Source organism: Paenibacillus sp. RC73 (assembly GCF_044908085.1).
Taxonomy (GTDB): domain Bacteria; phylum Bacillota; class Bacilli; order Paenibacillales; family Paenibacillaceae; genus Paenibacillus; species Paenibacillus terrae_A.
Window position 1 is genome coordinate 1 of sequence record NZ_JBIYCV010000017.1, and the last position, 57,671, is coordinate 57,671.

Annotated in this window: 51 protein-coding genes and 1 CRISPR repeat array (1 of these 52 running past the window's edge); of the genes, 42 read left to right on the top strand and 9 right to left on the bottom strand. The window is 46.4% G+C overall.

Annotated features, from left to right (window positions below; all coding sequences use genetic code 11):
* Positions 1-369 precede the first annotated feature (369 nt).
* Complete coding sequence (locus ABH897_RS25370; RefSeq protein ID WP_044647365.1) at positions 370-966, top strand: YacL family protein; 597 nt, start codon at positions 370-372, stop codon at positions 964-966.
* A gap of 218 nt (positions 967-1,184) precedes the next feature.
* The gene (locus ABH897_RS25375) at positions 1,185-2,225 is read left to right on the top strand and encodes an NAD(P)/FAD-dependent oxidoreductase (RefSeq protein ID WP_404592877.1); all 1,041 of its coding nucleotides are present in this window, start codon (positions 1,185-1,187) and stop codon (positions 2,223-2,225) included.
* Positions 2,226-2,565: 340 nt separating this feature from the next.
* Here ABH897_RS25375 and ABH897_RS25380 read toward each other — a convergent pair whose 3' ends face one another.
* Positions 2,566-3,414 (bottom strand): sulfurtransferase, encoded by an 849-nt coding sequence (locus ABH897_RS25380; RefSeq protein WP_404592878.1) that lies wholly within the window; start codon positions 3,412-3,414, stop codon positions 2,566-2,568.
* Positions 3,415-3,488: 74 nt separating this feature from the next.
* The gene (locus tag ABH897_RS25385) at positions 3,489-4,433 is read right to left on the bottom strand and encodes a DMT family transporter (protein ID WP_283652639.1); all 945 of its coding nucleotides are present in this window, start codon (positions 4,431-4,433) and stop codon (positions 3,489-3,491) included.
* A 207-nt stretch (positions 4,434-4,640) separates the two neighbouring features.
* On the opposite strand from ABH897_RS25385, the gene ABH897_RS25390 reads away from it, so the two are divergent.
* From ABH897_RS25390 to ABH897_RS25420, 7 genes are all read left to right on the top strand, one after another.
* Entirely contained in the window at positions 4,641-5,546 is a 906-nt protein-coding gene (locus ABH897_RS25390; protein WP_404592879.1) for a hypothetical protein, read from the top strand.
* Positions 5,547-5,746: 200 nt separating this feature from the next.
* Complete coding sequence (gene dapD / locus ABH897_RS25395; protein WP_283652637.1) at positions 5,747-6,460, top strand: 2,3,4,5-tetrahydropyridine-2,6-dicarboxylate N-acetyltransferase; 714 nt, start codon at positions 5,747-5,749, stop codon at positions 6,458-6,460.
* Between the two features lie 185 nt (positions 6,461-6,645).
* Positions 6,646-7,782: an N-acetyldiaminopimelate deacetylase gene (locus ABH897_RS25400; RefSeq protein WP_404580593.1), complete on the top strand. Its 1,137-nt coding sequence runs from the start codon at positions 6,646-6,648 to the stop codon at positions 7,780-7,782.
* 74 nt (positions 7,783-7,856) lie between these two features.
* A complete protein-coding gene (locus tag ABH897_RS25405) occupies positions 7,857-8,966 on the top strand; it encodes an ABC transporter ATP-binding protein (protein WP_044647358.1) in 1,110 nt (369 codons plus the stop codon).
* Positions 8,956-9,768, top strand: coding sequence for an ABC transporter permease (locus tag ABH897_RS25410; protein ID WP_404592880.1), 813 nt, complete (start codon positions 8,956-8,958; stop codon positions 9,766-9,768). The genes ABH897_RS25405 and ABH897_RS25410 overlap by 11 nt, the downstream gene beginning before the upstream one ends.
* On the top strand, positions 9,758-10,579 hold the full coding sequence (locus ABH897_RS25415) for an ABC transporter permease (RefSeq protein WP_025685655.1): 822 nt from the start codon (positions 9,758-9,760) through the stop codon (positions 10,577-10,579). The genes ABH897_RS25410 and ABH897_RS25415 overlap by 11 nt, the downstream gene beginning before the upstream one ends.
* Entirely contained in the window at positions 10,576-11,649 is a 1,074-nt protein-coding gene (locus ABH897_RS25420) for an ABC transporter substrate-binding protein (RefSeq protein WP_283652633.1), read from the top strand. The genes ABH897_RS25415 and ABH897_RS25420 overlap by 4 nt, the downstream gene beginning before the upstream one ends.
* Before the next feature lie 519 nt (positions 11,650-12,168).
* Here the strand turns inward: ABH897_RS25420 and ABH897_RS25425 are convergent.
* On the bottom strand, positions 12,169-13,332 hold the full coding sequence (locus ABH897_RS25425) for an aminotransferase A (RefSeq protein ID WP_404592881.1): 1,164 nt from the start codon (positions 13,330-13,332) through the stop codon (positions 12,169-12,171).
* A gap of 185 nt (positions 13,333-13,517) precedes the next feature.
* Between ABH897_RS25425 and ABH897_RS25430 the strand changes: the two genes are divergently transcribed.
* The 12 genes from ABH897_RS25430 to ABH897_RS25485 all read left to right on the top strand — a co-directional run bounded on the left by ABH897_RS25430 (position 13,518) and on the right by ABH897_RS25485 (position 29,236).
* Positions 13,518-16,886, top strand: a complete 3,369-nt coding sequence (locus tag ABH897_RS25430; RefSeq protein ID WP_404592882.1) for an S-layer homology domain-containing protein — start codon at positions 13,518-13,520, stop codon at positions 16,884-16,886.
* A gap of 111 nt (positions 16,887-16,997) precedes the next feature.
* The gene (locus ABH897_RS25435; RefSeq protein ID WP_283652630.1) at positions 16,998-17,399 is read left to right on the top strand and encodes a VOC family protein; all 402 of its coding nucleotides are present in this window, start codon (positions 16,998-17,000) and stop codon (positions 17,397-17,399) included.
* A 113-nt stretch (positions 17,400-17,512) separates the two neighbouring features.
* Positions 17,513-18,043 carry a GNAT family N-acetyltransferase gene (locus tag ABH897_RS25440; RefSeq protein WP_283652629.1) on the top strand — a complete coding sequence of 177 codons (531 nt, stop codon included), beginning with the start codon at positions 17,513-17,515 and terminating at the stop codon, positions 18,041-18,043.
* Positions 18,044-18,241: 198 nt separating this feature from the next.
* Positions 18,242-19,651 carry an aspartate ammonia-lyase gene (gene aspA, locus ABH897_RS25445; protein WP_014282606.1) on the top strand — a complete coding sequence of 470 codons (1,410 nt, stop codon included), beginning with the start codon at positions 18,242-18,244 and terminating at the stop codon, positions 19,649-19,651.
* Between the two features lie 167 nt (positions 19,652-19,818).
* Positions 19,819-20,409 (top strand): restriction endonuclease, encoded by a 591-nt coding sequence (locus ABH897_RS25450; protein ID WP_283652628.1) that lies wholly within the window; start codon positions 19,819-19,821, stop codon positions 20,407-20,409.
* A 229-nt stretch (positions 20,410-20,638) separates the two neighbouring features.
* The gene (locus tag ABH897_RS25455) at positions 20,639-21,643 is read left to right on the top strand and encodes a BMP family lipoprotein (protein WP_283652627.1); all 1,005 of its coding nucleotides are present in this window, start codon (positions 20,639-20,641) and stop codon (positions 21,641-21,643) included.
* A gap of 28 nt (positions 21,644-21,671) precedes the next feature.
* Positions 21,672-23,336 carry a methyl-accepting chemotaxis protein gene (locus ABH897_RS25460; RefSeq protein WP_283652626.1) on the top strand — a complete coding sequence of 555 codons (1,665 nt, stop codon included), beginning with the start codon at positions 21,672-21,674 and terminating at the stop codon, positions 23,334-23,336.
* Between the two features lie 187 nt (positions 23,337-23,523).
* Positions 23,524-25,944 (top strand): AraC family transcriptional regulator, encoded by a 2,421-nt coding sequence (locus ABH897_RS25465; protein WP_404592884.1) that lies wholly within the window; start codon positions 23,524-23,526, stop codon positions 25,942-25,944.
* A 130-nt stretch (positions 25,945-26,074) separates the two neighbouring features.
* The gene (locus ABH897_RS25470; RefSeq protein ID WP_283652624.1) at positions 26,075-27,082 is read left to right on the top strand and encodes a tripartite tricarboxylate transporter substrate binding protein; all 1,008 of its coding nucleotides are present in this window, start codon (positions 26,075-26,077) and stop codon (positions 27,080-27,082) included.
* 48 nt (positions 27,083-27,130) lie between these two features.
* On the top strand, positions 27,131-28,132 hold the full coding sequence (gene kdgT / locus ABH897_RS25475; protein WP_283652623.1) for a 2-keto-3-deoxygluconate transporter: 1,002 nt from the start codon (positions 27,131-27,133) through the stop codon (positions 28,130-28,132).
* 126 nt (positions 28,133-28,258) lie between these two features.
* Positions 28,259-28,612, top strand: coding sequence for a hypothetical protein (locus ABH897_RS25480; RefSeq protein ID WP_283652622.1), 354 nt, complete (start codon positions 28,259-28,261; stop codon positions 28,610-28,612).
* A gap of 234 nt (positions 28,613-28,846) precedes the next feature.
* Positions 28,847-29,236, top strand: coding sequence for a hypothetical protein (locus ABH897_RS25485; RefSeq protein WP_404580590.1), 390 nt, complete (start codon positions 28,847-28,849; stop codon positions 29,234-29,236).
* Between the two features lie 69 nt (positions 29,237-29,305).
* On the opposite strand, the gene ABH897_RS25490 is transcribed toward ABH897_RS25485, so the two are convergent.
* From ABH897_RS25490 to fdhF, 3 genes are read right to left on the bottom strand one after another with little or no spacing between them, the layout of a single operon-like run.
* The gene (locus ABH897_RS25490; protein WP_404592885.1) at positions 29,306-29,584 is read right to left on the bottom strand and encodes a hypothetical protein; all 279 of its coding nucleotides are present in this window, start codon (positions 29,582-29,584) and stop codon (positions 29,306-29,308) included.
* Positions 29,585-29,613: 29 nt separating this feature from the next.
* The gene (locus tag ABH897_RS25495) at positions 29,614-30,093 is read right to left on the bottom strand and encodes a helical membrane plugin domain-containing protein (RefSeq protein WP_283652619.1); all 480 of its coding nucleotides are present in this window, start codon (positions 30,091-30,093) and stop codon (positions 29,614-29,616) included.
* Positions 30,094-30,106: 13 nt separating this feature from the next.
* Complete coding sequence (fdhF, locus tag ABH897_RS25500) at positions 30,107-33,049, bottom strand: formate dehydrogenase subunit alpha (RefSeq protein ID WP_283652618.1); 2,943 nt, start codon at positions 33,047-33,049, stop codon at positions 30,107-30,109.
* Between the two features lie 841 nt (positions 33,050-33,890).
* On the opposite strand from fdhF, the gene moaA reads away from it, so the two are divergent.
* From moaA to ABH897_RS25555, 11 genes are all read left to right on the top strand, one after another.
* A complete protein-coding gene (gene moaA, locus ABH897_RS25505; protein WP_283652617.1) occupies positions 33,891-34,904 on the top strand; it encodes a GTP 3',8-cyclase MoaA in 1,014 nt (337 codons plus the stop codon).
* 40 nt (positions 34,905-34,944) lie between these two features.
* On the top strand, positions 34,945-35,757 hold the full coding sequence (gene fdhD / locus ABH897_RS25510; RefSeq protein WP_404521465.1) for a formate dehydrogenase accessory sulfurtransferase FdhD: 813 nt from the start codon (positions 34,945-34,947) through the stop codon (positions 35,755-35,757).
* 30 nt (positions 35,758-35,787) lie between these two features.
* Complete coding sequence (locus ABH897_RS25515) at positions 35,788-36,036, top strand: MoaD/ThiS family protein (RefSeq protein WP_404592886.1); 249 nt, start codon at positions 35,788-35,790, stop codon at positions 36,034-36,036.
* A gap of 56 nt (positions 36,037-36,092) precedes the next feature.
* Complete coding sequence (locus tag ABH897_RS25520) at positions 36,093-36,797, top strand: molybdenum cofactor biosynthesis protein (protein WP_283652615.1); 705 nt, start codon at positions 36,093-36,095, stop codon at positions 36,795-36,797.
* A gap of 7 nt (positions 36,798-36,804) precedes the next feature.
* The gene (locus ABH897_RS25525; RefSeq protein WP_283656301.1) at positions 36,805-37,884 is read left to right on the top strand and encodes a thiazole biosynthesis adenylyltransferase ThiF; all 1,080 of its coding nucleotides are present in this window, start codon (positions 36,805-36,807) and stop codon (positions 37,882-37,884) included.
* Between the two features lie 76 nt (positions 37,885-37,960).
* Positions 37,961-38,767: a molybdate ABC transporter substrate-binding protein gene (modA, locus tag ABH897_RS25530; protein ID WP_283652614.1), complete on the top strand. Its 807-nt coding sequence runs from the start codon at positions 37,961-37,963 to the stop codon at positions 38,765-38,767.
* Positions 38,768-38,794: 27 nt separating this feature from the next.
* Positions 38,795-39,460: a molybdate ABC transporter permease subunit gene (gene modB, locus ABH897_RS25535; protein WP_283652613.1), complete on the top strand. Its 666-nt coding sequence runs from the start codon at positions 38,795-38,797 to the stop codon at positions 39,458-39,460.
* Between the two features lie 401 nt (positions 39,461-39,861).
* Positions 39,862-41,394, top strand: a complete 1,533-nt coding sequence (locus ABH897_RS25540; RefSeq protein ID WP_283652612.1) for a right-handed parallel beta-helix repeat-containing protein — start codon at positions 39,862-39,864, stop codon at positions 41,392-41,394.
* 298 nt (positions 41,395-41,692) lie between these two features.
* The gene (locus ABH897_RS25545; protein ID WP_404580586.1) at positions 41,693-42,895 is read left to right on the top strand and encodes a macrolide family glycosyltransferase; all 1,203 of its coding nucleotides are present in this window, start codon (positions 41,693-41,695) and stop codon (positions 42,893-42,895) included.
* 237 nt (positions 42,896-43,132) lie between these two features.
* The gene (locus ABH897_RS25550; protein WP_283652610.1) at positions 43,133-43,675 is read left to right on the top strand and encodes a GNAT family N-acetyltransferase; all 543 of its coding nucleotides are present in this window, start codon (positions 43,133-43,135) and stop codon (positions 43,673-43,675) included.
* An 800-nt stretch (positions 43,676-44,475) separates the two neighbouring features.
* Positions 44,476-44,823 (top strand): Na-translocating system protein MpsC family protein, encoded by a 348-nt coding sequence (locus tag ABH897_RS25555; protein ID WP_044647337.1) that lies wholly within the window; start codon positions 44,476-44,478, stop codon positions 44,821-44,823.
* 17 nt (positions 44,824-44,840) lie between these two features.
* Here the strand turns inward: ABH897_RS25555 and ABH897_RS25560 are convergent, their stop codons facing one another.
* Positions 44,841-45,269, bottom strand: coding sequence for a DUF4395 domain-containing protein (locus tag ABH897_RS25560; protein WP_283652609.1), 429 nt, complete (start codon positions 45,267-45,269; stop codon positions 44,841-44,843).
* A gap of 160 nt (positions 45,270-45,429) precedes the next feature.
* On the opposite strand from ABH897_RS25560, the gene ABH897_RS25565 reads away from it, so the two are divergent.
* A complete protein-coding gene (locus tag ABH897_RS25565) occupies positions 45,430-46,110 on the top strand; it encodes a hypothetical protein (RefSeq protein WP_404592887.1) in 681 nt (226 codons plus the stop codon).
* 224 nt (positions 46,111-46,334) lie between these two features.
* Complete coding sequence (locus tag ABH897_RS25570) at positions 46,335-46,475, top strand: hypothetical protein (protein ID WP_283652606.1); 141 nt, start codon at positions 46,335-46,337, stop codon at positions 46,473-46,475.
* A gap of 262 nt (positions 46,476-46,737) precedes the next feature.
* Here ABH897_RS25570 and ABH897_RS25575 read toward each other — a convergent pair whose 3' ends face one another.
* Positions 46,738-46,953 (bottom strand): helix-turn-helix domain-containing protein, encoded by a 216-nt coding sequence (locus tag ABH897_RS25575; RefSeq protein ID WP_283652605.1) that lies wholly within the window; start codon positions 46,951-46,953, stop codon positions 46,738-46,740.
* Between the two features lie 171 nt (positions 46,954-47,124).
* Here ABH897_RS25575 and ABH897_RS25580 point away from each other — a divergent pair, with 171 nt between their 5' ends.
* From ABH897_RS25580 to ABH897_RS25595, 4 genes are all read left to right on the top strand, one after another.
* Positions 47,125-47,775 carry a hypothetical protein gene (locus ABH897_RS25580; RefSeq protein WP_283652604.1) on the top strand — a complete coding sequence of 217 codons (651 nt, stop codon included), beginning with the start codon at positions 47,125-47,127 and terminating at the stop codon, positions 47,773-47,775.
* Between the two features lie 75 nt (positions 47,776-47,850).
* Positions 47,851-47,973, top strand: a complete 123-nt coding sequence (locus ABH897_RS25585) for a putative holin-like toxin (RefSeq protein WP_283652603.1) — start codon at positions 47,851-47,853, stop codon at positions 47,971-47,973.
* Between the two features lie 465 nt (positions 47,974-48,438).
* On the top strand, positions 48,439-48,891 hold the full coding sequence (locus tag ABH897_RS25590; protein WP_283652602.1) for an AAA family ATPase: 453 nt from the start codon (positions 48,439-48,441) through the stop codon (positions 48,889-48,891).
* Between the two features lie 8 nt (positions 48,892-48,899).
* Entirely contained in the window at positions 48,900-49,730 is an 831-nt protein-coding gene (locus ABH897_RS25595; protein ID WP_283652601.1) for a siderophore biosynthesis protein, read from the top strand.
* Between the two features lie 39 nt (positions 49,731-49,769).
* Here ABH897_RS25595 and ABH897_RS25600 read toward each other — a convergent pair whose 3' ends face one another.
* On the bottom strand, positions 49,770-50,258 hold the full coding sequence (locus ABH897_RS25600) for a hypothetical protein (protein ID WP_283652600.1): 489 nt from the start codon (positions 50,256-50,258) through the stop codon (positions 49,770-49,772).
* A gap of 365 nt (positions 50,259-50,623) precedes the next feature.
* Positions 50,624-51,801: direct repeats of the CRISPR family, unit length 32 nt; unit sequence GTCGCACTCTATATGAGTGCGTGGATTGAAAT.
* Positions 51,802-52,220: 419 nt separating this feature from the next.
* Here ABH897_RS25600 and ABH897_RS25605 point away from each other — a divergent pair.
* The 4 genes from ABH897_RS25605 to ABH897_RS25620 form a co-directional block, all read left to right on the top strand.
* Positions 52,221-53,693 (top strand): hypothetical protein, encoded by a 1,473-nt coding sequence (locus ABH897_RS25605; protein WP_404592888.1) that lies wholly within the window; start codon positions 52,221-52,223, stop codon positions 53,691-53,693.
* Between the two features lie 223 nt (positions 53,694-53,916).
* A complete protein-coding gene (locus ABH897_RS25610; RefSeq protein WP_283657172.1) occupies positions 53,917-55,383 on the top strand; it encodes a peptidase associated/transthyretin-like domain-containing protein in 1,467 nt (488 codons plus the stop codon).
* A 146-nt stretch (positions 55,384-55,529) separates the two neighbouring features.
* Positions 55,530-56,408 carry a hypothetical protein gene (locus ABH897_RS25615; RefSeq protein WP_404580577.1) on the top strand — a complete coding sequence of 293 codons (879 nt, stop codon included), beginning with the start codon at positions 55,530-55,532 and terminating at the stop codon, positions 56,406-56,408.
* A 243-nt stretch (positions 56,409-56,651) separates the two neighbouring features.
* On the top strand, positions 56,652-57,671 hold the 5' end (the start) of the coding sequence (locus tag ABH897_RS25620; protein WP_404592889.1) for a fibronectin type III domain-containing protein. It continues 3,576 nt past the right edge of the window; the window shows 1,020 of its 4,596 coding nt (coding positions 1-1,020); the start codon lies at positions 56,652-56,654; the stop codon falls past the right edge of the window.

A 57,671-nucleotide genomic window follows, 5' to 3' on the forward strand; every position in this document is an offset into this window, starting at 1 on the left:
CGTTGTTTTGGCATTGTAGAGATTCGCTCCTTAACATGATAGGTTTATTCTACAAGCCCTTATTTTTTCTGTCCAACTTAGTGTATCTGATCCACATTAACGGATTACTAGGGTTAGATATATTAATAAAGGGCAAATTTAATGTTGATCTAGAGAACTTTGAGCTCCTACATTAAAGAAGCTGGCAGATGTTTAGAAGGTTAATCAGGGAAGAATAGAACTTCATTTAATATAATTCAAGCTACGTCTCCTTCGGAGCGAGATGGATCTCGAAGAGGGATTACAAGCAGATAACCCCTTAGGGGTTCATGAATACAGAAACGTTAACTGAAATTCCTGCAAGATAAATAAAAGTAAGGGGAATCAACAGTGCCTTACACTAGACCAGTAATAATTGATCCATATTATGATAAACCTGAATGGATTACGAACGAAGTTACTCGAGAAGAAATTATCTCCCTTTCTCCTCAATCAAGTGAGCAAGATGTTGAATTATTTTTGATTCTTCTATTTGGTTACAATCATATCAATATAGAACAATCATTTTGTTTGTCTTTCAATGAATTACTGCAGCAAGAAGAAGTCGCTATTTCAGGAGGGATCGCTTTCTTTGAAGACGAGAGTAAATATATATTACCAAGTTGTTGCTGTGGGTTAGAAGATTTTTCTAATGTTATTTATTCTATTTCAAATAAACAAAGTCCATGGATGGGACATGATCCTACCCCAGGTATTACATATATCGGTGATCAAGCATATGTTTGGCCAGATGATCAAGAAACACTCGATAGTAATGTTTATTTCCCTATACAATATTCATATAAAGAACTAATAGACAGTCTAGATAAAACACGAAAAGAAATACAGGGATTTATTGAGGACCCATTATATAAATGGATTAACAAGAGAGACAAAGAGATTGCTGGCACTATGAGAGATCGGATGAAACAATGGATTATGAAATAAGAAAGTTATGGAAGTATTTCGAAGAAGACAGGAACTCCAGTTAACAAGGTATCTACGCTGTGGGCTTTGCCCTTGGTTCATCAGAAGCTGAATCAGTGAACAATCCTGCGAGGCTAAGTCCGTTGGACCCAGTCGCTCCAACTGCTCTCATAATATGTTATAACGTCTGATTATCATGACGCCTATGTTACAATAGGGTGACAAAGGAGGAGTCATTATTGAATAAACAAAAAATCGTGATTATTGGCGCAGGGATTGTCGGGGCGTCCGTGGCCTATCATCTGGCCAAACGAAATCAAGATGTAACCGTTATTGAACGACACCCCGCCGCGGCGCGTGAAGTCACGGAAAAATCTTTTGCCTGGATACATACGACTCATCGGGTGGCTCCCGAATACTGGCATTTGTACGATGCAGCTTTGGAAGAATATCATACGCTTCAGCAAGAGCTGTCCGAACTGAAAATTCACTGGCATGGAGCGCTGACTTGGGGCACTCCGCCCCTAAGGGAGCAACTCCACTTTCAAAAATTAAACCGGGAGCAGCTTGAGGCATTGGAGCCGAATCTGAAGGAATATCCGGATGAAGCGATGTTTGCCAGCGAAGAAGGTGCGGTGGACCCTATAGGGGTAACGGAGCTGTTGTTGAGCAAAGCGCAGGAGTACGGAGCAAAGGTTCAGTTCGGCACCAACGTTACACAGCTGCAGCAAGAAGATTCCCGCCTGGTCGGTGTCCATACGTCCAAGGGCTTTCTGGAGTCGGATGTCGTGGTATTGGCCGCAGGTACAGGCATACCCGAACTTTGCAACCCGTTAGGTTGTCCCGTGCCGGTAACGTCGTCGCCTTCCATTCTGATTCGGATGAAAACTGCGAATAAACTGATACGCACATTAATCTCAAATGCGCAATTTGAAGCGCGTCAACTGACGGATTATACGCTGCTGGCTGCGGAAGATTATATCGACGAGTCGGAGGAAAACGGACCAGAGGCGGTCGGTAAGCGAGCGTTCGACACGTTGCGTCGCAGTCTGAAGGACGGGAATCAACTGGAACTGGAAAGCATAAAGGTCGGGATGAGACCAATGCCTGAAGACGGCTATCCGATCGTGGGCTTCCAAGATCACATAAAGGGATTTTATCTGACGGTGATGCATTCTGCGATTACGCTGGCGCCGCTGATTGCGCATCTGGCTGCAAGTGAAATAATCGATCGGGAATCAAGAAGTGAATTAGACCCTTGTCGACTCTCCCGATTTTAGGACCACTCGAGGGATGTTCTCGCTGTTTCTCGCGCGTGAGGTTGTGAATCAAGTGGAATCGCATGTACGTGAGGTGCTGTAGGACAATATACAGCTCCAGCATGACGATGGGGGTCGTCCGACCACGAGCAAAATCACAGTGTCTTTCAACTTTCAAAAGGTGGGGGCCAGAATGTAGAATACAAAGCTTCCCAAAATCAACATTACCGTTTTGTAAGTACGTTCACCCCCATTCGTTGACTCCGTGTTGACCTCGATACTCCTGAGCACAACGCAAAAGAGTAAATCGCTACATGAGCGATTTACTCCAAATTACATACTGTATATCTGCTTAAGCCTTCTACTCTTCCCCCACCACAATTGAATTCTCCTCATAAGAAATCCAATCGCTCCAGCTTCCCGGATATAACCGCACCTTACTAAATCCTGCCTCGCCCAAGGCCAGCACATTCGGGCAGGCGGATACGCCGGAACCGCAATACACGATAATTTCTGCATTCCGGTCAAGGCTGGCAAAGTGCTTTTCCAGTTGTTCCACATTTTTTAATATACCCTTTTCGTTCAATACCTCTTTCCAAAAGAAATTCACTGCACCGGGGATATGTCCTGCTGCTTGATCTATGGGCTCTTCCAGTCCCAGGTAGCGCGGCCGCTCTCTAGAGTCGATCAATGTATAGGAGCCAACAGTAACCGAGCCTGCGGACACACGTTGTACCTCTTGCATGGTTGCGAGCATTTGCGGCTGTACATTTGCTACAAAGGTCGAGGGAATGCGAATCGGCTGGTCTGCCGTGACCGGGAACTTCGCTTCCTTCCAAGCACTGTAGCTTTCATCCAGCACATATACCTGCTCGTGACCGAGATAGCGCAGTAGCCACCAGAAGCGGGAGGCCATCATGCCGCCTTGATCGTCGTAGGCAATGATGCGTGAATCTGCGTTGATTCCGGCGCGACTCAGGCGCGCGGCAAGTGTGTCAGCATACGGCAAAGGATGACGTCCACCATGCTCACCCAGAGGAGCCGTGAGGTCTTCCTCCAGATCGAAGTGGATAGCCCCTGGAATATGATCTTCATTAAATTGAGCCCGTCCCGCTCCGGCTTGTCCGAGCAGAGAACGGCAGTCTGCGACGATGATATCTGGCTCATATAGTCGAGCTAACAGCCAGCGTTTGGATACAATGGATTTCATAAGGGATTCCGCCTTTCCTTTTTATCATTAAGATTATTCAATTGAGTACCGTTCATGAAAATGGGGTAAATAAGTTAAGAACCTGTCTTAAGGGGAAGCTCACTGTCAGGCAATTCACTTTGGTGGACGACTTGCTTCTTGAAATCTGTTCCGTATCGGATAAAAACCCATACCCCGAACAGGATGAAGAAGCCTGCGCCAAATTGTAAGGCAGAAAGTTTTTCTCCCAGCAACACCCAGGCTAGCAAGGAAGAAATAACGGGTTCGCCGAGTACTGCCATCGACACCGCGGTGGCGTTAATGTATTTGAGCAGCCAGTTAAACAGGTAATGGCCGAACAGTGTGGGCACTATGGCGAGCAACAGGAACAATCCCCATTCCCGTGGTGCATATCCGGTAAAAGGAATGGCGTTGACCATATTATACAGCGCAAGCGATGTAGCAGCGATGGCGAATACCCAAAAGTTATACACAAAGGCGCTCAAATGCTCGCGCAAATGCTTGCCCATCAGCATATGGATAGAGACGGCTACCATACCCAAGAAGGACAGTGCATCTCCGAGCAGGGCTTGTCCCGAGGCATGAAAATCTCCGGCTCCGATTGCCAGTGAGCCGACAAAGGCCATGCCCATTCCGATGAGCATAGCGCGGTTTGTGCCTGTACGGAAAAACAAAAAAGAACCGAGCATGACAAGGATCGGCTCCAGTGTCATAATAACGGTAGAGCTTGCAACTGTGGTCAGTCGCAGCGAGCCCATCCAGAGCAAGAAGTGCAGCCCTAGTGCAATACCGGACCAGAGGATCAGCATCCATTGCTTGCGGCTCAGGCTGAATAGCTCGGTACGGTATTTCCAGACTAGAGGCAGCATGACGAGATTGGTCAGGTACAAACGGTACATAGCGATGACGGACACCTCGGCTTCAGACCATCTTACGAAGATCGAGGAGAACGAAATAGCGATAATACCTACGATGTACAGTAATTCAAAGGAAAATGACGGTTTGTGCGCTTGATTCATGTGACAGCTCCATCCAGTACGGAGGAGGAATAATACGTGTACGATTCCTTCCATCGGTATCTCTAAAATTAGGTTAATACAGCCCATTATACCGTACCTGACATCCGCGTGGAATATAAAAAGCGATGCAGGAAGAAGGATTTTAAGTATGGAGCTGCGTAGAACTTTTGCCGCACAAACTCGTCTATCATAGTGGAGGTGGATTTTATGAAAAAACGCAACACATTTTCAATCATACTGTTAACTGTAGTGGCAGTGCTGGCTCTGTCAGCCTGTGGAACGAAACCGCAAACCAATAATACCGCACCTCAAGGGGCAGACCAACCGCAAACGCAACAGCCACAAGTGAAACCGGAGCCGATCGCCGAGCCGGAGGCCAAAAAGGGGACAGGCGTATACAACGGAGCCGCTGACCCGCACACGGTTGAAATTGAAACCAATGGCGAAGCCCAATCTTTCCAGTTGGGTGACGGGCTGGACACGGTGGTAGCCGGACTTGAGGAAGGCGATTCAGTCGCATTTGAATACAACGAAAAAGCAGTGGAAGGCGACGCGGTTGCCAAGCAACTGATTTTGACGAAAATACAAAAAACAGAAGCTGCAACAGGCGGCACACAAAACGGCAGCTCCAGTCAGGCAGTAGGCGGTGAACGCTCGAAAACGCAAGCTTTTGAGCTTAGCCTTGAAGGGAAAAAGGAAAAGCAGACAGCTACACTGGCAAAAGGAGAGGGATATTCACTGTATGTGTTTGACCCCATGTCCCTGTTTCCTGATCAAAACCGCGTAGCCTTGGCTGTAGATGATAACTATTACGCTGAAATTACGAAGCTGCCTTCCGATTTTAATCTGGACGAGCTTCAAAAGGAAGGCGAAAAGGATCTGGCTTCCGTCGGTAAAGCGGTGAAAATAGATAAAGCCAAAGTTCCTCAAACGCTGACCAGCAGCCGTCTTTTCCTGCAAGCGAACGGTTCGAAGGTCACACGCCAATATATTGTTGTAGAAAATAAAACAGGCGGCTTCATCGTGAAGGTAAACATTCCTCAGGGCGAGCCTGTCGAAGGCTTCGAATCCTTCATTTATACATCGTTGGAGAGCCTACAAGCTAATAAATAACCCTGCTTTGATGTCGGGATGAATCATGAATTTAAGGCAGTCATGTTGCTGGAAATTGTTATTTTTGGTGCTAGGTTAGAGCTATAAGGGTCTAATCTGTAATTGCGAGACCTGCACTTTTGTGCTATAAAGGATGAGAGAATAAGATCATTCCGGCTTGCGAAGTCGTATGAAGCGATAAAGGAGTTGTTAGATTTACTATGTCCATCGAAATGAACACACAAGAAGTCATCAACGTGATTAAAAACAGTAAGAAAAAAACACCTGTTAAAGTATATGTAAAAGGGGCTTTGGCTTCCGCATCATTCGGTGAGAATGTTCAAGCTTTTATTTCCGGAGACAGCGGCGTTGTATTTGGCGATTGGGCCGACATCAAGCCTGTTCTGGACAGTGTTAACGCTAATGAAGAAGACTATGTGGTGGAAAACGACCGCCGCAATTCCGCAGTGCCTATGCTCGATCTGAAAGGCATCAATGCCCGCATCGAGCCAGGCGCGTATATTCGCGATATGGTTGGTATCGGTAATAACGCAGTCATTATGATGGGTGCAGTCATTAACATCGGTGTCACCATTGGTGAAGGCACAATGATTGATATGAATGCTGTACTGGGCGGCCGTGTTAAAATAGGTAATATGTGTCACATCGGTGCAGGCGTAGTCCTTGCAGGTGTTATTGAACCTCCATCTGCACAGCCTGTTGTGGTAGAAGATGATGTATTGATCGGTGCGAACGCGGTCGTATTGGAAGGTGTGCGAATTGGTAAAGGTGCAGTCGTTGCAGCTGGAGCAGTCGTAACCGAAGATGTACCTGAATATTCCGTAGTTGCAGGTACACCTGCACGCGTGATCAAACAGGTCGACGATAAGACCAAATCAAAAACTGAAATCTTGAAGGACCTGCGCGTTCTGTAAGACTGAAAAAAGAGTTTTAAATGCACAAAAGGTGAACGATTCCTTGTCAGTGGAATGAAACATTGACAGCACAATTTAGGGACGAAGCACAACGGACAAGGCTCGGCGGCTGCGCCGGGCTTTTGTCCTTTTGTTCTTTTGTCTGATAAGCCTGATGAGTTAGATAAAGGAGGCAGACTAGCGGAATGAGCACGGTCGATTATCGTTCTTTTGTTCAAATACGAAGGGATTTGCATCAAATCCCCGAGCCTGGCTTTGAGGAATTTAAAACGCAGCAGTATCTGCTGAATTATTTGGCAACGCTCCCTCAGGAGCATTTGGACATTCGTACATGGCGTACTGGCGTACTGGTGTTGATTCATGGAACGGCTCCTGCACGTCGATATGGATATCGCTGCGATATGGATGGTTTGCCAATCGAGGAAGAGACGGGCTATGATTTCCGTTCGACCCATCCCGGCTACATGCATGCATGCGGTCACGATTTACATATGACGATTGGATTGGGGATTGTTTCTCACTTTGCAAACCACCCGATCAAGGATGACCTGGTTGTATTGTTTCAGCCTGCCGAGGAAGGACCGGGCGGAGCGTTGCCGATGCGGGACAGCAGCGAGCTGGCAGACTGGCTCCCGGATGAAATCGTGGCGCTGCATGTTGCACCCGAATATCCGGTTGGCACGATTGCGACTCGCCCGGGCATCCTATTTGCCAATACGTCGGAGCTTTTCATCGACTTGAAGGGTACAGGCGGACATGCGGCATATCCGCACAAAGCGAATGATATGGTGGTGGCGGCCTGTCAGTTGGTCGGACAACTGCAAACGGTTGTGGCCCGTAATGTGAACCCGCTGGATTCAGCGGTCATTACGATTGGCAAGGTCGGCGGTGGTACGAAGCAGAACATTATTGCTGAAACAGCCCGTTTGGAGGGTACGATCCGAACGTTGTCAGCCGATACGATGACACTGGTCAAATCAAGGATTGAAGCGCTGGTGCGCGGTGTTGAAGCTGGGTTTGAATGCCATGCAGAAATTCATTATGGCTCGAATTATTTACAAGTGTTCAATGAGGCCAAGGTGACAGAGGAATTTATGAATTGGGTCCGTGAACGGCAGGATGTACAGCTCATTGAGTGCGGTGAAGCGATGACCGGAGAGGACTTCGGATATTTTCTGGAGCGGATTCCGGGTCTAATGTTCTGGCTTGGCGTTGATACGCCTTATGGTCTGCATCATGCCAAGCTGGAGCCTGCGGAGGAAGCCATTGGGGTGGCGATTCGTGTGCTGACAGACTATTTCACATGGAAATCCCAAGGTTAAATGATATAGTCTGAATAAATAGGTTTAATGAAGTGAATGAAATGGAATGAAGTCGAATGTTGAGGGAGGGTGTTATGGGAGAGCAAACCATCATCCGATTCGAACGGGTGACCAAGCAATATGACAACGATCCACCGGTGCTGGCTGATGTCAGCTTTGAGATTGAACGTGGTAAATTCTATACGCTGCTGGGGCCCTCCGGTTGTGGCAAAACAACGATTTTGCGTATGATTGCGGGTTTTGCAGAGCCGACGGAAGGCTCGATTTATTTGAATGACAAGCTGATTAATCGTGTTCCAGCCAATGAACGGCAGGTCAATACGGTTTTTCAGGACTATGCCTTATTTCCACATCTGAATGTGTTCGAAAATGTGGCTTTCGGTCTGCGAATCAAAAAGATGAACAAAAAGGCCATTCAGGAGAAGGTTGCGCAGGCATTGTCCTTTGTCAATCTGGAGGGCTACGACGAACGGGAAATTTCTGAGATGTCCGGAGGGCAACGCCAGCGTGTCGCCATTGCACGAGCCATCGTCAATGAGCCGGACGTTCTGTTGCTGGATGAGCCGCTGTCTGCACTGGATTTGAAGCTGCGGACAGAAATGCAGTATATTTTGCGTGAAATGCAGCAGCGACTTGGAATCACCTTTATTTTCGTAACGCATGATCAGGAAGAAGCACTGGCCATGTCGGACGAAATTTTTGTTATGAATAAAGGAAAGATCGAGCAGAGTGGTACACCGAATGATATTTATGATGAGCCGATCAATCGGTTTGTTGCTGATTTTATCGGGGAATCCAATATTGTGCCAGGACGCATGATTGCGGATTATCAGGTGGAGTTTAATGGTCGGCAGTTTGAATGTGTCGATGGAGGATTACGCCCGAATGAACCGATTGAAATTGTCATTCGACCAGAGGATTTGGAGATTACAACCGTTACAGAGGGCAAACTGCGAGTAAAGGTGGATACCCAGTTGTTCCGTGGTGTTCACTATGAAATTAGCTGCTATGATGATTCCGGTCAGGAGTGGCTGGTGCATTCTACCAAAAAGGCGGAGCTGGGCAGTGAAATCGGCCTCCATTTTGACCCGGAAGCGATCCACGTGATGCGGTTCGGGGAAACAGAGGAAGAATTTGATCGGCGTCTGGAGGCCTATGAAGAGGTGGAGCAGCATGTCCGGTAATACGAGAGCAGCGTATCTGCTGCCTTACTATTTATGGATTGTGCTGTTCGTAGCAGCCCCGGTTGTGCTTGTGTTTTACTATTCGTTATTTGATGTGGACGGCCATTTCACGTTCAGCAACTATGCCCAATTTCTGACCCCTGTCTATTTGAGCATGACACTGAGCTCGTTTTGGTATGCGCTGCTGATTACAGTATTCTCGCTGTTAGTGGCTTATCCGGCGGCGTATTTGCTGACCCGAACCAAGCATAAGCAACTGTGGCTGTTGCTCATTATTTTGCCGACGTGGATTAACCTATTGCTTAAAACATATGCTTTTATCGGGATTTTTGGTACTTATGGTCCGGTGAATGCTGTGTTGGGCTTGGTCGGATTGGGTGGTCAGCAATTATTGTTTACCAGCTCCAGCTTTGTGTTTGTATCGGTTTATATTTTTGTGCCGTTTATGATTTTGCCCATCTATAATGCGCTGGAAGGGTTGAATCCTTCACTGCTGGACGCCGCGCGTGATTTGGGCGCTTCCAAGTGGACGGCGTTTCGCCGGGTTATTTTCCCATTAACGCTATCTGGTGTGCGATCCGGGTGTATGGTGGTATTCATCCCGGCGCTGTCGCTGTTTATGATTACCCGTCTGATTGCGGGCAACCGTGTCATTACATTGGGAACGGCGATTGAACAGCATTTTCTGGTCACACAGGATTGGGGTATGGGCTCTACGGTTGCGGTGTTCCTGATTTTGGCGATGGCAATCATTATGCTGATTACCTCAGGAACGAAACGGAGGGTGCGGCATGGCAAATAAGAACCGGTTTGGGAATATTTATTTGGTGCTCGTTTTTCTTGTGCTGTATGCACCTATTTTGTACTTGATGTATTATTCGTTCAATAGTGGCGGGACGATGCACCAATTTGAAGGGTTTACGCTCCAATACTACAAAGAGGTGTTTGCAGACACTCGGCTGATTATCATTGTCATTAACACCTTGGTCATTGCGTTGTTGTCCTCTGCGCTGGCTACGATTATTGGCATCATGGGAGCGCTGGCTATTCACCAGATGCAGAACCGTCGGGTCAAAAATACGCTGCTGTCGCTCAACAATGTGCTGATCGTGAACCCGGACGTCATTATTGGCGCATCCTTCCTCATTTTATTCACGATGGTGGGGATCAAGCTGGGTTTTTACTCGGTGTTGCTGTCCCATATTGCATTTAGTGTGCCGATTGCGGTCATTATGATTTTGCCGCGGCTTCAGGAAATGAGTCCATCGCTGGTGGATGCGGCCCGGGATTTGGGTGCCAGCCGGATGGATGTGCTAACCAAGGTCATTTTACCTTTTATCAAGCCGGGGATTTACGCGGGCTTCTTTATGGCGCTAACCTACTCACTGGACGATTTTGCGGTGACCTTTTTTGTGACAGGGAGCGGCTATTCGACCTTATCAGTGGAAATTTACTCGCGTGCCCGCCAAGGGGTTTCCCTGTCTATCAATGCGCTGTCCACGCTCATTTTCCTGTTTACCGTGCTGTTGGTGGTGGGGTACTACTTTATTATGCGCAAGGCGAATCGGAATGGGAAAAAGGAGCCTGCGGCGGAAATGGGGGTACCTAGATGAAGTCGCTTGTGCGCGTGTTTCTGTCGATTTTTATCATTTCGTTCGGTCTGATGGGGGTGGCGGCATGGCTCAATTCCAGTCAAGGCTATTCCGGTGGCAATACGCTGACGGTATACAACTGGGGAGACTATATCGACCCTGAGCTGCTGGCAAGGTTCCAGAAGGAGACGGGGATTACCGTCATTTATCAGACGTTTGACTCCAATGAGGCGATGCTGACGAAAATTGAGCAGGGAGGAACATCGTTTGATGTAGCGGTTCCTTCGGAATATGCTCTGGCTAAAATGAAGCAGGAGCACCTGTTGCTCCCGCTGGATCACAGCAAGCTGCCGAATTTGAAGCATGTGGATGCTCATTTTCTGAACCTTTCGTTTGACCCGAAAAACCAATACTCTGTGCCGTATTTTTGGGGTACGGTTGGGATTGTGTTCAACCCGGAGCTAACGAAGGGCATTGATTTTCATAGCTGGGATGGTCTGTGGAATCCAAAGCTGCGTAACAACCTCCTGCTGGTCGATGGTGCGAGGGAAGTCGTGGGTATGTCGCTGAACAGCCTCCACTATTCCTTGAACGATACGAATGAGGCGCATTTGCAGCAGGCTTTAGCGAAACTGGAGAAATTAGCGCCCAATGTCAAGGCCGTTGTCGGTGACGAGATTAAAATGCTGCTGGCAAACGAGGAAGCTGCTGCCGGGGTTGTGTGGTCCGGCGATGCGTCCGAAATCATGGATGAGAACGACAAGCTGGATTACATCGTGCCGGATGAAGGCTCCAACCTGTGGTTTGATAACATGGTTATTCCGAAAACCGCCACCCATGTGGACGCGGCCCATAAGTTCATCAATTTTATGATGCAGCCTGATGTAGCCGCCCAAAATGCCGAATTTGTAGGCTATTCCACACCTAACGAGGATGGAAAGAAGCTGTTGCCAGAGGATATATCCGGTGACGAGCGCTTCTATCCACCATCTGAAATTACGGATAAGCTGGAGGTCTACGACAACCTGGGCAAGCGGATGCTGGCTCATTACAATGAATTGTTCCTGCAATTCAAAATGCATTTAAAATAAGAGAGCGGCGGCGCGTGGATTCAGGTTTTGAGCTTTAGAGGCCGCTGCGGGAGCGGATGGTGCTTCCCATCGCTGTTAAATTCCGATTTTTTTGATTTGAAGTATAAAGGTGAAAATCGGAATTTAAAGGCGAACGCTTCGCTTGTCCAGCACCATTCCGCCCCCTCCGCTGCGCCATGCTTAAAGCTAGCATCCATGAATCCTACGCCGACGGTGAGGGAGTAGTCGGAGAACGAACAGGCCCTTGAATCTCCTGGTAGGAGGAGATTCAAGGGCCTGTTTTATTTTACTCACCGTGCAAAGCGGTGAGTATTGTTTTTGACCCTGCTGCCCCACACACGTTAGAGACTTGTGGGACTTTAAGGCGGGTAGTAGCGAAGCGGGCCATTTGAATCTGGAGAAGCGGCAGCGTTCGCCTTTGCAGGGGGATTCTTACCTCTAAATGTCTTACACAATCCAAAGAATCCCCCTGCAACAGCGATCGGAAGATCAAATGGACCGCGAAGCGCCTCCCCCACCTTAACTCCTCACAATTCCTTTAACAAACATTTCTATTTTATCCAATCCCTGTTCCAACACATTCTGTCCGTAAGCATAGGACAACCGAATGTATCCTTCGCCATAGGAGGAAAAGGCATCTCCGGGCACGACAGCCACCCCATGTTCTTCCAGCAGCTTCAGGGTGAAATCCATCGAGCTTAAGCCAAAATGGGCGATGGAAGGGAATAGATAAAAGGCTCCCTCGGGCTTTTCAAGTGGAATGCCCATGTCGATTAGCCTTCCATGAACATAGTCACGGCGCTTGCGGTATTCCTTGCGCATCGGAAGTGCATCGTCGACACCGACGGTCAAGGCTTCCAGTGCAGCATATTGGCTGATCGAGCTGGCGCAGGTCACATTGTACTGATGAACCTTAACCATATGCTGTGTAATTGCAGCGGGTGCAAGCGTAAAACCAATCCGCCAGCCCGTCATGGAGTGCGATTTGGACAGGCCGTTGATGACGATGGTGCGTTCCCGCATGCCTGGAAGGGCAGCAATAGACACGTGTGACGCATCGTAAATCAGTTCGCTGTATATCTCATCTGAAATGATAAACAGATCACGGTCTCTCAGCAAATCTGCGACGGCTTCCAGCTCTTTGCGGCTCATCACTCGTCCGGTTGGGTTCGAAGGATATCCGAGGATGACGGCTTTCGTCCGTTCGGTCAAATAAGGCTCCAGCACCTCAGCAGTTAGCTTAAAACCGCTATTGCGGGTGTCAGCCAGCACTGGCACCCCACCTGACAAGCGGATCAATGGCTCGTATCCGGGGTAGATGGGCACAGGCAAAATGACCTCGTCACCGGGTGACAAAATGGTGCGCAGGGTAATGTCCAGCGCTTCGCTGGCTCCGTTCGTTACGATAACCTCATCCTGTCCACGGTAATTCAGTCCGTATTTATGGGCTACAAACGCTGCTGCCGCTTCTCGCAGTTCGGGCAGTCCCGGATTTGGCGTATAGGAGGTGCGTCCTTCGTTAATCGCCTGGTGGGCGGCTTCCATAATATGCGGAGGGGTAGGGAAATCCGGCTGCCCAATCGTTAAGGATAGGGTTCCGGGCAATGCGGCAACTTTATTGGCAATCTTGCGGATGCCGCTGATTTGAATGTTTTTAACCTGATCGTTAAGCAAGTGCTCCATAGCGTATGTGCCACCTTTTTCTGTATTAGAACAAGTTTACAATAATTTGATCAGATTATGCTACGGCGGGAAGCATTCATTTTACATAATTCAGGTACTGGTTTGACTATTTTATGGTATGTTTAAACATGGAATATATATTGTAAGCGTGATCATAGCTAAAATTGGGAGGAGCGCGTCTTTTAATGAAACAAGAATACATAGCAGTAACGTTACCCAGGAAATTAAAAAGGTTTGGGGTCGCATGGCTCAGTGTGGCACTGGTGCTGTCGGGTGGAGGGCTGGGGTTACTGTCCGATGGAAAAGCTTCAGCAGAACCAGCGCCTATCGTAGAAACGGAGGTGCAATCATCACCCACGTCTGTTGGGACAAGTGTATACGTAGATGTCTATGTGCCGGATAAGCTCCGTATCCATGATATACAGGGAGCAGCCCATCGTTCACCTTATGAGGGGAAAAAGGTAACGGATGTTGAAGGAATAGTGACGATGGTGAAGGGAAGCAGCTTCTTTATGCAGGAGGCGGACGATAAGGTGGATCAGGATGAAAAAACATCCGAGGCCATTTTAGTGTACAAGCCTGGCAGCGGTGTGCAGGTTGGGGATGAGGTATGGGTAAGCGGCTCTGTGAAGGAATATACGGAAAGAACCTATGCTAGCAAGCCAGTTGACCTGACGACCACGGAAATTGTAGCTTCTTCGGTTTCGGTGATCGCCAAGGACCGTCCACTGCCATCTCCGATTTTGCTTGGAAAAGAGGGGCGTGTGATGCCGACATCTGTTGTGGATAATGACGGAATGACGGTGTTTGATCCGCAGGAGGATGGATTGGACTTTTTCGAAAGTCTGGAGGCTATGCGCGTAGAGTTGAAGGATGCACGAGTCATCGGCCCTTATGGTTATGAAATCCCGGTCAGGATTGATAACGGGGCGAACACAGGCGAGGTATTGACCGAAGCAGGCGGCTTGATGCTGACCGAAGAAAGTCTGAATCCGCAGCGGATTTTGATCGACGCCAAACCTTCGGTTCCGTTGAAAACAGGGGATCGTTTTGCGGGTCCCATCACGGGAATTGTGAGCTATAGCTTTAGCAATTTCAAGCTGTTGCCGGAGCGTCTGCCGGATATTGTGTCAGGGGGTCTCCAGCCAGCCAACACACGTCTGGTACAGGATGATCGTAAGCTGACGGTCGCTTCCTTTAACGTGGAAAATTTCGATCCCGGTGATGGAAAACGGATTGATCAGCTCGGACAGGCCATCGCCGTGAATTTGAACCACCCGGATATTGTAGGACTGTTAGAGGTTCAGGACAATAACGGTGAGAAGGATGACGGCACCACAGATGCTTCGGAAAGCTTTCGGGTGCTGATTGAGGCGATTCGTGCTCATGGAGGACCGGAGTATGCTTTTACAGATATAGCACCTGAAAATAATAAGGATGGCGGCGCTCCTGGCGGCAATATCCGGGTCGGCTTCCTCTACAATCCGCAACGTGTCACGCTGATGGACAAGCCGAAGGGAGATTCGGTTACATCTGTGACCTATGGAGAGCAGGGGCTTTCACTCAATCCCGGTCGTATTGATCCGCTGAATGAGGCATTTGAATACTCACGAAAGCCGTTGGCTGCTGAATTTGAGTTTGACGGTCAGCAGGTGATCGTGATCGCGAACCATTTTAATTCCAAAGGGGGCGATCTGGCGCCATTCGGAGGGATTCAGCCACCCGTACGAAGCAGCGAAATACAGCGGGCGAAGATTGCAACGATTGTGAATGGTTTTGTGAAGTCGGTACTGGCTCAAAACCATCAGGCGAATATCGTCGTATTGGGAGATTTAAATGATTTTCAATTTTCCGAAACGCTCGCTTTGGTCCGGGGACAGGAATTGACGAATCTGGTAGATAAGCTGGATGAGAAGGAGCGGTATTCGTATATTTATGAGGGGAATTCGCAAACACTGGATCATTTGTTGGTCAGTCCGTCCATAAGTGAATCATCCGTGCTGGATATTGTTCATATCAATGCGGATTTTAGCGCGGCGGACGGGCGGGTAAGTGATCATGATCCATTGGTTGCTCAAATTGGCTTGCCACGCCAAACAGTGGAACCGCCAACAGATGGCGAGAGTGGTCGGAATAAAGATGATGACGATGATCAGCAGGAGAGCAATGGCAGCAACAACACCGGGAACCATAGTAGTGGTAACGCGAGTGGAACGACGAATAACGGACAGGGTGAGACTGCGAATAGCGGGCAGAATGGTAACGGTTCGTCAGGCGTTAATGTGGTGCAAGCCAAGTCCATAGTAACAGAGCAAAACGGACTGAAAAGAGCAGTCGCACAGGTACCAGCCGCTGACATACTAAATGCGATTCGGAACGGGGCGAACGGTACGCTCGTAGTCCGTGCAGGGGAGCAGGCGGATGCTAAGCTATTCGAAGTGAATCTAAACGGAGATGCTTTGGGTGCTGTTTTGAATGACCGTATTCACACCCTGCGAGTAGAAACGCCACAGGGAGGATATGAAGTAGCAACAGGTCGTTTGTCTGTTCAAAAGCTGGCTGACACCTGGCAGGTGCCTGTACAACAGATTTCCCTGAGCTTTACGGTTACGCTGAACGAAGGATTGACTAATCGCACAGATATTCCGGCAGGGCGCAAGCTGGTGCAGGCTGTGGATGTTGTGGCGGAGTTACGAAGCGAAGATGGACGCAAGCAGCCGTTGGCAGGTAGCGATAATTCCGGTAAAGGGTATGAACGTTATCTGCTACGTGTTCCCGCAACGGTAGATATGAGCCAACTTGCTGTAGTGAAGGTATCCACCAACCAAGCCGGACAGTTGTCCTATCATCCGGTTCCGTTTACCGCTTCTGGCGAGGAACTGACTGTGTATGGACGTTCGGGTGGAACCTATGTCGTGCTGGATGGCGGAGAAGCTAATGCAAGCGGATCGTTTAGCGATATTTCCGGTCATTGGGCGCAGCAGGACATTTCACGCTTGGCAACTCGTCTGATTGTGGCAGGGGCAAATCAGTCAGCGTCCACCGCTCATGAGACTGGTGAGATGGGTTTATCGAACGTACGCTTTAAGCCGAATGGTCAGGTACAACGCTCGGAGCTGGCTACGCTGCTGGTTCGTATGCTTGGACTGGAGCATTCAGATCGCATGGTGAAGGGCTTTGACGATGTACAATCGGAATTGTGGTATGCGGATTCGGTGCGTACCGCAGCCGCTGCTGGACTGGTCAATGGCTATGCAGACGGCAGCTTCAGACCTGATGCTCCGGTATCGAGGGAGGAGCTGGCTGTGATTGTAGAGCGAGCCCTGCGCTTCGCCGGGACTGCGGAAGATACAGCGGCAGGAAGTGCCTCAGCGTCATTATCGGATGCACAAGCCATTTCTACATGGGCAGCTCCGGCTGTCAACACGCTGTCCGGCTTAGGTATTATGAAGGGAGACGAGAAGGGACGTTTTGCTCCAGCTGCATCGGTGACGAGGGCAGAAGCAGCGGCTGTATTATCTCGAACTCTGGATAAGTTGAATTGGGAACAGTAGTATAATGATTGAAATGTCAGATTGATTGACTTTCTGCGGTAGTTAAGTTATCTTTTGTTGGAGAAGCAGCATGAAAATTTGATTTTATAACTGATGAAGAGGTGAAATGTCATGGCAGTAACAGCCAAACAAATTTTTGTGAATTTACCAGTAAAAAATCTGCAACAGTCCATTGATTTTTTCACAGCAATCGGATTTGAATTTAACGCGCAGTTCACCGATGAGCATGCAACCTGTATGATTGTCAGTGAGCAAATATTTGTTATGTTGCTGGTTGAAGAGCGTTTTAAAGCATTCACTACAAAAGAAATTTCGGATGCAACGAAAACAACAGAAGCGATTGTTGCCTTATCGGTGGAGAGTCGAGAAAAGGTGGACGAAATTGTCCACAAGGCTCTGGCAGCGGGCGGCAAGCCTTCAAACGAACCTCAGGATCACGGCTTTATGTACGGATGGAGCTTTCAGGATATAGATGGGCACCTGTGGGAGCTCTTTTATATGGCAGAGCAATAAGATGAAATAAAGCTAGACATACAGAAATTAAAGTAACACCATGGAAAGTAAGCGATCCTTAAAGGATGGTTTGCTTTCTTTATTATTATCAACATCACCGGGGAGGAATCACCATGTCTAATGAAATAGCAGTCTATCCCGTTCAAGCTCTGAACGATGCACTGACAGATACACTGACCCGGCTGTTGATCGATGTGGTGGCGGACGGTGCTTCTATTGGATTTTTACCGCCAATGGCTTATCAGGAAGCAGTAGCTTATTGGAAGAGTGTCCTTCAGGATAGTGTAGTCCTGTGGATTGCGGAGAAGGACGGTGTGCCTGTTGGAACTGTGCAGCTCCATTTGGCTACAAAGGCCAACGCAACTCACCGTGCGGAAATTGCGAAGCTCATGGTGCATCCGTCTGGGCGCAGGCTTGGGATTGCGCGTCAACTGATGCAGGCTGCGGAAGAGGAGGCGCTGCGTCAGGGCAGAACGCTGATGGTGCTGGATACGAGGGTGGGCGATCCTTCCAATAAGCTATACGAATCTAACGGATTTGTGGAAGCGGGCGTGATTCCAGGGTATGCCCAATCGGCTGACGGTCACCTGCACGCTACCCGATTTTATTACAAACCACTAAATCCGTACCTGAGCCGTTGCTGAGTATTTGGCGAATAACTGTGTTATATACAGGTAATAATAGCTTGTTATACGATTTAATATGCTTTTTCCGCTATTCGACTGGAAAAGCAAGGGAATGGGAACGTATAATGAAATGGGGACCGTCTAAAGGTTCTCTTTATGCCAATTCGGCGGTCTGGATTGAAGATCGTAGTATATATAGCGGAGGAATCGATGAATATGAGGCTGGAGCATGATTTTCTAGGTACCAAGGAAGTGCCGTCAGACGCCTATTACGGTGTACAAACACTGAGGGCAAAAGAGAATTTCCCAATTACCGGCCAACGGCTTCATCCTGAGCTGATTAAAGCCATGGCGATCGTCAAAAAAGCAGCAGCAACGGTAAACATGGAGCTGACCCGCTTGCATCGTCCTAAGGCGGAGGCCATTATTCAGGCAGCTGACGAGGTGATTCAAGGACAGTTGCACGACCATTTCATCGTCGATCCGATTCAGGGCGGCGCAGGCACGTCCATTAATATGAATACAAATGAAGTGATTGCGAACCGGGCGTTGGAGCTGATCGGCAAGCAGCGTGGAGATTATCAGGAGATTAGTCCTAACAACCATGTCAACATGGCGCAATCGACAAACGACGCTTTTCCTACGGCTGTCCATCTGGCTGTTCTAAGTATGATTGACAAGCTGTTGGTCACCATGAGTGAGCTTCAGGAGGCGTTTTCACGTAAGGCGAAAGAGTTTGACAGTGTGATTAAAATGGGCCGAACTCACTTGCAGGATGCAGTACCGATCCGGCTGGGACAGGAGTTTCAGGCTTATGCGCGTGTGTTGGGTCGTGATATCGGACGTGTCCGTGCCACGAAGCAGCATTTGCTGACAGTCAATATGGGCGCAACTGCGGTGGGCACCGGCTTGAACGCAGATCGCCGTTATATTCAGCGTGTCGCGGAGGTGCTAGCGGAAGTAAGTGGTTTCCCTGTAGAGGCTGACGAAAATCTCGTCGATGCCACTCAAAACACGGATGCTTATACGGAAGTGTCTGCCGCGTTAAAAATTTGCATGATGAATATGTCCAAGGTAGCAAATGACATTCGCCTGATGGCCTCGGGGCCGCGTGCTGGTCTCGGAGAGCTGAGTCTGCCCGCCCGTCAGCCGGGTTCATCTATTATGCCGGGTAAGGTAAATCCGGTAATGTGTGAGGTCATCAACCAGATTGCTTTTCAGGTCATTGGGAATGATCATACGATCTGTCTCGCTTCCGAGTCTGGTCAGCTAGAATTGAATGTGATGGAGCCTGTGCTTGTCTACAACCTGCTGCAATCGCTGGAAATTATGAAGCAGGGCTTTCATGTCTTCCGCATTCATTGCGTGGACGGAATTGAAGCGAACGTGGAGCGGTGTCGTGAATATGTCGAAAACAGCGTAGGCATTATTACCGCGCTCAATCCCCACCTCGGATATGAGGTCGTATCACGCATCGCCCGTGAGGCGATTACAACTGGCAAATCGGTACGCGAGTTGTGTCTGTTGTATAATGTACTGACTGAGGAAGAGCTGGACATTATTTTGGACCCGTATCAAATGACTCAGCCGGGTATTGCCGGAGAGTCGCTGCTGAATAGGGAATAATAGTGCGGAGTTTAGAATGCAGGCAGCTTTGAGGCAAAATGAAGACAGCCCCGTCGAATCCGGCGGGGCTGTCCTTGTGTAACACGGTGTCAGCGTGAGATGTGGAATGCCCTGCTAAGGAGAATACACCGACCGCTGCACGCCTATTGTAGAAAAGGGGAAGAGGAATGCTGCTGGAGCAATTATCGGCATATAAGGAATTAGGAATAGGATTCATTATACTACTACTGTTACTTGTACTCATCATCAGAGGACTGATACGTCGGCGCAGAAATCGGATTTTACGTGATCTGGACCCGCGAAAAATCGGGATTCAGGATATAGACCGCATGGAGGATGGCTCGGAATTTGAGCTTTATTTGCAACGGTTGTTATCTGCGCTCGGCTATAAGGACATCTACAAAACGACCAGTAGCCGCGATTTTGGAGCGGATCTGGTTTTTACAGACCGTGAAGGTGTCAGAGTCGTGATTCAGGCCAAGCGTTATGCAGTACAAAATCCGGTCGGTTTGGGCGCAGTGCAGGAAATTTACACCTCCATGCGTTATTATGCGGCAGACAAGTCTGTCGTTATCACTTCCGGACGCTACACGGAATCCTGTAAAACACTCGCTGCTGTTAACGGAGTTAAGCTATTGGATCGCGGCGATCTGGTGGACATGATTGATCTGTTCAAGGCTAAACATCGTGAGGAGGTCATGAATCTAATAGAAAGTAAAGCCGACGTGATTGCCTCCAAATGGAGCAGGAGCAAATGATAAAAGGGACTAAACTACCAGGCGACGAGATGAAGCCTGGTAGTTCAGTCCCTTTTATTTTTAACATGATGCCTGCATTTATAAGAGACTCCATATATAAAATAGTAAATATAACCAAACTATAATTCTTTATTTACAATGAATTTACAGAAAATCTTATGAAAAAAAATGACTTTATAACCGATATAAAGATGTTGGGGATTTGCAAATTATGCTGAGGTGATATGTCATGAAGAAACAGGTTCAGTTATTAACATTGAGGTGGGTTCCCATTGTCACTATTTTTGTTTTATTGCTGGGTGCATGCGGGCAGCCAGTAGCACAAAACAAGGCGCAGCCGATTAAGGTGGGAATAGTATTGTCAGATATTGGTCTGGGCGACCAATCTTACAGTGACGCGGCTTTTCGGGGCTTGGCCAAGGCGCGGGACGAGGGGAAAATCGTTTTTGAATATCGGGAAATTTCCGAGACCAAAACATATGATGCTGCTTTTGAACAGCTTGTTCAAGAAAAATCCGATTTGATTATCGGGCTGGGGTACATGGTGAAAGAAAGTTTGGAAACCGTTGCGAAAAAATATCCGGATCTTAAATTTGTAATTGTAGATGAAAAATCCGATTTACCGAATGTGGCTTCCATTATTTTTAAAGAAGAAGAGGGCAGCTTTTTGGCAGGGGTTGTTGCAGGAATGGCGAGCCGTACCGATCAGGTAGGCTTTATCGGGGGAGTGGAGTCTCCGCTGTTGAAAAAGTTTGAGGCCGGATATCGGGAAGGGGTTCGCTCCGTTAAGCCTGATGCACAGGTTACTGCTACGTATGCGGGAGATTTCGGCAAGCCGGAGCTGGGCACGGAGATTGCACGCGATATGATCAATCAGGATCGAATTGATGTGATCTATGCGGCGGCGGGTCTTACAGGTGTAGGTGCGTTACAGGAGGCACAAAAGCAGGAAAAGTTCGCAATCGGGGTCGACAGCGACCAGTTTTTCATTGCGGAAAAAGCAGTAGTGACCTCGATGATTAAAAATGTGGATATCGCCATATATACAGCAGTTAAAAGCTTTGCAGATCATCAAAGAAAATTTACGGACCAGAATATGGTGTTCGGTCTTGCGAAAGAAGGCATCGGTTTGGCGCCTATTCGTGTTTTGACATTGAACCCGGATCAGCAAAAGCTGCTGGATGACTTGAAGGGACAGGTCAAGTCCGGCAGTCTTACTGTGCCCACCCAATAAATTTTCGTAAAACGGAGGATGATTCCTGATGAAACTGCAAGGTAAACTGGTGCTTAACGCGATGGTTTCCCTGATCGCATGCCTGGCTTTAGTGGCCTATATTATTTTTCAATTGATCCGTATCAACTCGCAAAGCAGTAGTCTCGTTCCAGCTATGCTGAATGTACAGCAGCTCAATGCTTATTTGATTCAGTCAGGACAGGCGCTGCAAAACTACTCTTCTTCCATGACAGAGAGCAATAAAACGGATGTGCAAAATCAACTGGGTCAGGCGGAAAAAACGATTACTTTGCTTTCGCAAGGCATGATGCAGACCGAAGCGCAGCAAAAACGCCTGAATACCGTTAAAACAAAATTTAGCGAACTGAAGGTTGCGACGGATAAAGCGATGAGCACGGGAAGCAGCCCTGAATCCAAACGTAATGCGATGCGTGTACAGGGTATCCAGAACGATGTGTTCATGCTGGATATTCTAACGAAAGCGCGTTATGACGAATATACAGAGGAATTGACCAAGAGTATCCGCTTTACTTGGCAATTGGCCTTGGTAGGCGCTGTTCTGCTTCTGGTGGCGGTGGGGCTATATAATACATATACATCCAGGCAACTTGCCCTCAGAACCCGCAAGTTGACGGATGCCGCGAAGCAAATTGCCGATGGGAATTTGACGGTGCAGCTCGCGCAAACGAAGGGACGTGATGAGCTGGACGAGCTCAACGAATCGTTCCGGTTCATGATCGGGAACTTGCGTAACATTGTGCTCTCTATTGACCAGTCGGGGAATCGTGTTGATCTGATGGCTCGGGATATTGACCAGCATAATGAGGCCATGAAGGAAATCGTGACGCAAGTTAGCACCTCGACAGAGGAACTGGCGATTGGTAGCCAAAAGATTGCCGAGGATCTGTCGACCACCGTTGGCGTTGTGGATGAGATGCAGCAGAAGTTTGAAGCGAATTTGTTGGAGACCAAGCAGTCCTCTACATATAGCGAAGACGCATTGCGTGTCATTGAGCAAGGTACACGTGTGATGAGCGATCAGCTACGCATTGTAGCAGAAAATCGTTCAGCGATGTCCGAGGTGGAGCAGACGGTCAAGGAGCTGGAGGCCAATGCAGCCGAGATTACAACCATGACCGGCTATGTATCCGAGATTGCCAGTCAGACGTCGCTGCTGTCCTTGAATGCTTCAATTGAGGCTGCGCGCGCGGGTGAGGCTGGAAAAGGCTTTGCTGTCGTTGCCAATGAAGTCAAAAAGCTGGCGAATCAATCGGAGTCGGCTGTGAAGCAAATTTATACCGCTGTCGAGGGCATTACGCAGGCAATGAATAAGGTGAAGACCTCTGTGACACAAAGTCAGGAGCTGTTCCGTGAGCAGGAGAAGGCGACTTCGTCTACCGGGGAATCGTTCACTGAGATTAGCGGTAAAGTACAGCAAATTGCCAGCCAAGTCAGCAAGCTGTCAGCGGATATGAATGTATCTCGGGAACTGAGCATACAGGTACAGCAAGCTATTGAGAACATCAGCGCAATTACCCAGCAATCCGCCGCAGGCAGCGAAGAGATTACCGCCTCCACGGTGGAGCAGAAGCGTTCCTTTGAGGAATCGACTGAGAAGGTGAAAGAGCTTCGTCAGATTCGTGAGGAGATGCAACGAGAGCTGGATCGTTTTCAGGTGGAAAAAACAGGCTAAGCAACACGAAACCCGAAGAAGAAGCCTTACCTCATGAAGGGAGGCTTTTTCTTTATTAAAATCGTCTTTTTACAATAATAGTAAATTTTTATTGTTCTTTGTAGAGTTAATAGGCAGGGAATTCCACAACTTACGTCAAATAGATTTAGGGAGTATATTTTAGCCCATACGTTGTTGGCAAGAGATCATGGAAAACGAAGTCCGGAAGGATGAAGTTACGGGAATGCTACGATTAAAGCTTCGATTGATCCTGAAAAATAAACAGACAAGGCTGATTCTGCTGCTCACACTAAGCGTATCACTCATTATTAGTGTGATCGGCTTGCTATCGTATTCGGGATACCGCAAGGGTTTGGATACTGAATTAAACACACCAAACATAGAACTGCTGCAAATTAATCTGGATGTGACTAATAGGGCATTTCGTGAGTCCGATAATAAGGCGCTGGATGCGGCCTATTCCCGGGATGTTGAGGCATTTGCACGTTTGCAAACGGATGAAAAATCGCTATCAAACAACGCTTCCGCCATCAAACGGCTTCAAAAATATTTGAAAGCCCTTTCTTCGCATGAAGAGATTCATTCGGTTGAAGTTATTTCTTTTGAAAATCATGCTCTCGTATCCAGCGAATACGGCTACTTGCCTTATTGGGACCAAGCGCCGGATACGACTTGGGTTCCCTGGATTCGGGACATTCAAAAGAAGCCATTACTGATTAAGCGAAGATGGTACGGCACGAATCATGAAAATGGAACGGTAGAACTGCTTTCGCTGGCAAGACCCGTGGTAAAGGATGGGCGGGTCATCGGTGCGGTGCTGGTCGATCTGGATTACGACCACTTTTTCTCCAAGCTGTATATTCATTTATCCAACTCGCAATATGTGTACGATCTGGAGGGCGAACTGATCTATCCCAAGTTAAAATCTTCAGTGCCCTTAAACGAAATGGACAGGGTTTTGAAAGAATTGGATGTGAGCCCCTATGCTTATGTGGAGGTAGGGGGGATGGAGTATATGGCGAACCAGACTTTTTCCGATGTGACGGGCTGGCGTCTGGTATCACTTGTTCCTATGGACAAGCTGCTGAAACATGTTAAGCTGGCCCGCAACATGATGTTGTGGTTGGCCTTTATTTCTATACTGGCGGGTTGCTCAGCGGTTTACTATTACAATTATGCGGCGTTTCGCCCTATGAAAAGAATTAATAGCCTGCTGAATTCAGGCTACAAAGGAACGCGTCAAGGTGGATTGTATGATCTGGAGCCGGTCATTGGCAAGCTGGTTGGGGAGTTCCATCGCAAATCACTGGTGGTGGAGCGAAGTTTACCGGAGCTACGTTCCAAATATATTGAAGATGTCATCCAGCGTAGAATGGGCATACAGGAAATGCGTATGAAATGGGAGCAGTATTTTTCCGATTGGGACGGTAGCTCTTTGGCTGTGATAATCGTGTCGATTGATCGGTATTCTACTTGGGCAGCAAGCTTTCCAGAGGAGGATAAAATGCTGCTCAAATATGCGCTGAATAATATTTTGCTGGAATGGCTTGAACCTCACTGGAAGGCGGTAAGCGCGCCAGATGAGGAAAGCGGGTTCGTTGTACTACTACAGTTAAGTGAGAGCGAAGATGAAGCTATAACTGTGACTGAGACTGGGGCTGATGCCGATATCACAGACAGCATTCTGCTCCGCAAAAGCGCAGACAGGCTGATTCAGGTTGTGGATGAGCATCTTCCCCTGACTATTTCCATAGGAATGGGTCCTGCATTCTCCGATATCCATGAGTTACGTCAGTCATTCGTAAAGGGGAAAGAAGCCCTTGGTTTGCGTTTGTATGAGGGATATGGACGTTCGCATATGAGTACGGACAGCATGAGGGAGGGCGCTCACGTCTCATCAGCGGCGGGAAACCGGAATGTGGAAATCATTCGTGCCATAGAGTCACAGGAAGCCGGAGCAAGTATAAAGCTGACCAGTCAATGGGGAGAAGAACTTCGTCTTCACAGGACCTCTCCGATGCAGGTGTACTTGTCTGTACATGAGTTGATGGAGGAATTGCTGAAATGGTGCATGACTCATAGTGTGACGCCGCCGGATCAGCTGGTCGATTACCACTGGAATCAGATTCTGACGCTTGATCTTTCAGATATGGAGAAGCAATTGTTTTCGATTGTGGCTGATATCGGGGAAAAGCTTACTGGACACAGACAGTCCAAGGAATTTGTACGTGTACAGGAGATGATGGATTACATGGAACATCATTTGCATTTAAATATCGGGCTTCAGGAAATTGCAGATCAGGTCCATATGAGCGTGTCATCAGTGAGCAGTATGTTCAAGGAAGAGACAGGCAGCACCGTATACGACTACTTGACTGGTTTGCGAGTGAAAAAAGCGTGCGCTTTACTGTGTGAAACACATCTGAAAATTGCAGAGATTGCAGATCAGGTCGGATACCGTAATGAAAACAGCTTTATCCGTGTATTCCGCAAACATAAACAAGTGACTCCTGGGAAATTCAGGGAAATAAACAGATGTTCCAATGGATATGCAGATCCGCCAAAAGGTCGACATTTTGGGAATTTGGAAGATAAATTCGAAGATTAAGCGATAGCTGTAGCCCCCGCGTTGCGGTACATTGACTTCATGTAAACGCAAAAATCATGGCTGAAAACGTCTGGGGGTGAAAACGGGTGCGTGACTGGCCCAGTTCATTTTTCGGAAAAGAGGAAACGTAATGAAGAACAAGCCATGGCAAAAATATGTGCTGGTTGCGGCGGGAGTGGCTTTTCTTTCTGCCTTGAGTATCAGTGAATATGTGGATCAACACGCTTTGCATGACCACAGTGGTGCATTTCCTGTGAAGCCTATTACCCTCGTCGTTCCTTATGCGGCGGGTGGCGGGACGGATATCACGGCAAGAGCATTGGCGAAAGCCGCCGAAAAGCATCTCGGACAGCCGATCATCGTCGTTAACCGGACGGGTGGAGGCGGTTCGGTCGGGCTGATGGAAGGGGCTGAGGCGCAGGCGGACGGTTACACTGTAACGTATCTGGTTGCGGAGCTGACCACACTGCCACATCTGGGACTGCTGCCCCTCACCTATGAGCGCTTTAAACCGCTGGTCCAAACCAATATGGACCCTTCTGCCATCACGGTTAGAGCGGACGCGCCCTGGACGACGGCCGAAGCATTTCTGGAGGACGCTCATGCTCATCCCGGCAAGCTGAAAATGGGCAATGCAGGCACAGGGAGCATCTGGCACCTTGCTGCTGCGATGCTGGAGCAAAAAAGCGGAGTCCGCTTTACCCATATCCCTTATGAGGGAGCAGGGCCAGCCGTTTCAGCGTTGATGAGCGGCTTCGTGGATGCTGTGCCGGTCAGTCCTGCGGAAGTGAAAAAGTATGTGGACCAAGGGAAGCTGCGCATACTGGCGATACAGGCAGACACCATTTCGGAAGCGTTTCCAAATGTGCCTACGTTACAGCAGGCTACTGGGCTGCGTGTACATTTTATCGGGACTTGGAGAGGGCTGGCTGTGCCCAAGGATACGCCGGATGAGATTGCTCAAACCCTGGCGGACGCACTGATCAAGGGGACGAAAGAGGAGAAATTCAGGGAAGAAATGCGTAGGCATGGATTGGGACTACGTGTTAAGGATGCAGAAGCATTCGCACGACAGTTGAAGGAAAGCCATGACACTTTTGCAAGACTGATTCCCGAACTTGGCTTGAGCCGCAAGTAAAACGGCCTTGTTTTTGCACTGGCAAAAACGAAAGGGTTGAATGAAGTTATGAAAATCAAACAAAACATTGATAAAATTCCAGGGGGCATTATGCTGGTGCCGCTGTTTATAGGCGCATTGGTTCATACTTTTATGCCTTGGGCCGGGGACTACTTTGGATCGTTCACCAAGGGCCTAATGACTGGGACGGTACCGATTTTGGCGGTGTGGTTTTTTTGTATGGGAGCTTCGATTGATGTACGAGCTACAGGTACCGTATTGCGTAAATCAGGTACACTCGTATTGACTAAAATTGCAGTCGCTTGGGTGGTGGCGATCATTGCGTCTAAACTGCTGCCCGTCGGTGGCGTGGAAAGCGGGCTTTTTGCCGGACTGTCGGTATTGGCGCTGATTTCCTCCATGGATATGACGAATGGTGGGCTATACGCCTCCATTATGCAGCAATATGGTTCCAAGGAAGAGGCGGGGGCATTCGTACTGATGTCGCTGGAATCCGGTCCATTAGTGACCATGCTTATTTTGGGCAGTACCGGACTGGCCGTTTTTGAGCCGCAGACATTTGTGGGGGCGGTATTGCCATTTTTGGTCGGGTTCACACTGGGCAATTTGGACCATGATTTCCGTAAATATTTTGGTAACGCCACGCATGCCCTTATTCCCTTCTTCGGTTTTGCACTGGGTTGTTCCATCGACCTGAGTGTCATTGCCCAAACAGGCTTGCTCGGAATAATATTAGGTATTTTCGTTATTATCATTACAGGCATTCCGCTCATCCTGGCAGACAAATATATCGGCGGTGGCAACGGCACTGCGGGAATCGCAGCCTCCAGCACGGCAGGTGCAGCGGTAGCGAATCCGGTCATTGTGGCCAATATAAAGCCAGAATTTCTGCCAGTAGCACAATCAGCAACAGCATTAGTTGCTGCTTCGGTCATTGTTACCTCTATTTTGGTACCTATTCTCACGGCTTACTGGGCCAAATATATGAAACATAAGGAAGAATCCAAAGGAGCGGGGCCTGTAAACCCAGGTGCCAATGTGCCTAAATAAAGCTCGGATGATCTTTAGTCTCTCCATTACCCGGGAAATGCTTTTGCAGATACGTCTTATATCCTAACATCACAAACTTGTCCTAAAACGCTACTGCAAACATACATATGTAAGCAGAGGAGCGTGATGGAATTGGAAAACAAGGTGCGTCGCTACTATCAGTTAAAGCAGAAGCAAAAAGAAATTGAGGGTGAACTGACTGATTTGCGTAATGACATTACAGCTCATTGTGCGGAACAGGGAGTGGCAGATTGGGAAATTGGCAGTTATCGCGTTAAAGTTGTACAGCAGCACCGTAAGGAATACGACCATACCAAGCTGTATGATTCACTGCCTGATCCGCAGCTATGGCGCTTGTTTTCCAAACCGGATACTTCGAAGATTGCCAGTTTGCTTAAACTCAAGGTCATCGCAGAGGAGCAATTAAAAGATGCTGTTTCTCTCAAAACGGTGACCCTATTACAGGTGGATAAAAAATAAAATGTAGATCATAGCGTTACTTTACAAAGTGCTGTAGCCTCAGAAAGGTTATTCGGTATGCGTCCGAATAGCCTTTTTCGCCTTTCCAATTTGCGTGATAGCTTTGGAGTGGTGTACTCTAGTAAAAGTTGGTTGAGACGGAGGAAGTATACATTGAACATGGAGACTGCTGTCAGTAAAGTATTTTTATATGTTTTCTCAATTTTAGTTGCGTTGGCTTCCTGTTATGGATTCATGTTGTACTGGATGTGGCAGTTACCGGAGCTTGCGGACGAATTTTCTGATCTGGAAAATGGACTTGCTTTATTTGCCGCGGGTATCGTGTTTGCCTTCATTGCTTTTGTTGTTCACCTCATTCTACATATCCTAATTTTCGCTCATCTACTTCATCGTAACGGCTACTCTATACATGTGAAAACATTGCTATTCCCCAAGGAAACAAACAACAATACAATCCTCCGTATTTGTCTGCTGGTGGTTCAGTTGATTTGGATCGTTTATGCTACCATTTTACATACAATTCCGCTGTTTTCGGTCATTAGTTTTACGCTGGTTTTTATCAATTATAGTATTTGGTTGTTGCAATTTTTGACGGAGAGACAAGGCAGGGAGGTTCGGTTGTAGGGATGTATCAAAGGAAGAGGAAAAGAGCTGACTCCCGTTTGTGGTGGGGCCAGCTCTCTTTTACTGTTGTTATCCTTGGCCGTTAAGCACCTGCCGAAAGTAAAACCGATACGTATTATAAAGGAACGTTTGGAGTGGAAGCTGAACCTCCAACTGATATTTACTCATGATAAAAGGGAAGCGCCTCTTTCCTTTTTGCCAAAGCTCCCTGACGATATCCTCTTTCATTTCCGTTGTTGTGATAAGCTCCCCGATCAAAGTCTCCACATAAGGCCAGCAATTCTCCAGCAATAGCTGAAGGCATTCCTGATCGTCCTCCTGCTGATAGCGTCGAATATAATCCTGCAACTCTGTATCCACCTCCACACTATGTTCAGCTACTTATCGGACAAGCCTTTCCCCAGCCCTTTGAGAAAATGAATGCCAAAACCCATCGCCCGGTTTACATCCGGATCATTCATGGCCTTCATGAGATCACGCAGTCGGGTCTTTTTGTTCTGTTTTAAATGCTCGGCTTCGTTCAGGCCCGAAGTGACGCTGCCTACCAGCTTTTTCATCAACTCGGGGTCTACCTCGGACAGCATGCCGGCTGCTCCCATCAAATTGTTGATGATATTCGTCACAGGCTTGCGCGTCGCTTGTCCTACAGCAATTTTGGCGATGCTTTCCTTGGCTTTCAGCATAGACTGAGCCGCTTCGAGAAGACCACTATCGTGCAGCTCACGCACAATTTCGAGCGTCTTCTGCAATGCCACCCCGTTGTCCGCCAGATCAGCAGTAAGCTGATCCAGCGATTGCTTTTGTCGTTCTTCTTCTGTCAACACACGTTTTCGCACGATTGAAATAGGCTTAGCCATGAGTCCGACCTCCTTATTTTTGATCCACCAGATCGACGTAACCGGGACGATTCCATTTCCGATCCACTTCAACCCCATTTTGCGGATGACGCTGTTTATAGCGCGGGTTGATACGTGGTAGCGGATTTTGACCATCTACCTCCAAAATGTGCATTCGTACCTTGTTTTGTTTATAAGCCGGTGTGTTGGTGATTACATCGAATGCTCCGCCAGTTAACAGGTTCACGGCGCTGTCATGGCTGCTGGAGTGCATAGGTACGTAGACATCGGTTCCATGCATCCGGTCGGTGATGAGAACACGCAGCTTCACGGCACCATATGGCGATTCCAGACGAACCAGCGATCCGTCCTTGACTCCACGTTCCTCGGCTAATCCCGGCGATACTTCCACAAATACACTTGGAAGCTTGAGCTGAATACCCGGCGATTTGGTTGTCAGATTTCCTTCATGGAATTGTTCGAGCAGTCGACCGTTGTTTAAGGTCAGATCGAATTCAGCCGGGTATTGTTTAGGCTGCACATATTCGAAAAGACCGAGACGTGCCTTTTTATCCGGGAAGTTAAAGCCGTTGGTGTGCAGAAGCGGTGTGTTGCTGCCATCCGGCGATCCCCAGTGGAAGCTGTTCCAGCCTTCCAATACGTCATAATTACACTGGGAGAAAAATGGAGTGAGTGATGCCATTTCCTCAAAAATTTCACTTGGATGGCTGTAGTTCCAATCAAATCCCATTTGCTTGGCAAATTGGCTGAAAATCCACCAGTCCGGTTTGCTGTCTCCTACAGGTTTGAGCGCCTCATATAAACGCTGCACACGACGTTCGGTGTTCGTAAAGGTTCCGTCTTTTTCAAGCGAAGGTACGGCTGGCAAAATGACATCTGCGAATTCTGCTGTTTTGCTCAGGAATACATCCTGAACGACGAGGAAATCCAAATTCGCCAACATTTCCTGTGTATGGTTGGAGTCCGCATCCACCCACGCCATTTCTTCTCCAGCGATATACATCGCTTTCAGCTCACCAGTTTCAATGGCCTCCAGCATTTGAATATTGTCCAGTCCGCGCTGGCCTGGAATGTGTACGCCGTATGCCGCTTCGAACTTGGCACGAATGTCATCGTTGGTGACAGACTGATAGCCCGGGAAAATATCCGGCATCGTGCCCATGTCAGCAGCACCCTGAACATTGTTATGTCCGCGAAGCGGATACGCGCCTGCACCTGGACGCATAAAGTTTCCAGTCACCAGCAGCAGGTTGGCAATCGCAATAGAGGTGTAGGAGCCTGCGATGTTTTGCGTTACACCCATGCCCCAGCAAATGGCAGTGCCGTCGGCTTCATGGACCATAGTCGCTACCTCAATCAGCGTCTCTTTGGAAATGCCCGTTTCCTGCTCTGCAAATTCCAATGTAAAGTTCTCCAGCAACTTCAAATATTCGGGATAAAAGTTTACGTTCTCTTCAATGAATGTTGCGTCATGCCAGTTTTGTTCAATGATGTACTTGGTTATAGCGGATAACCATACATAATCTGTACCTTGCTTCGGACGAATGAACAGGTCCGCACGATCCGCCATTTCATGCTTGCGCAGGTCGACCGCGATCAGCTTTTGACCGTGCAGCTTATGCGCACGTTTAATACGGGTAGCCAGCACCGGATGTCCTTCTCCCGGCGCACAGCCGACCAGCATAACCAGTCCTGCTCTGGCAATGTCTTTAATCGTACCGCTGTCGCCGCCAATGCCTCCGGTGTGTTGCAGCCCCCATGAGGCGGGGGATTGGCAATAGCGCGAACAGTTATCGACGTTATTCGTTTGGAATACCTGACGCGCCAACTTTTGCATCAAATAGTTTTCTTCATTTGTAAATTTGGACGAGGAAATAAAGCCGAGCGCTTCCCCGCCATACGTTTCTTTAATAGCACCCATTTTGCTGGCCATCAGACTCAGTGCTTCTTCCCAGGTTGCTTCCACAAATTCGTCGCCTTGACGAATTAAAGGGGTGGTCAAACGCTGATCACTGTTCACAAAATCCCAGCCGAATTTCCCTTTAACGCATGTGGAGATGCCGTTCACAGGTCCTTCAGAAGTAGGCTGTACCTTCAAAATTTTGCGACCTTTGGTCCAAACCTCAAAGCTGCAACCTACGCCGCAAAAGGTACAAACGGTTTTAGTTTTTTTCGTACGGGTTTCACGCATGGCTGCTTCGGCTTCGGAAATGGCAAAAATACCGCTATAGCCCGGCTCCACTTCCTTAATTAAATCTACCATCGGATTTAACAAGTCCTTCTCCATGCCGCTCATGAAGCCTGCTTCACCCAGCATGGATTTCTCCATCAAGGCGTTACAAGGACAGACCGTTACACACTGACCGCAGCTGACGCAGGAGGAATCATTAATTGCAACACCATCATCCCAAATGACGCGAGGGCGTTCTGCTTCCCAGTCAAGAGAGAGGGTTTCATTGACCTGAAGGTTTTGACATACCTCTACGCATTGGCCGCAGGCAATACACTGATTCGGGTCATAGCGGTAAAACGGATGGGACATATCGACTTCCGTCGGATCAACCTTGGGCTGATATGGATATTTTTGATGCTCAATTTCCATAAGCTCTGCCGTATTATGCAAGGAACAATTACCATTGTTGTTATCGCACACGGTGCAGTAGAGGAGGTGATTTTCCAGTAATCGATCCATGGCTTCTGTTTGGGCCGCTTTGGCGCGGTCCGAGTTTAATTGAATATTCATTCCGTCTGCAGCGAGTGTCGAGCAGGAGCGAACGAGCTTGCCGTTGACTTCCACGATACAGGTATCACAGGTGCGGATCGGATCGACCTCAGGAACATAACATAGTTGGGGATGGGTGATGTTATTTTCGTTAATGACTTCAAGAATCGTTGCGCTGTCTTTGGTTTTCAGTTCCTGTCCGTTTAATGTAATTTTGATCGTACTCTCAATCACGGTTCAGGCTCCTTTCAGATTTGAAATTTAAAAATTAGAAATAAAAAAACTCCACCATAAACACAAGTGCTCGTGATGAAGCACTTGTGTTTATGGTGGAGTAGTGACCAAGCTCTAGGTCCTGAAGGCCAATCCGCCATATGCGTATGTATTAATAACAGACGGTACACACCGCTTGTATATCAATAACCTGAATATGTCATTTTCTGCATGTCATCAAGTGTAACTATAACGTAAAATTTAAGATAGTTCAACGGTACATTATTAAATTTTTTAATTGATAATGATTATCGTTTGAGAAAACGAAAAAGCATTGACAAACGTTCGAGGATTGCTAACAATAAGAATGTAATCTATTGCAGAGCATTCGTGAATGGAGTGTGCGTGGGGAATCGCGTATACTTTATTTGTCGCAGCGCTTGTTAGCTTGATTTTTCTATATCACATGATGTGAGGGTTCGTAGAATCCTGATGTAGATAAATTAACCGGCATTTAGCAGATTCTTCGATGTGTTCGATGGCGAAGGATTTGTTGTGATGTCGGTTTTTTGGTTCTGTATAAAATGAATTGAAGTTCACACGGTGCCACTACACAAACGGATGATGCTTCCCATCGCTGTTGCCCCCAGATTTCCTGAATGAACGAACAATGGTGGAAATCTGGGGAACAGTTTATGCTTACGATGCGAGCTTTCCTCCGGAAAGCTTTCAGGCGACCGCTATCGCTTGTCCAGCACCATTCCGTTTGCTCCGTTTTTGATGTGAATTTCTCAAGTTCATTTTATACAGTTCCAATATAGGGTTTAGGTATTATTAATGAAGACGGATTGAGGTGAACGGGATGGCGAACCGGAGCGACGATCAATGGAATCGTCCGTTACGGGACTTGAGAATATCCGTCATAGACCGGTGTAATTTTCGGTGTCGGTATTGTATGCCGGAAGAAATTTTTGGCCATGACTATCCGTTTTTGCCAAAAGAAAAAATATTGACCTTTGAGGAAATTACCCGGCTTTCCCGTATTTTTGTCTCTCTGGGAGTTACCAAGCTGCGCATTACGGGCGGCGAGCCGTTGCTGAGAAAGGACCTGTCCTCGCTCATTCATTCGTTAACTCAACTCGAAGGAGTTGAAGATATTGCTATGACGACGAACGGCGTATTTCTTCCTAAATATGCAGCAACGCTTCGAGAGGCAGGATTGAAGAGAGTGACAGTCAGTCTGGATTCGCTCGATGATGATCGCTTCCGCCGGATGAACGGAGGAAGAAGCAGCGTGCAAGCTGTGCTGGATGGTATTGATGCGGCAGCACAAGCGGGGATGCAGGTAAAAATAAATATGGTCGTGCAAAAGGGCTTCAACGATCAGGATATTGTGCCCATGGCCGACTATTTTCAAAAGAAAAAGCATATTTTGCGGTTTGTTGAGTTTATGGATGTAGGTAACACCAATGGCTGGAAATTGGACCAGGTCGTCTCCAAGCAGCAGATCATCGAAACCATTCATAAGCAAATGCCGCTGGAGCCTGTCCCGCCCCATTACAAAGGCGAGGTAGCGACGCGTTACAGGTATCAGGACGGCGAAGGAGAAATTGGTATTATTTCGTCGGTTACGGATGCCTTTTGCTCCACCTGTACACGGGCGAGAATTTCCGCTGAAGGCTCCTTGTATACTTGCTTATTTGCTTCTCAAGGGTATGAGCTGCGGGGGATGCTACGTTCTGAACAGTCCGATGATGAGATAAGAGCTTACATTGAGCGGGTTTGGAGAGGACGTACAGACCGCTATTCGGAGGAACGGCTGAATCATACGCAGCAATTCGCATCCAAAATTGAAATGTCACACATCGGCGGGTGAACCGAAACGCCAGCCTGCCCAAAACAAGGGAGTGGAGCACATGGAAAAGCCAGCTGAGATCAAACGCCAGATTCTCCGTTATCGTGACGGTCAGATCAAGCGTGATGAGGACACTGTGGTGACGGAGCATCCGGTGACGATCAAAATCAATCAGCAGGAATTTGCCACCATGGTTTGTACACCGGAGTATGTGGAGGATATGGCAGTAGGCTTTTTGGCCTCGGAAGGTGTCATTCAACAGTATGATGATATCGAAGATATTTGGGTTCAGGAAAAAGAAGGCTTTGTTCATATCAAAACCCGGCGGATGAATGAGTTCTATCAAAACTTTCATTCCAAACGGTACATTACCTCCTGCTGTGGGAAAAGCAGACAGGGCTTCTACTTTATGAATGATGCCAAAGTGGCAAAAAGAATGAACGACACTCATGTCATGCTGTCTTTTGACGACTGCTTCCGCCTGATGAATTTGATGCAAAACTCGGCGCACACGTTTCAGGAGACTGGGGGCGTTCATAATGCCGCACTGTGTGACAAGGACGGAATCATTCTGTCGAGAATGGATATCGGCCGACACAATGCGCTGGATAAAATCTATGGATATTGCCTCAAGCATGATATTGTATTACAAGATAAAATCATTGTATTCAGTGGGCGGATTTCGTCTGAAATTTTGTTGAAGGTCGCCAAGATTGGCTGTGAAGTGGTGCTGTCCAAGTCGGCTCCGACAGAGCTTGCGCTTGAATTGGCTGAGGATTTGGGCATTACTACGGTAGGCTTTATACGAAGTCATTCTCTGAATGTGTATACGCATCCCCAGCGGATTGAGGAACTGGTTGAATCTAAAATATAATGTGAACATTTTTGGGGGTGAACATGTTAAGTGAAATATCATATTCAAGTATTTGCAGGCCTTGCGGAACAGATGGGAGGGCCCATCATCACAGTACCCACCGATCAGGAAACGATGACTATTGCCGCGTTAAAAGACCTGCTATCCGAGCGCTTCCCTGAAGTAGCTGCGCAGTTGCGGGGTTCTTTTGTTGCCAGAAACCAGGCCTATGCCGCACCGGAGGATCTGGTGAGTATAGCTGACGAAATTGCGATCATTCCCCCGGTTTCAGGAGGGTAAATTCGATATAGGCTAAGCGAGTTCGATAGGATAGGTGCAAAGGGGGTCAAATGGTTATGCAATACCGTATTCAATTATTCGCGGGTATGGCAGAGCAGCTTGGTCAATCCGTGATCACGCTGGAGTTACCGCAGGAAACGGTGACCATTGCAGACATTCGAAAAAGCTTGAATGAGCAATATTCGGAAGCGTCTTCACAGCTGCAAGGTTCTTTTTTTACGAATAATAAAAAACTGGCTTCTCCAGAGGAACTAATACATCCTTCAGATACAATCACGCTTCTTCAGTCCGCACCAGGGATGGAAACGGTCATTTCGCCATGTGGCTTGTTTGCGATCACGTACGATCCGATTGATGCCGATGAGGTGACCTTGAAGGTGCAGGACCCATCCCATGGGGCTTCCCTGACCTTTAATGGAACGACTCGGGAATATACCCAAGGTCAGCGTACTGTGTTGCTGGAATATGAGGCGTATGTCCCGATGGCGATGAACAAGATGAAGCAGATTGGTGACGAGATTGCAGAGCGTTGGCCGTCTACACGTACGGCGATTACACATCGGCTTGGTACGGTGAGGATTGGAGAGACGAGCGTTGTGATTGCTGTTTCTGCTGCACACCGCGATACTTGCTACGAAGCCAGCCGCCATGCGATTGAACGCTTGAAGCAAATCGTGCCGATCTGGAAAAAGGAAGTGTGGGAGGACGGCTCGGAATGGAAGGGGCATCAGCTAGGAGGTTGGAACCCTAATGGGGCGTAAATCAACGATGTCTGAAATGAAGAAGGATCAGAACATGGACGCCGATGCAGAAGCGCAGACGCAGGCGTCTCATGCCCGATATTCGAGACAAGAGCTGTTTACGAAAATTGGGCCAGCAGGACAGCAAAATATTCGCAGCAAGCACGTGCTTATCATTGGGGCTGGAGCACTGGGTACCGCCAATGCGGACATGCTGGTGCGAGCGGGCATCGGACGACTGACGCTGGTGGATCGCGATTATGTAGATTGGAGTAATCTACAACGCCAACAGCTCTATGATGAAGCGGACGCTCGTGATCATATGCCGAAGGCGGTGGCAGCGCAGAAGCGATTGCAGCAAGTCAATTCAGACGTGGACATTCGTGCACTAATTCGGGACGTATCGCTGGAAGAAATCGACGATATTGCAGCAGGTGTGGACCTCATCGTAGATGCTACTGACAACTTTGATACACGTCTGCTCATTAACGATTACGCGGTCAAGCACCAAATTCCTTGGATTTACGGGGCTTGTGTGGGTAGCTACGGGACGACCTTTACCATCGTGCCGGGACAGACACCGTGCCTGCATTGCCTGCTCGGAACCGTACCTCTTGGCGGCGCAACCTGCGACACGGCGGGTGTGATTAGCCCAGCTGTGCAGATGGTGGCAGCCTACCAAAGCGCCGAAGCACTGAAGCTGCTCACCGGGGACGACTCAGCGCTGCAAGGCAAGCTGATTTCCTTTGATCTGTGGAACAATCAGCATCAGGCGATCCAGATCAGCGCGATGAAGAAAGCCGACTGCCCAACGTGTGGCGAGCATCCGGTGTATCCTTTTTTACAATCGGAGCATCAATCCAAGTCGGCTGTTTTGTGCGGACGTGATACGGTTCAAATCCGCCCGGCCTCCGGTGCTGTGCGCGATCTGAATGAAGCGGCGCGTCTATTGTCACGTCAGGGAGGCAAGGTTGAGCATAATCCATATCTGGTATCCGTAGTGATTGGAGCGCATCGGCTGGTTCTATTTCAGGATGGACGCGTTCTGATCCATGGCACGAAGGACATCGCCGAGGCGAGATCTATTGTTCACAAATATTTGGGCTGACCCAATAGAGTTGAACCGTTATGAGGTGTACATCGTTATACCCATTTCGGAATTTATAGGACAGGGGAAGAGTAAGTTGAAAATGAAATTCGGGTACATATTCACGTTGGTTGGATTGTTGGCATGGGTGCTGGTTGGTTGCTCGTCTTCGGCTGCTGTACAGCCGACACAGTCTGCGCCAAAAACAGAGATCATCGTATCTGCCGCAGCGAGCCTTCAAGATAGTCTGAATACACTCAAGGACCAGTATGAAAAGCAGCATACGGATATCAAACTTACCTTTAACTATGCTTCATCCGGCACATTGCAAAAACAAATTGAGCAAGGCGCACCCGCTGACGTATTTATTTCGGCAGGTATGAAGCAAATGAAGGCATTGACCGATGCTTCATTGGTGGAAAAGGATAGCGTACTGCTCCAAAATAAACTGGTTGTAGTCGTTCCGCAGGATAAGGCCAAAAGCATTACACTCCATGATCTGACAAGCCCATCCTTCTTGAAAGTAGCTGTTGGGGAGCCAACTACCGTTCCTGCTGGACAGTATTCCAAAGAAGCGCTGACGAAGGCCGGACTATGGGACAAGCTGGAGCCTAAGCTGGTATTCGCCAAGGACGTAAGACAGGTATTAAACTATGTGGAAACAGGCAACGCCGATGCGGGACTTGTCTACCTGACGGATGCCAAATCATCCGATAAAGCAGTCGTTGCGCTGGAAGTACCTGAGGAATTGCATGCTCCGATTCTCTATCCGGAAGGTATTGTAAAAGCAACGAAACACAGCAAGGAAGCTGGTGAGTTTCTCGATTTTCTGCGTACGGATGAAGCGATGAGCGTATTCAGTAAGGACGGATTTTCAGCTCCTACAGAAAAGACAGGGAAATAGCATCTATATATAAAGGAGGGGGTCCCGTTGGATTGGTCAGCTTTTCTTCCTCCGGTTATCGTATCCGTCAAAGTCGCAGTCGCCGCCAGCATCTTTGTATTTCTGTTAGCTACCGTGGTGGCTCGGATGATGGCGAACTGCAAGCTGCGGAGGGGAATCAGCATGATCGAGACGCTCTTACTTCTTCCGCTTGTTTTGCCTCCCACAGTCGTTGGCTTTATTCTGCTTATCTTGCTGGGGAGGAAAAGCTGGATCGGAACAGCCTTCGAAAGCCTGTTCCAGCAGACGATTGTATTTACGTGGGGAGCTGCGGTGGTGGCTGCTGTAATTGTGGCTTTTCCACTGGCTTATCGGACGATCAAGGCAGGCTTTGAAGCCGTCGATCCCGAGGTAGAGCATGCTGCACGTGCACAAGGCGCCAACGAATGGCAAGTATTTCGCTACATTACGATGCCTCTCGCCTACCGCCCACTCATCTCGGGATACATTCTCGGATTTGCCCGGGGATTAGGAGAATTTGGCGCTACGCTGATGCTTGCGGGTAATATTCCCGAACAGACCCAAACCCTGTCTACGGCGATTTACACCGCATCCGAGGCCGGGAATATGACACTCTCCTGGAGCTGGGTAGCCGTCATCATTCTGTTCTCTTTTATCATGTTGATGCTTTCAAACCGATTGGTGAAGGATTAGCCCGCTATGGAGTATGGAACATGACATACGCAGTCTGCCGATTAAGGTAGGCTGTGTTTTATTTGTCTTAAGAAAATAAAGTCTTTGTGTCCAGTGGGTTCCGTCATGATTGTGAGGCCGAGGATTTGGCAACACCGCCGTCCCAGGGTACCCGTCAGCATAGGGTGGTATCGGTCGGCATGGAGCATCAGATCACCGGCGGCCAGGGGAAAATCGCAGGCAGGCCGGCGCAGCGAGGAAATGCTGCGATTCGCCAATGCCTGCGGGGCGCTGTCGACGCCTTGGCATCGGAGGCACCGGGAGTCTGCCGACTGTGGAGGCCGTCCTCCGTTTGCAAGCGGGACAGGCTTAGTGGATTTGTGGTATAATTTACAATAATAAACAAAGGGAGATGAAGAATTATGAAGAAACTCGGGGAAATTTTTCTGGCATTAGCCATAGTTTTGGGGCTTGGTCTAGCGGTCGGAAATGTGCAGCCTCCCTCCGTCTCCGCGGCCGGTACAGAATATTATGTGGCCACGAGCGGCAGCGACTCCAACGCCGGAACGAGCGACGCGCCGTGGAAGACGCTGCAGCACGCGGCCGACGTGGCTCCTGCGGGCAGCAAGGTTTACGTCCGGGGCGGCATGTACAATCAGAAGCTGAAGATTACCCGCTCCGGCTCCGCTTCGCAGGGTCCCATTGTGTTCACCAACTATGGGACCGAGACCGCCACCATTGACGGCACCGGACTTTCGGTCAACGGGATCCAAGGGCTGATCGAACTGGCCGATGTCGATTACGTTACCGTTCAGGGGTTTGAAATCCGCAATTTTACCACTGCTTCCAAGAACGCGGTGCCTGTAGGTATTTATGTCCACGGTTCGGGCGGCTTCATTAATCTGTCCAACAACAAAATCCATGACATCAAAAACACGGTCACCCCGACCGGCAAAGATCGGCTGGGCCGGGACGCCCACGGCATCGCTGTTTATGGCACGAAAGCTCCGGCTTCGATTCACGACCTTACGATCAGCGGCAATGAGCTTTACAATCTTGTGCTGGGTTCGAGTGAATCGCTCGTTTTAAACGGCAACGTGGATGGTTTTGCGGTGACCGACAACCTCATTCACAATAATGACAACATCGGGATCGATCTGATTGGCTTTGAGGGAACCGCGCCGAATACCGCTTACGATCAGGCGCGAAACGGGTTGGTGAAGGGCAACCGGGTGTACAATAATTCTTCCAATAATAACCTATCTTACAAGAAAGACGACAACTCGGCCGGCGGCATTTATGTGGATGGCGGCAAGGACAGCATTATCGAGCAGAACTACAGCTACAACAACGACATCGGCATCGAAATTGCCTCCGAGCATGCCGGCAAAGCCACCAGCAATATTACGGTCCGCAGCAACGTGATATATAACAACCGGCTGACCGGCATCGCCATGGGCGGTTACGATGATGAGCGCGGCTCGACGGTTAACTGCAAGATCGTGAACAACACGCTGTACAAGAACGATACGCTTGGCGGCGGAAGCGGCCAGCTATTCGTTCAGTACGATACGCAAAACAACGTGATCAAGAACAATATTTTCGTGGCCAGCTCCACGGATGTGCTGATCTACAATGAATACACCAACAATTCCGGCAATGTTGTGGATTATAATTTATATTTCGCTCCGGGCGGCAGCTCGGAAGCCAACTGGACGTGGAAAAATAAAGAATACACGGGTTTCTCCGCTTATAAAAAGGGAACCGGCAACGATGCACATTCCTTGTTCATCGACCCCAAATTTGTGAATGCTGCAGGAGGCGATTTCCATCTTCAGTCTTCGTCTCCGGCAATCGATGCCGGTGACACGGACCGTGCCATCATCGGAACGCTGGATATTGACGGAAAACCAAGAGTACAGGGAGCCGCTGTGAACATCGGCGCCTACGAATAAGCCTTATATTTAATGACAAACATTGCGTACCGAAACTATGCGGTGCGCACTGTTTGTACGTTTTTACAATGTTCCTTGCATAGAATCAAAAAATACCGGATCATGTGTCGTGATATTCTTAAGTGAGTAGTCAGACTTTTGCTGGAACAGAAGTGTTCTCAGATTCGCCTTTTCCTCTAGATTTTCAAGTATTGTACTATGATAAACTTGATTCCATTAATTGATTCGAGCAATCGTAGGGACAGTGCCCCTTACTCTTACACAATTTAGAGAACAGTATACCTAAGGAGTGGTAGAAATGGCCCGTGTTTTATTTATTAATGGTGGATCAGAGGGACATATCAATCCAACTATTGGAGTTGTGCAAGAGCTTATTTCGCGTGGAGAAGAGGTAGTGTACTTTTCTATAGAAGCTTCTCGGGAGCGTATTGAGAAGACAGGAGCTTCAGTACGAACATTTGACGATCAAAAATTTATAAAAGCCTTTATCTCAGGTGGAAGAGATTATTTACTCGAAAGAATCAACGGTCTTTTACTTACGGCAGATATAGTCATACCAAGTGTTCTTGAACAGATCAAAGGAGAGCATTTTGATTACATCATCCATGATTCCATGTTTGGTTGTGGACGTTTACTTGCTCAAATTCTTAAGCTTCCTGCAATCAACTCCTGTACTTCTTTTGCGCAGACAAAAGTATCATTCGATAAAATGTTGGATCAATTTTCTATACAAGTCCCTACAGAAATAGTTAAACCTATAAATGATAAATTTCAAAGCCTAACGGTAATGGTGAAGGAAAAATATGATGTGGAGATCCATTCTCCTTACGAAGTGTTTTGTAATCCTGCACCACTTACAATCGTTTATACAACCAGGGAGTTTCAACCTTATGGAGAAGCATTCGACCAAACTTATAAATTTGTAGGTCCATCCATCTCTTCACGATTAACTCAAGAATACTTCGACTTTACTGCAATCAAGGGGAACAACCCCATTTACATTTCACTGGGTACAGTCTTTAACCAAGCAATTGATTTCTATAAGCTTTGTTTTGAGGCATTGGGGAACACGGATCATACTATTGTCATGTCTATTGGGAATAAAACCCAAATTTCTGATTTAGGGGAAATTCCTAAAAACTTCATCGTAAAAAATTATGTTCCACAAACTGATGTACTACAATACACTAAATTATTTATTACACATGGTGGAATGAACAGTACCAATGAAGGTCTCTATTACGGAGTTCCGCTAATTGTTATCCCACAAAGCGCGGATCAGCCGATCATTGCGGGGCAAGTCGCCAATATCGGAGCAGGCATTAAATTACAAATGCAAAGCTTGACTGCAAATCAACTACGTGAAGCCGTAGATCATGTGTTAAGTCTCTCATCTTTCAAGTACTCTGTCGCAAATATTAGGGAATCCTTTCAAAAATCAGGTGGGTATCATCAAGCTGTTGATGAGATTTTCGAATTTAAAAGTCAATATCATATCTAAATGAATCCATTTCATAATACCCTCAGTAGCTTTAATAAAGAGTACATATAGATCAAAATGGTTTAGTTTGTCTATATGTAGTGTACATTTCGTTGGCTTATCATTTATGAAATTGATTCAAATATAAAATTTTATAATAAAAAATGATGCTGATATACACCGCTCATCAAACCAATTTCCGAATCTTCATCCTGTGATATAATTCTCTCAATATCATAGTTTGGAAGGATGGTGCAGATGTCGGAGCAGCAAGTATACGTCCGGTTCTCTGAAGAGGCGGACGTCGCAGAATTGACAGCAATGTACAAGCGCAATCGGGAGTTCTTTGATAAGTTTTCGCCAAACAACCTAGAGGAGCACTATACAGAGGAGCACCAACTTCAGAAGATTATTAAGAGCAAGGCCGACATGATGGAGGATCGGAGATATTCCTTCGTGGTATGCCACAAGGAGGACGACCGGATTATAGGTAGCATAGATCTATCTTTTGTGGTGAGGGGACCGCTTCAGAGCTGTATGATCGGATACAGCCTAGACCAAGCTTATAACGGCAAGGGCTATACGACGGAGGCGGTGAAGCAGGTGGTTCGCTACGCTTTCGATGAGCTAAAGTTTCATCGGATCGTCGGGGAAGCCTCTCCTCGGAATCCAGGATCAATCCGTGTGCTTGAGAAGGCTGGCTTTCACAAAGAAGGCATCTCTCGAAGCAACGTAAAGATCAACGGAGAGTGGGAGGATCATCAGGTTCTGGCGATTATAAATCCGTCAGAGGATATCTAGTTTCCCAAAGTGATAATAAACGATGATTTATGGCTCAACAAACGGGATACGCTAGTTGATTGTTTAAAACCTCTCATTAGGAGCAATATTGATTAAATGCTCATATTGTGAGGTTTTATTTTATTTGGGGATTATTTTGTCTCGACAAACTCTTCTTTAACTTTGAATGATTCCATAAATGGATCTTCCCCATAAAGCTTGTATAAATGCTGCACATGAGCTATGCCCCAATCACCCATCGCTTACAAGGTGAGGGTTCATTTTCTTCCCATATTCTGTGATGGGAAATTCGCCTTTTGGAGGGATTTGAGTCTTAAGTTCTCATTCATTCATGGTCCCTGTTAGAGCAAAAATAAAAAGAGTAACAAATTAAACAGTCCAGGGGTTACATGAGAGAGATATATTTATTATTTATGGAAATTCCAAATGCTTTGCCGAAAATGTATTTGCAGTAGACAACCAAATTGAACGTATTGAAGATAGCGAACAAAAAATTACATTCCAATTATCAGATGAGGTGAAACAACGTAGAAGCTTGTGGTTAAGCTATAATTCAAGATTTGACGAGCTTCACACGATATCGTTAGAGTGTATAAAAAGGAGTTGTTTTCGATACGATGAGGATGCTAGATGAATATTAGGTTTCATCGGCTTCAGGTAACTTTTTTATCAATACGAAAAATAGGTAACAAAGTATGTTCCAAAAATCACTTTCCTTCAATCTCTGTTTTATATGAGAGGAATCGGTTATGATGGAAATAGTAACAAGGATTTTAGTAGGTTTAGGAGAGCGGTGCGATATGAGAAAGGAAACGGGTTTTAACGAAATTATTCGAAAAGTACGTAAAGAGCTATTTGGAAAAGGCCCGGAACGCATACATACAACCTTTGTAGATAACATGGCCATCACGATGCTGTACGGTAATTTAACCCCTTCTGAAAAGTTTCTGGCACAAGAGGTTGCCGGGAAAGAGATGGTGCATGCAGCCCGAACTAAAATGGTTCAGAAAATCTATCCCGTACAGTTCAACAAAGAACTGGAGGATTACATGGATTCCCGACTGCTGCACCTCTTTTCGGATATTAAGGTGGAGGAAGATATAGCCATCTCTGTTTTTGTATTTGAGGATACGATTGTTGCAAAATAGGATGAAGGGAAGGCAATCTATACGTGATTTCTTCTCCGATATTGATATTGGGACCATTGGTAGAGAATAAAGCATCCGACACAAAAGCCCAGAATAGCGACCAATGCCGCCACCAGCACCATCGCTGAGGACACATAAGCGACAATACTCCATTGGAACGTAAACCCTGCCAGAGCCACCAGCAGAAAAAAGACGGCAAGGAGCTGATTAAATCTTTGCTGTCCCCGGTCCTCCTGCACATATGAGGATGGGCTTTTCTTTAAAAATAGCTTGGCTACCCGCATCACCGGATTGAAGTTGAATAGCACACCGAGCAACCCCGCAATCAGTGGAATAGCTAACACCCCATACGCCCCTGTAATCCAGGTAAAGACCACAGACAGCACAATCACCCATTGATTAGCCCTGACCAACGGACGGGGAATCGAGGCTGAAGCTTGACTCATATATATCACCCTTTTCACATCGGAATAAAATAGTTGAGATCATTATAACGTAATGGTTGGGGAATAGATAGCTGAAAAATGGTTTGTATGATCATTACTATAGACCCATTACCAAAGACATGGTAGAGTTTTGGTATATATTCGGTAAAGGGGTCAGTTTATGAAAAAGGTATTTTTATGTTTATGCGTAGCAGGAGTCGTTCTATCGGGCTGTACTACTTCCAAGAGCGGTACCACAAGTACAGAGAGTGCTACAAGTTCAAATGCATCAGGAGACTCTGCCAGTTCATCTGTGCATGAGACGGTAGCGACTGAAAACAAGGGATATCAAGGTAAAATTTCATTTCGCAACGTAGGCTGGGGGATGAGTAAAGAACAAGTAAAGGCATCTGAAGATATGAAGGTTGAGGAAGAAGATCATGAGTCGATTGCCTATTATTCCAAGATATTGGGACTGGAAAGCGGACTCATGTACTTTTTTGTGGATGATCAATTGGTTCGTGCAGGTTATTTAGTTACAGAAAAACATACGAATAAGAATGATTATATTGAAAATTATAATGACTTAAAAAAGAGCCTAACGGAGAAATACGGCAAGCCTAGCAGTGATGATACCCTTTGGAAGGGAGAGTTATACAAAGATACACCAAGCCAATGGGGAATGGCTGTAGCGACAGGTGAATTGCATTATCAGGCAGCATGGGAGATAGAAGATACAGAAATTTTGCTTGATTTACAAGGTGATAATTTCGAGCCCCAACTGAGTCTATTGTATGACAGCAAGGAACTACAGCATTTGAGTGAGCAGCAACAGGATCAGGAATTGAAAAAGAATTTATAACAGAACAAGGCATGGGTTTTATAGGTTTTGAGTGCGAACCCCAAGTGCACATGAAATCCCCGGAACATTCGCACCCCGCGCCAGACAAGGGATTCAGCGATTTTGGGGTGTGGTTTTTAACATTTATTGGTGAGTTAAAAAGAGATTCGCGAAAAAGCGTTTACAAAGCCTAGCTGGGTAAGGCTTTGTAACGCGTGCTGTCGCTCCTTATGTAGGAGCGTGGATTGAAATATATACTGCGTATCGGAGAACTGAACCCAACGATTCAAGTCGCTCCTTATGTAGGAGCGTGGATTGAAATTTCCACTCCATATATCCGTCTTCTGCTCTTTCAATTTCGCTCCTTACGTAGCAGCGTGAATTGAAAGCACGTATTTCTCATACCACACATGTAGCACAGCTATGACGTTCCTCATTTTTCATTAAAATACACAAAAAGGTTTGCCCTAGTAGTTTGGCAAGCCTTCTTGTGCTGGTTGTAAAACGGAAATAGGTTCATAATGAACTAACATTTTTATAGACGTGGAACTGTTCGGAACACCACTCTAAAAAGTGGAACACAAAAAAGAAGCCCGTTTTGAAAACAGACTCCTTAATGTACTCCCACGTTAACATGCACAAACCACGCTATTCTGTTTCTTCAAACTGCATTAACACGGAAATGTCTTTGATCTCCAGAGCATGAGCGATCTTTTCAAGCATAAGCAAGTTTACTTCTTGTCGGTTATCACTGCTTAGTTTGGATATCCTTGCCTGTGAAACACCGGATAGTTCTTCTAATTGTTTTTGAGTGATACCTTTTTCTTTGAGAATTTCCTTTAGTTTGATTCTGATTTTTAACATTTGGATTTCCTCCATACATCGTTGACAAAATATGACCATAGGGTTATATTTATTTTATGACCTTAAGGGCATATTCGGGATTGACATGCTATCTTCCCAAAGGGATGTATCCAACATACCCTTAGCTTTGCTATTGCCATTTTACCAGAATTTCAATGGAGGATGATACCTATGACTGAAAAACTGAAAGCGAATGTGCAAGCGATCAAGGACATTGTACGCATGAATCCCGTGTGGGAGCAGGAAAAGGGAGAGCAGGAAGCAGCGGAGCTGCACTACTATCATATTGTGGATGCGCTCAATCGAAAATGGCAAACCATCGGTGTCGATGTTTCGGACGCGATTCAGGTTTTTGAAAGAGGGCATAACGATGCATGGACACGGATTATTGAACCAGCCCCCTGGAACCCGAATCTAACCACTAATGATTTAATTCATCTGCTCAAAATCAGTCCGGAAGCTGTACAGATTCGTCATGCTATGCAAATCATACTGAATACCGTTGAAAGACGCAATGCGTTTATCCGTCGTATCATTAATGTGAATGATCAGGCAGTCCGGAGTCTGCTCTACCTGATGAAAGATGAATACCTACGTTATGAGCTACTCTCGAATGAAACCTTTATGGCTATGTATGCTATGAATCCGGTCGAAGCTTTATCTGTATATTTTCTGGAATCCGTAGATGTGCATATGTACTGGGAATGGTGTGATGCTGGAGGTACAGGCGAGCAGGCCATTCAGTATAAGCGTGAGGACCCTCACATGACGTTGATTCAAGCGATTGAAAGAGTAGAAGAGGAAATGTATGCCCGTACATAACAAACCATAGGTATAGTTGCTACGCTGACGACAAAATGGCTTGGGTGGGCAGTTGGCTAGTCTCCTGCAAAGGATGTGAGGGCTGTAGAGGTTAAAGATGCTTTGACATTAATGATGATGTTCGGTACGCTGCTGGTTGCGTTGATCGGATTAATTGTCACCATCGTAATCGCATTGAACCAACACAACAGAAAGTAGACGGCCCACTTATAGCGAATTTCAAACCCGTTTGTTACAATTCAAGGAAATGGGTATAGACCATACATCATAGAGGAGGACATGCATATAAGATGGATATTCAACAAAAATGGATGTGGCTCACAGTCCTATGAAGCCATTTGTCCTTGGTGTATTGCAGAGGCAGTGCGGCTGAGAAATGGAATGGAAGCTTCCATGATGCTGCGTGTTGCGCACATTTAGAAGACGAGAAGCGCAATGAGTTACGTATCGAACGTCAGGATATCAAGCCTGGCAAAGTACAACATGGTTTTTGGAAAACAACCGAAAGATAAGCTGTTTGTGGAAAAAGGAGTGAATTGGAATGATCTTCCGTTTGGCAAAAGCGCGGGGTATGTATTACCAAGCAACAGTATCGCAAAGGTGAGGCTATCAGAAACAAACTACATCTACCAATATGTCTACTTGGACAAGGATGTGTGAGAGTTGGAATGTGTCATTTTTATAGGAATCCAGGCTTCAGGAAAGTCGACATTTTATAAGGAGTATTTCTTTAAAACACATATGAGAATAAATTTAGACATGCTTAAAACACGGAACAGGGAAAATATTTACCTACAAGCCTCCATCGAAACAATGCAGCGCTTTGTTGTAGACAATACGAATCCGACAGTCGAGGAACGGAAAAAATATATAGCTGTTTCAAAAAATAAGGGATTTAAAATTATAGGCTACTATTTTGAACCCGATTTTGTAGGATCCATCAAGCGTAATGAGAAACGAACAGGTAAAGAGCTTATTCCTGAGATCGGTATTAAAAGCGTCATGAGTAAGCTTGAAGTTCCGAGCTACGAAGAAGGGTTTGATGAGCTGTACAGCGTCACATCCTATGAAGGAACGTTTCGGGTCGAAAAGCTGACGGATAATCACACAATGTAGGAGGAAATATGAATATACCCGAGAAATACATCAAACATTTTCCAGCATATGAGGACGTATTTGTTGGCGATCTTGAACATTATCGGAAGCATTTTTTGCCGATTTGCTCGATTAATCTTCAATTTTTGTTCCCGGAGCAGGACGAGTGGTTGCATTTTGTTTCCGTAAAAGAAATTCACGAGGGCAGTGTAGGTGAGGATACCCAGTCATTTCACACCACATTTACGAAGGAAGATATGCTGGGGTTCAATGTGATGGATGGTAAATACAAATTCGAAGCGGATTGGGATTATTTTATCCTTCATCAGAAAGAGCAGTTGGAAGCTGCCTATGAAACGCTGAAATCCACCGGGGATAAAGCATATCTACGCATGAAAAGGAAAATCATGTCTCTGGATGAAGTGGAGCGTGCGTATATAGCTAATGAACAAGACTACCAATCCCGCAAAGCGTTTTTCCTGCAAAATAACAACATTTATCCTTATTCCTCTTTAGGAGATGCCAAAGAGTCTGTAGAAGAACTCACCCGCGATTTTGAGGACAAACAATCGAGTGGTTGGGGACTGAGTTTCCCTGAAGTCAACGGTATATTGGATGATATCGCATTTCAGTCCGAAGAGGCCCAAAGCTATATAAAGGAATATGGTGAATCTATCGAAGAGATGCTCCAGTTCGAACATACGAACTTGCTTCATGTACCTAAATGTGCCAATGGCGAGACTTTTACCTATATCGGTTCTTTCACGGGATATTATTTTCAAGCATTTGGGGCGGATTCCGTCTATTTATTTTATGATAGATATTTGGGTAAAGCGGTCATTTGCTTCGAGTATTCCTAAGAGATATAGAAAAAGCTCCCCTGACGGGAGCTTTAAAATTTATTTCTTATTCATCTCGACATCATGCTTTTTGGCAAGTGTGTTGAGTTGTTCTTGAAAATCTCTGAATAGCTTTCTACCCTCGCTGAGCTTGGCGTTACTTTCATTGACTAAGTTCAGATCCTGTTTATCCAACGCATCAACCATCGTAATGAAGGCTTCCTTTTGAGTACTAGCGGCCTTGATGTAGGTTTCGTGGAGGGCTCTTACCTCAGGAGTTTCCGTCTTTACAGCTTCTAACTTATCAACGAATTTGGTATATTCGGGGATAATATTATCTTTTAAAGTATTATATAGTGTTAGATCATCTGTGTATTTATCTCCGGTCACGGATTCATACTTGTCAGTTACTGCTTTTTCATCTTGTGCCAAGGGAAGCATTCCATCATTCACATACGTAATTAAATCTTTTTTAACCGGATCGGTAGAGCAGGCTGCCAAAATAGAAAAACAACATAATACTAACATAAATACGCTTAACTTCTTCATCTGTATTCCCCTTTTTATGTATGTTATGGGTAATTCGATATGCCTTGTAGTCAAAAAGAACTATCCATATCTTTTATTATATCGTATAAATAAGAGAATGGTAGGGTTTTTATGGTAAAATAGTGTCGAAACTAAGTTGGTTGATCTGCTCATTAAAAGTAGGGTATCATATAGAAGCCGATTCGGTGCGAACCCCAAGCGCACATGAAAATCCCGGGTCCTTCGCACCTCGAAATTTGTCGAAAAGTGTTGGAATAGCTATTTAACCTTAAAAGTCAATAGTTGATTCAAGCTTATTTGGCATCAGTTTTTACGATAATGTGTGGAATTGATATCGTTAGGGTATGAATTACTGCATTTTCGCTGTCGCACTCTATATGAGTGCGTGGATTGAAATCCCCGAACCCTGGAACGATCCGCAATGTCTGGAGTCGCACTCTATATGAGTGCGTGGATTGAAATACGTTGATTGTCCTACGCCTGGTCATACGCTTCCCAGTCGCACTCTATATGAGTGCGTGGATTGAAATCACATATTTTCGGTCACATCCCACGATGGATCAAACGTCGCACTCTATATGAGTGCGTGGATTGAAATTCGAATTGGATAAGCCTCCGAAATGGATAGGCAATATCGTCGCACTCTATATGAGTGCGTGGATTGAAATCTCTACGTATGAATTCGTCCCAGTCTTTGTCCATTGTCGCACTCTATATGAGTGCGTGGATTGAAATCGCCTTGTTCGCTATGGCTCCAGGGATATACCCCGTCGCACTCTATATGAGTGCGTGGATTGAAATTGCTGAAAAACGAAGACAAATAGAGCCGCTATTGTGGTCGCACTCTATATGAGTGCGTGGATTGAAATCATCAAAAAGTACTCAATCTCAGTTATTTCGAGAAGTCGCACTCTATATGAGTGCGTGGATTGAAATTTTTAGGAAAAGGCAGCCGTTAGGCTACCTCCTCGTCGCACTCTATATGAGTGCGTGGATTGAAATCGTTCGCGGACTATCTTTAATTCTTCCTGTGTCAGGACAGTCGCACTCTATATGAGTGCGTGGATTGAAATGTGTGTAGTAATAATCGGTGATTTCAGAACGTACGTCGCACTCTATATGAGTGCGTGGATTGAAATTTGAGTAGAAACATTGTTAGGATTGCTACTGGGAAGTCGCACTCTATATGAGTGCGTGGATTGAAATCAACTTGATGAGACAGGTAAGCCTAAAATAACCACGTCGCACTCTATATGAGTGCGTGGATTGAAATAAATTTGAAGTCAAATCCAGTTACCTCGGTAAAAGTCGCACTCTATATGAGTGCGTGGATTGAAATAAATCAAAGATAGCAATGACGCTATGGTCCTTGGGTCGCACTCTATATGAGTGCGTGGATTGAAATTTCTTCAAATCCACGCTTTATATCTGGCGGTAAGGTATCAAGTCGCACTCTATATGAGTGCGTGGATTGAAATATTTGCCAGATAAAAATAGGCGACTGCATCCCGGTCGCACTCTATATGAGTGCGTGGATTGAAATCAATCGTTCACATCCCGAAGGCCCGAGAAGGACAGCAGGTCGCACTCTATATGAGTGCGGATTTGAAGCACAGCGCTCAAAATAACTTTTTACGTGTTTTGCGAAAAGTACATTATATGTGCGCTCAAGTTTATTAACCTTGAAACTCAAAGAAGGCTCCCTTTTAATTAGGGGAGCCTTTTTCGTCGTGATTTTTAGGATAAAAAAGTAGACAGGGATTTTCAGTGCTCTGTCCATTGCCTCAGGTATGCTTCCGAAAGAGGTGTAAAATTATCACGGATTACAAATAAGAATATTTTAAGAAGTATCTTCCATTAGAACCAGAATTGTTTTATGATAGTGATAGACAGCTTAGAAGTTTTCCAGATGTATCTGGAAATAGCGGAAATTTAGTAAAACATTCGAGAGGGGATTTCAGTATGAACAGGTTCAGAAAGGCAACTTCGGTGTTGCTAAGCACAGTGCTCCTGCTTTCTTTCGGGATGACTGCGAACGCGAGTCAAAGCACAGAGGGTAAAACGGAACAAGCGATTAAAGCGGAGTCCAATTTTCAGCTAACAACTGAAAATGAAAGCGTCATTAAAGATTTAACACGGGCAGACAAGCCCGCAAGCATTACAGATTCGGTGTATGCCATTACGGAAAATATCAACTTGCAAACACTACAGAAATCTGTTTTGAAAAAGAAAGTTACCCCTTCGCTGAAAGCAAGTCCAAAGTCAGCATCAGCGAATGCCACAGCTACAGCGTCCTCCGCTACATATTCCGGTACGATTACGGAAGAGGGAGGTACACAGTTTTTATATCCAATCTACTTGCAGCCCGGTGAATTGTTGCAGGCTCAATTGGACGGACCGTTTTCAGCACAGCTTGACTATGACCTGTACTTATATGAGTTTGATATGACGACAGGTGACATTAATCCCAATGCCATTGACAATTCCATCTACGGTACTTATTTTAACAATTATGAACAAGGGTCTGCATCACTTCCCGAAAATGTAGGAGCCCGCAACACGACTGGATCTGAAAAGGCTTATGCGATTGCAGTCCATGCCAAGAAGGGGTCAAGTATTAATGATCTTTTCTATCTGACTGTGGCTACAAGCTCCAAATATGATGCATATGAGCCGGATGAAAGCGCTTTTCATGCTTATAATTTTACAATTAACAACGGAGGTTCTTCAATTAACTCACGCTCCATCCATTCCGGTATAGATAACGATTGGTATCAAATCACGATCCCTGCAGGTCGTAATTATGATGCTGTAAATGTAAGGCTGGATAGTACCTCGGAGAGCTATGGCTATAAAGCGGAAGTTTATGGGGTGCTCACTGGCAACCAAATGGTGCTTCTCCCGCAAACGAATCACAACGTTTCCCTGAATACGGGAACCTACTATGTGCGAGTGTACACTACAAGTCAGTATTCAGCCGACCATTTGTATACACTAACCATGAAACCGGTACTCAAGGCTGGTAAAATCGAAATTACGAGCTTTAACTCCAATGGCTATTATGACTATCCAACTTACTCATACGGTCGTCATTATCGTATTAACGGAGGCAGCAACCTGATCGTGAATGGTGTCGTTAAAACAACGGATGGTCAACTGGTTCCTAATGCGCCTGTCACTGTCGCTTGGCTGGATCAGAACTGGAGCGAGGGCAGCGGTAACCGTACCAGAACGGCTTCTACGTATACGAACGATTACGGGAGATTCAGTGTGACTCTTTCCCTTCCACAATCTACAGGAAGAAATGTAGAATATTTGAGTGACATTGGTTCTACACACTATTATGATCTTACAGGGGTAGCGGCTCAGGTCGACGGCACCTCGATTAGTGCAACGGATATAATTTATCTTTTTGCTTACAGTATTAGAAATTAATCATTTTTTAACGTAGTAGAGTAATATATAAGAGTCGCTTTTTTTCGCAATGGCTTGCTGAGGCTTTCCATTTTCGAAAAAGGCGGCTTTTTATGTTTTTTTGCACAGTATCTTCCATTAGAACTAGAAGTGTTTTATGATAGAGCCATACAGCCTAGAAGTTACCCTGGTTTATCCGGGGAATAGCGGGAATTCCTTAAACCATTTGAGAGGGGATTTCAGTATGAAGAGGTTCAAAAAGGCTATTGCAGTTATGCTAAGCACGATGCTCCTGTTTGCTTTCGGGTTGACTGCGAACGCGAGTCAAGGCACAGAGGGGGTATCGGACCAAGCAATTAAGGCGGAGTCCGATGTTCAGCTAACAACTGTAAATGAAAGCGTCATTAAGCAGCTAACGCGGGCAGACAAGCCGGACAGTATTACTTCTTCGGTGTATGCAATGAAGGAAGATCTCAACTTCAAGACACCGGAGACACCCTCATTGAAAAAAGAAACTGTTCCTTCTCTGAAAGCAAGCCCAGCGGCAGCCACAGCTTCTTCTGCTACGTATTCCGGTACGATTACGGAAGAGGGAGGTACACAATTTTTATATCCGATCTATTTGCAACCTGGAGAATTGTTGCAGGCTCAGCTGGATGGTCCATTTTCAGCACAGCTTGACTATGATTTATACTTATACGAGTTTGATATGACGACAGGTGACATCAACCCCAATCCAATAGACGCTTCTACCTACGGCACTTATTTTAACAATTATGAACAGGGGGCTGCATCACTTCCCGAAAACGTAGGAGCGCGCAACGCTATAGGATCCGAAAAGGCTTATGCGATTGCAGTTCATGCCAAGAAGGGCTCTAGCATTAATGCTCCTTTCTATCTAACTGTCGATACAAGTTCCAGCTACGATGCATATGAGCCGGATGAGAGCGCTTTTCATGCTTATAACTTTACCTTTAGTACGGGTGGATCCTCCCTTAACTCACGTTCCATCCATTCAGGCATTGATAACGACTGGTATCAAATCACGATCCCTGCGAGCCGCAATTATGATGCATTAAATGTAAAGCTGGATAGTACCTCGGAAAGCTACGGTTACAAAGCGGAAGTTTATGGAGCTCTCAGCGGCAACCAGATGGTGCTTCTCCCGCAAACGAATCACAATGTTACTTTAAATACTGGAACCTACTATGTACGAGTATACACAACCAATCAATATTCAGCTGACCATTTGTATACACTAACACTTAAACCGGTACTTCGGGCTGGAAAAATTGTAATTAACGGTTACGACTCTTCTAAAAATGGCCCTAATGACTACCCAACCTATTCTTATGGTCGTCATTACCGTGTTACTGGAACTAGTGATTTTACTGTGAAGGGTGTCGTTACTACAACTGATAATTATCCTGTTGCAAATGCGCCTGTTGATATGACATGGTTGAATCAGAACTGGACTGAAGGCAGCGGCAATCGCACTCGTACAGGCACAGCTTATACGGATCAGAATGGGGCCTTTAGTGTTACCGTTTCCCTGCCACATTCAACTGGAAGTATTGCGGAATACCTGTCTGGAGCAATCAGTTTTACACACTATTTTGATCTCTCAGGGGTAGCTGCTCAGGTTAGGGGTACTTCGATTATAGACACAGATATTGTATATCACTTCGCTTACAGTATTTATGGCGGTTGATTAACTGCTTTAATATGTGTTCATTTTTTAGGACAAAGCATATATTCATTCCATATGTGCTTTGTCCGATATATATAGAAACAGGGTCACATTACATTATACATACGACTTAGAGTGCCTGTTACCAAATGACAGGAGGAAATGAAATGAATTTTGAGCCCCTTAGAATGCAACGAGCCGTTATTAACACTAGTAGCTTGCGGATAAATCCGGCAGCAAAGCAGGCCCAATCCCCCCAGCTTTATGAAGGAAAACGCTCCGAATTGGTTATTCAAGACTCCGTAGAGATTAGCGAAACCGGTAGGCAACTTTCTGAAGGAGCTATTGTATCACAGTCTGCTAAGTATTTCGGTACAACCCAGATCAACGATTCATTAAACCGGGTTTTAAAAGGTCAGCCAGAAGAAGTGTCCAATGCGGTGTACAGTATGATTGAATCCAATTTTATCGTCAATGGTACAGTAACAGATGAGAGCCAGCGAACCGTGCTACTGGAGATGGGAGTTTCCCAATCCAAGTATATTGCAGACCACTATATGGAAGGTGACAAGGCCAAAGAGTTTTTGGAAACCATGAACCAGATAGCTGCTATTGCTTTGACACGATCAATTGATCCAGAGACCGGAGATATTAGTTACACGACTCCAATAGACCGTCCGCTAGGTGCCCCTGAGGATTACGTCAAAATGTCGGAATTAATGAAGCAGGCTGACCCCCAAAAGTATACTGCATTCATCAATGACATTAAAGGTGGAGGGAATGGACTGAGTCAGCTGATAGATTTTGCACAAAAGGTTCCTCAAAACCCCAAATGGATTGAGAAATATAAGGAACGTACAGGAGAGATTGCGGAGTTGCTAAATAACACGCGAATAGAGAACCGGTTTGACAAGGCTGATACGACTTCAGCTTCCGCATTTATGAACAGTATGCAAAATATTCTTAAGGAATCTTCCGCTATGCAGGACTCTTACAGTCAGAACTTGCGCGGCTTTTTTCGGAACTTGGGCGTTCACGTTAATTAAGGCTTCAAGGCTGATCCCGAGATGTGGGATAATGTGGAATACAAGCATTTATGAATTTTAAATGATGTCGTGCTGTTTACATTACGTTTAGAACGAAGTATAATAACTTCAAAACATACTCGTTACTTTGAGGAAGCACCTCAAACTTAGGCTTAACCGCCTTCGTTTGGGGTGCTTTTTCTATTTTAGCCGAAACGAGTTTGTGAAACTCTTTGAAAATAAAATAAAGCAAGGGAGAAATGTATGTATCCAAAAAATAAGCGAAAGGTAAGGAAGTATAGCAAGTGGGCATATGGATTTTTAGCTGTAATGATCATGTTAACTGCCTTTCCTATATTTCCAGATAGGGTATCAGCTGCTACCCAAGAGATCATCGGTGGACCTTTTTGCCAAAATAATTTACCTGGTGGGGGTGACAGTTGGGGGTTATGGTCAGGAAATGGGATAGGAGCAACTGAAGTTTATAATGGTACGGGTTCAGCAAGATATAAGTGTGAGGGTGTGGTGCAGCCGACAGAACGTTTTGTTGATATTGGAAGATCTATTAAGACATCGGATTATAAGATTTTTGTTTATATCGAAGGGTCTTACCATACTGATATATTTGTATCTAATGCAGCAGCGGGTAACAGTTGGCAGCCTAATGGAACGAATTTATATACATGGACCGATGTCACAAAATTTTATGCCAGTAGCTCTTATCAAGGGAAATGGGTAGAGATCACAGACTCTATTACGTTAAAAGATATTCGGTATTTTAGAGCTATGGGTACTAACCAGCAGACTGGTAATGAAATATCCAAGTTTGGAGTCCGTGTCATCCCCAAATCAGATCTGATGCCTAAATTACCCCAGATTAATGCAGGGGCTGAGGGCCAAGCAAGTACGGGGTGGACCAAAGGACCTGTAACGGTTTGGATCAATGGAGACGTGGCACCTGAAGGGCTAAAATACTATGAATACAGCCTAAATGGTGGAGCATTTCAACAGTACACAGGACCCTTTACTGTATATGATCATGGTGTAAATACAATCTATGCCCGGACTGTAGACGTGAACAACCAGTACAGTGGTCTTTCTTCCGGGAATGTCAGGATAGACAAAATGCCGCCGACGCCACCGATCATAAGTGCAACGGGCAACAGTAATGACTATACCATTACATTGCAGCCAGGAGCGGACGATTATTCTGGGCTGGCCCATACACAATTTCGCGTGACGGGCGTTGTCAATCAAGGTTGGCAAGATTATGGTGGAGCATTC

Excerpts from the sequence above, each read along its gene's own strand:
- ABH897_RS25575 (WP_283652605.1), bottom strand. The coding sequence starts at position 46,953 with ATGTTAAAAATCAGAATCAAACTAAAGGAAATTCTCAAAGAAAAAGGT.
- ABH897_RS25420 (WP_283652633.1), top strand. The coding sequence starts at position 10,576 with ATGAAGTCGCTTGTGCGCGTGTTTCTGTCGATTTTTATCATTTCGTTC.
- ABH897_RS25430 (WP_404592882.1), top strand. The coding sequence starts at position 13,518 with ATGAAACAAGAATACATAGCAGTAACGTTACCCAGGAAATTAAAAAGG.
- ABH897_RS25390 (WP_404592879.1), top strand. The coding sequence starts at position 4,641 with ATGAAAAAACGCAACACATTTTCAATCATACTGTTAACTGTAGTGGCA.
- ABH897_RS25525 (WP_283656301.1), top strand. The coding sequence starts at position 36,805 with ATGTCTGAAATGAAGAAGGATCAGAACATGGACGCCGATGCAGAAGCG.
- ABH897_RS25435 (WP_283652630.1), top strand. The coding sequence starts at position 16,998 with ATGGCAGTAACAGCCAAACAAATTTTTGTGAATTTACCAGTAAAAAAT.
- ABH897_RS25495 (WP_283652619.1), bottom strand. The coding sequence starts at position 30,093 with ATGGCTAAGCCTATTTCAATCGTGCGAAAACGTGTGTTGACAGAAGAA.
- ABH897_RS25545 (WP_404580586.1), top strand. The coding sequence starts at position 41,693 with ATGGCCCGTGTTTTATTTATTAATGGTGGATCAGAGGGACATATCAAT.
- ABH897_RS25615 (WP_404580577.1), top strand. The coding sequence starts at position 55,530 with ATGAATTTTGAGCCCCTTAGAATGCAACGAGCCGTTATTAACACTAGT.
- aspA (WP_014282606.1), top strand. The coding sequence starts at position 18,242 with ATGAGGCTGGAGCATGATTTTCTAGGTACCAAGGAAGTGCCGTCAGAC.
- ABH897_RS25605 (WP_404592888.1), top strand. The coding sequence starts at position 52,221 with ATGAACAGGTTCAGAAAGGCAACTTCGGTGTTGCTAAGCACAGTGCTC.
- ABH897_RS25450 (WP_283652628.1), top strand. The coding sequence starts at position 19,819 with ATGCTGCTGGAGCAATTATCGGCATATAAGGAATTAGGAATAGGATTC.
- dapD (WP_283652637.1), top strand. The coding sequence starts at position 5,747 with ATGTCCATCGAAATGAACACACAAGAAGTCATCAACGTGATTAAAAAC.
- ABH897_RS25555 (WP_044647337.1), top strand. The coding sequence starts at position 44,476 with ATGAGAAAGGAAACGGGTTTTAACGAAATTATTCGAAAAGTACGTAAA.
- ABH897_RS25415 (WP_025685655.1), top strand. The coding sequence starts at position 9,758 with ATGGCAAATAAGAACCGGTTTGGGAATATTTATTTGGTGCTCGTTTTT.
- ABH897_RS25470 (WP_283652624.1), top strand. The coding sequence starts at position 26,075 with ATGAAGAACAAGCCATGGCAAAAATATGTGCTGGTTGCGGCGGGAGTG.
- ABH897_RS25380 (WP_404592878.1), bottom strand. The coding sequence starts at position 3,414 with ATGAAATCCATTGTATCCAAACGCTGGCTGTTAGCTCGACTATATGAG.
- kdgT (WP_283652623.1), top strand. The coding sequence starts at position 27,131 with ATGAAAATCAAACAAAACATTGATAAAATTCCAGGGGGCATTATGCTG.
- ABH897_RS25460 (WP_283652626.1), top strand. The coding sequence starts at position 21,672 with ATGAAACTGCAAGGTAAACTGGTGCTTAACGCGATGGTTTCCCTGATC.
- ABH897_RS25385 (WP_283652639.1), bottom strand. The coding sequence starts at position 4,433 with ATGAATCAAGCGCACAAACCGTCATTTTCCTTTGAATTACTGTACATC.
- ABH897_RS25595 (WP_283652601.1), top strand. The coding sequence starts at position 48,900 with ATGAATATACCCGAGAAATACATCAAACATTTTCCAGCATATGAGGAC.
- ABH897_RS25560 (WP_283652609.1), bottom strand. The coding sequence starts at position 45,269 with ATGAGTCAAGCTTCAGCCTCGATTCCCCGTCCGTTGGTCAGGGCTAAT.
- ABH897_RS25485 (WP_404580590.1), top strand. The coding sequence starts at position 28,847 with ATGTTGTACTGGATGTGGCAGTTACCGGAGCTTGCGGACGAATTTTCT.
- ABH897_RS25600 (WP_283652600.1), bottom strand. The coding sequence starts at position 50,258 with ATGAAGAAGTTAAGCGTATTTATGTTAGTATTATGTTGTTTTTCTATT.
- ABH897_RS25455 (WP_283652627.1), top strand. The coding sequence starts at position 20,639 with ATGAAGAAACAGGTTCAGTTATTAACATTGAGGTGGGTTCCCATTGTC.
- ABH897_RS25440 (WP_283652629.1), top strand. The coding sequence starts at position 17,513 with ATGTCTAATGAAATAGCAGTCTATCCCGTTCAAGCTCTGAACGATGCA.
- ABH897_RS25580 (WP_283652604.1), top strand. The coding sequence starts at position 47,125 with ATGACTGAAAAACTGAAAGCGAATGTGCAAGCGATCAAGGACATTGTA.
- ABH897_RS25550 (WP_283652610.1), top strand. The coding sequence starts at position 43,133 with ATGTCGGAGCAGCAAGTATACGTCCGGTTCTCTGAAGAGGCGGACGTC.
- ABH897_RS25465 (WP_404592884.1), top strand. The coding sequence starts at position 23,524 with ATGGAAAACGAAGTCCGGAAGGATGAAGTTACGGGAATGCTACGATTA.
- ABH897_RS25610 (WP_283657172.1), top strand. The coding sequence starts at position 53,917 with ATGAAGAGGTTCAAAAAGGCTATTGCAGTTATGCTAAGCACGATGCTC.
- ABH897_RS25400 (WP_404580593.1), top strand. The coding sequence starts at position 6,646 with ATGAGCACGGTCGATTATCGTTCTTTTGTTCAAATACGAAGGGATTTG.
- ABH897_RS25410 (WP_404592880.1), top strand. The coding sequence starts at position 8,956 with ATGTCCGGTAATACGAGAGCAGCGTATCTGCTGCCTTACTATTTATGG.
- ABH897_RS25480 (WP_283652622.1), top strand. The coding sequence starts at position 28,259 with ATGGAATTGGAAAACAAGGTGCGTCGCTACTATCAGTTAAAGCAGAAG.
- fdhD (WP_404521465.1), top strand. The coding sequence starts at position 34,945 with ATGGAAAAGCCAGCTGAGATCAAACGCCAGATTCTCCGTTATCGTGAC.
- ABH897_RS25425 (WP_404592881.1), bottom strand. The coding sequence starts at position 13,332 with ATGGAGCACTTGCTTAACGATCAGGTTAAAAACATTCAAATCAGCGGC.
- ABH897_RS25540 (WP_283652612.1), top strand. The coding sequence starts at position 39,862 with ATGAAGAAACTCGGGGAAATTTTTCTGGCATTAGCCATAGTTTTGGGG.
- ABH897_RS25405 (WP_044647358.1), top strand. The coding sequence starts at position 7,857 with ATGGGAGAGCAAACCATCATCCGATTCGAACGGGTGACCAAGCAATAT.
- moaA (WP_283652617.1), top strand. The coding sequence starts at position 33,891 with ATGGCGAACCGGAGCGACGATCAATGGAATCGTCCGTTACGGGACTTG.
- ABH897_RS25565 (WP_404592887.1), top strand. The coding sequence starts at position 45,430 with ATGAAAAAGGTATTTTTATGTTTATGCGTAGCAGGAGTCGTTCTATCG.
- ABH897_RS25520 (WP_283652615.1), top strand. The coding sequence starts at position 36,093 with ATGCAATACCGTATTCAATTATTCGCGGGTATGGCAGAGCAGCTTGGT.